This is a genomic window from Shewanella scandinavica (assembly GCF_031932065.1).
Classification (GTDB): Bacteria; Pseudomonadota; Gammaproteobacteria; order Enterobacterales; family Shewanellaceae; genus Shewanella; species Shewanella baltica.
The window spans coordinates 1-57,671 of sequence record NZ_JAUOES010000005.1; the positions used below are offsets into that span (position 1 = coordinate 1).

The 57,671-nt window shown below is 47.1% G+C and carries 47 protein-coding genes and 3 pseudogenes (1 of these 50 running past the window's edge); 20 read left to right on the forward strand and 30 right to left on the reverse strand.

What is annotated here, in order from left to right; translation table 11 throughout:
• Positions 1 to 200 (forward strand): hypothetical protein (locus Q4Q50_RS05130; protein ID WP_311898686.1); only part of this gene is annotated, 200 nt, incomplete at its 5' end.
• Positions 201 to 484: 284 nt separating this feature from the next.
• Here Q4Q50_RS05130 and Q4Q50_RS05135 read toward each other — a convergent pair.
• From Q4Q50_RS05135 to Q4Q50_RS05155, 5 genes are all read right to left on the reverse strand, one after another.
• A complete protein-coding gene (locus Q4Q50_RS05135; protein WP_311898688.1) occupies positions 485 to 1,567 on the reverse strand; it encodes a DUF3137 domain-containing protein in 1,083 nt (360 codons plus the stop codon).
• Between the two features lie 482 nt (positions 1,568 to 2,049).
• The gene (gene phoU, locus Q4Q50_RS05140) at positions 2,050 to 2,760 is read right to left on the reverse strand and encodes a phosphate signaling complex protein PhoU (protein ID WP_011846414.1); all 711 of its coding nucleotides are present in this window, start codon (positions 2,758 to 2,760) and stop codon (positions 2,050 to 2,052) included.
• Positions 2,761 to 2,841: 81 nt separating this feature from the next.
• Positions 2,842 to 3,660, reverse strand: a complete 819-nt coding sequence (gene pstB / locus Q4Q50_RS05145) for a phosphate ABC transporter ATP-binding protein PstB (RefSeq protein WP_106650092.1) — start codon at positions 3,658 to 3,660, stop codon at positions 2,842 to 2,844.
• Between the two features lie 33 nt (positions 3,661 to 3,693).
• Entirely contained in the window at positions 3,694 to 5,352 is a 1,659-nt protein-coding gene (gene pstA, locus Q4Q50_RS05150) for a phosphate ABC transporter permease PstA (protein ID WP_311898689.1), read from the reverse strand.
• A gap of 59 nt (positions 5,353 to 5,411) precedes the next feature.
• A complete protein-coding gene (locus Q4Q50_RS05155; RefSeq protein ID WP_261273808.1) occupies positions 5,412 to 7,670 on the reverse strand; it encodes an ABC transporter permease subunit in 2,259 nt (752 codons plus the stop codon).
• 200 nt (positions 7,671 to 7,870) lie between these two features.
• Between Q4Q50_RS05155 and Q4Q50_RS05160 the strand changes: the two genes are divergently transcribed.
• Positions 7,871 to 8,371 carry a glycine cleavage system transcriptional repressor gene (locus Q4Q50_RS05160; protein ID WP_311898692.1) on the forward strand — a complete coding sequence of 167 codons (501 nt, stop codon included), beginning with the start codon at positions 7,871 to 7,873 and terminating at the stop codon, positions 8,369 to 8,371.
• Positions 8,372 to 8,499: 128 nt separating this feature from the next.
• Here the strand turns inward: Q4Q50_RS05160 and Q4Q50_RS05165 are convergent, their stop codons facing one another.
• Both Q4Q50_RS05165 and Q4Q50_RS05170 read right to left on the reverse strand, forming a co-directional pair.
• Positions 8,500 to 9,387 (reverse strand): DMT family transporter, encoded by an 888-nt coding sequence (locus tag Q4Q50_RS05165; RefSeq protein WP_311898693.1) that lies wholly within the window; start codon positions 9,385 to 9,387, stop codon positions 8,500 to 8,502.
• Positions 9,388 to 9,487: 100 nt separating this feature from the next.
• Positions 9,488 to 10,642 (reverse strand): alpha/beta hydrolase, encoded by a 1,155-nt coding sequence (locus Q4Q50_RS05170; protein WP_311898695.1) that lies wholly within the window; start codon positions 10,640 to 10,642, stop codon positions 9,488 to 9,490.
• A gap of 257 nt (positions 10,643 to 10,899) precedes the next feature.
• On the opposite strand from Q4Q50_RS05170, the gene Q4Q50_RS05175 reads away from it, so the two are divergent.
• Complete coding sequence (locus Q4Q50_RS05175) at positions 10,900 to 11,721, forward strand: DUF2797 domain-containing protein (RefSeq protein ID WP_311898697.1); 822 nt, start codon at positions 10,900 to 10,902, stop codon at positions 11,719 to 11,721.
• A gap of 229 nt (positions 11,722 to 11,950) precedes the next feature.
• On the forward strand, positions 11,951 to 12,520 hold the full coding sequence (locus Q4Q50_RS05180) for a hypothetical protein (protein WP_311898699.1): 570 nt from the start codon (positions 11,951 to 11,953) through the stop codon (positions 12,518 to 12,520).
• A 112-nt stretch (positions 12,521 to 12,632) separates the two neighbouring features.
• Here Q4Q50_RS05180 and Q4Q50_RS05185 read toward each other — a convergent pair whose 3' ends face one another.
• On the reverse strand, positions 12,633 to 13,028 hold the full coding sequence (locus Q4Q50_RS05185; RefSeq protein WP_261273805.1) for a VOC family protein: 396 nt from the start codon (positions 13,026 to 13,028) through the stop codon (positions 12,633 to 12,635).
• 158 nt (positions 13,029 to 13,186) lie between these two features.
• Positions 13,187 to 13,789 (reverse strand): DUF4136 domain-containing protein, encoded by a 603-nt coding sequence (locus Q4Q50_RS05190; RefSeq protein ID WP_220777320.1) that lies wholly within the window; start codon positions 13,787 to 13,789, stop codon positions 13,187 to 13,189.
• Between the two features lie 302 nt (positions 13,790 to 14,091).
• Between Q4Q50_RS05190 and Q4Q50_RS05195 the strand changes: the two genes are divergently transcribed.
• The 3 genes from Q4Q50_RS05195 (at position 14,092) to Q4Q50_RS05205 (ending at position 16,684) form a co-directional block, all read left to right on the forward strand.
• Positions 14,092 to 14,685, forward strand: coding sequence for a LysE family translocator (locus Q4Q50_RS05195; protein ID WP_012088771.1), 594 nt, complete (start codon positions 14,092 to 14,094; stop codon positions 14,683 to 14,685).
• Between the two features lie 27 nt (positions 14,686 to 14,712).
• On the forward strand, positions 14,713 to 15,264 hold the full coding sequence (locus Q4Q50_RS05200; protein ID WP_259563268.1) for a DUF1415 domain-containing protein: 552 nt from the start codon (positions 14,713 to 14,715) through the stop codon (positions 15,262 to 15,264).
• A 418-nt stretch (positions 15,265 to 15,682) separates the two neighbouring features.
• Entirely contained in the window at positions 15,683 to 16,684 is a 1,002-nt protein-coding gene (locus Q4Q50_RS05205) for a hypothetical protein (protein ID WP_259563267.1), read from the forward strand.
• 19 nt (positions 16,685 to 16,703) lie between these two features.
• On the opposite strand, the gene Q4Q50_RS05210 is transcribed toward Q4Q50_RS05205, so the two are convergent.
• From Q4Q50_RS05210 to Q4Q50_RS05255, 10 genes are all read right to left on the reverse strand, one after another.
• Positions 16,704 to 18,227: a winged helix-turn-helix domain-containing protein gene (locus Q4Q50_RS05210; RefSeq protein WP_311898700.1), complete on the reverse strand. Its 1,524-nt coding sequence runs from the start codon at positions 18,225 to 18,227 to the stop codon at positions 16,704 to 16,706.
• A gap of 477 nt (positions 18,228 to 18,704) precedes the next feature.
• On the reverse strand, positions 18,705 to 19,232 hold the full coding sequence (locus tag Q4Q50_RS05215) for a DUF4303 domain-containing protein (protein WP_311898702.1): 528 nt from the start codon (positions 19,230 to 19,232) through the stop codon (positions 18,705 to 18,707).
• Positions 19,233 to 19,353: 121 nt separating this feature from the next.
• Positions 19,354 to 19,710, reverse strand: a complete 357-nt coding sequence (locus tag Q4Q50_RS05220) for an NTF2 fold immunity protein (RefSeq protein ID WP_311898842.1) — start codon at positions 19,708 to 19,710, stop codon at positions 19,354 to 19,356.
• Positions 19,643 to 19,786, reverse strand: coding sequence for a hypothetical protein (locus tag Q4Q50_RS05225; protein WP_261273799.1), 144 nt, complete (start codon positions 19,784 to 19,786; stop codon positions 19,643 to 19,645). The genes Q4Q50_RS05220 and Q4Q50_RS05225 overlap by 68 nt, the downstream gene beginning before the upstream one ends.
• A 185-nt stretch (positions 19,787 to 19,971) precedes the next feature.
• Complete coding sequence (locus Q4Q50_RS05230) at positions 19,972 to 21,258, reverse strand: acetyl-CoA hydrolase/transferase family protein (protein WP_311898703.1); 1,287 nt, start codon at positions 21,256 to 21,258, stop codon at positions 19,972 to 19,974.
• A gap of 169 nt (positions 21,259 to 21,427) precedes the next feature.
• Entirely contained in the window at positions 21,428 to 22,549 is a 1,122-nt protein-coding gene (locus Q4Q50_RS05235; RefSeq protein ID WP_006081051.1) for an ABC transporter permease, read from the reverse strand.
• On the reverse strand, positions 22,539 to 23,495 hold the full coding sequence (locus Q4Q50_RS05240; protein WP_311898705.1) for an ABC transporter ATP-binding protein: 957 nt from the start codon (positions 23,493 to 23,495) through the stop codon (positions 22,539 to 22,541). The genes Q4Q50_RS05235 and Q4Q50_RS05240 overlap by 11 nt, the downstream gene beginning before the upstream one ends.
• The gene (locus Q4Q50_RS05245; RefSeq protein WP_311898706.1) at positions 23,492 to 24,631 is read right to left on the reverse strand and encodes an HlyD family secretion protein; all 1,140 of its coding nucleotides are present in this window, start codon (positions 24,629 to 24,631) and stop codon (positions 23,492 to 23,494) included. Before Q4Q50_RS05245 ends, Q4Q50_RS05240 begins: the two co-directional genes overlap by 4 nt.
• Complete coding sequence (locus Q4Q50_RS05250; protein ID WP_311898708.1) at positions 24,628 to 25,329, reverse strand: TetR/AcrR family transcriptional regulator; 702 nt, start codon at positions 25,327 to 25,329, stop codon at positions 24,628 to 24,630. The genes Q4Q50_RS05245 and Q4Q50_RS05250 overlap by 4 nt, the downstream gene beginning before the upstream one ends.
• A 124-nt stretch (positions 25,330 to 25,453) precedes the next feature.
• Complete coding sequence (locus tag Q4Q50_RS05255; protein WP_011846399.1) at positions 25,454 to 25,801, reverse strand: hypothetical protein; 348 nt, start codon at positions 25,799 to 25,801, stop codon at positions 25,454 to 25,456.
• 863 nt (positions 25,802 to 26,664) lie between these two features.
• On the opposite strand from Q4Q50_RS05255, the gene Q4Q50_RS05260 reads away from it, so the two are divergent.
• The 11 genes and pseudogenes from Q4Q50_RS05260 to Q4Q50_RS05315 all read left to right on the forward strand — a co-directional run bounded on the left by Q4Q50_RS05260 (position 26,665) and on the right by Q4Q50_RS05315 (position 41,392).
• A complete protein-coding gene (locus Q4Q50_RS05260) occupies positions 26,665 to 27,522 on the forward strand; it encodes a lipase family protein (RefSeq protein ID WP_259573304.1) in 858 nt (285 codons plus the stop codon).
• Positions 27,523 to 27,533: 11 nt separating this feature from the next.
• Positions 27,534 to 28,862 carry a DUF4785 domain-containing protein gene (locus Q4Q50_RS05265; RefSeq protein WP_311898709.1) on the forward strand — a complete coding sequence of 443 codons (1,329 nt, stop codon included), beginning with the start codon at positions 27,534 to 27,536 and terminating at the stop codon, positions 28,860 to 28,862.
• A 515-nt stretch (positions 28,863 to 29,377) separates the two neighbouring features.
• Positions 29,378 to 32,623, forward strand: coding sequence for an nSTAND1 domain-containing NTPase (locus tag Q4Q50_RS05270; RefSeq protein ID WP_311898710.1), 3,246 nt, complete (start codon positions 29,378 to 29,380; stop codon positions 32,621 to 32,623).
• A 17-nt stretch (positions 32,624 to 32,640) separates the two neighbouring features.
• Positions 32,641 to 33,018 (forward strand): DP-EP family protein, encoded by a 378-nt coding sequence (locus tag Q4Q50_RS05275; protein ID WP_311898711.1) that lies wholly within the window; start codon positions 32,641 to 32,643, stop codon positions 33,016 to 33,018.
• A 533-nt stretch (positions 33,019 to 33,551) separates the two neighbouring features.
• Positions 33,552 to 33,878 (forward strand): annotated as a pseudogene (locus Q4Q50_RS05285) (transposase); the annotation flags it as partial.
• Positions 33,879 to 34,068: 190 nt separating this feature from the next.
• Positions 34,069 to 34,368, forward strand: a pseudogene (locus Q4Q50_RS05290) (transposase); the annotation flags it as partial.
• A gap of 177 nt (positions 34,369 to 34,545) precedes the next feature.
• A pseudogene (locus Q4Q50_RS05295) lies at positions 34,546 to 35,607 on the forward strand (transposase).
• A 300-nt stretch (positions 35,608 to 35,907) separates the two neighbouring features.
• Positions 35,908 to 36,936, forward strand: coding sequence for a sensor domain-containing diguanylate cyclase (locus Q4Q50_RS05300; RefSeq protein WP_006081041.1), 1,029 nt, complete (start codon positions 35,908 to 35,910; stop codon positions 36,934 to 36,936).
• 177 nt (positions 36,937 to 37,113) lie between these two features.
• Positions 37,114 to 39,708, forward strand: coding sequence for an FAD-binding oxidoreductase (locus Q4Q50_RS05305; protein WP_311898712.1), 2,595 nt, complete (start codon positions 37,114 to 37,116; stop codon positions 39,706 to 39,708).
• Between the two features lie 105 nt (positions 39,709 to 39,813).
• The gene (locus tag Q4Q50_RS05310; RefSeq protein WP_311898713.1) at positions 39,814 to 40,692 is read left to right on the forward strand and encodes a DMT family transporter; all 879 of its coding nucleotides are present in this window, start codon (positions 39,814 to 39,816) and stop codon (positions 40,690 to 40,692) included.
• Positions 40,693 to 40,867: 175 nt separating this feature from the next.
• Positions 40,868 to 41,392 carry a lipocalin family protein gene (locus tag Q4Q50_RS05315; RefSeq protein ID WP_259511287.1) on the forward strand — a complete coding sequence of 175 codons (525 nt, stop codon included), beginning with the start codon at positions 40,868 to 40,870 and terminating at the stop codon, positions 41,390 to 41,392.
• Positions 41,393 to 41,550: 158 nt separating this feature from the next.
• On the opposite strand, the gene Q4Q50_RS05320 is transcribed toward Q4Q50_RS05315, so the two are convergent.
• Together Q4Q50_RS05320 and Q4Q50_RS05325 are read right to left on the reverse strand one after the other, a co-directional pair.
• Positions 41,551 to 43,143, reverse strand: coding sequence for an ABC-F family ATPase (locus tag Q4Q50_RS05320; protein WP_080514475.1), 1,593 nt, complete (start codon positions 43,141 to 43,143; stop codon positions 41,551 to 41,553).
• A gap of 367 nt (positions 43,144 to 43,510) precedes the next feature.
• A complete protein-coding gene (locus Q4Q50_RS05325; protein WP_259589301.1) occupies positions 43,511 to 45,745 on the reverse strand; it encodes a heavy metal translocating P-type ATPase in 2,235 nt (744 codons plus the stop codon).
• Positions 45,746 to 45,894: 149 nt separating this feature from the next.
• Between Q4Q50_RS05325 and Q4Q50_RS05330 the strand changes: the two genes are divergently transcribed.
• The gene (locus Q4Q50_RS05330; protein WP_311898717.1) at positions 45,895 to 46,386 is read left to right on the forward strand and encodes a MerR family DNA-binding protein; all 492 of its coding nucleotides are present in this window, start codon (positions 45,895 to 45,897) and stop codon (positions 46,384 to 46,386) included.
• Between the two features lie 14 nt (positions 46,387 to 46,400).
• On the opposite strand, the gene Q4Q50_RS05335 is transcribed toward Q4Q50_RS05330, so the two are convergent.
• The 9 genes from Q4Q50_RS05335 to Q4Q50_RS05375 all read right to left on the reverse strand — a co-directional run bounded on the left by Q4Q50_RS05335 (position 46,401) and on the right by Q4Q50_RS05375 (position 56,959).
• Entirely contained in the window at positions 46,401 to 48,449 is a 2,049-nt protein-coding gene (locus Q4Q50_RS05335) for an alpha/beta hydrolase family protein (RefSeq protein ID WP_311898718.1), read from the reverse strand.
• Positions 48,450 to 48,512: 63 nt separating this feature from the next.
• On the reverse strand, positions 48,513 to 48,755 hold the full coding sequence (locus tag Q4Q50_RS05340; protein ID WP_006081033.1) for a hypothetical protein: 243 nt from the start codon (positions 48,753 to 48,755) through the stop codon (positions 48,513 to 48,515).
• A 215-nt stretch (positions 48,756 to 48,970) separates the two neighbouring features.
• Positions 48,971 to 49,729, reverse strand: coding sequence for an SDR family oxidoreductase (locus tag Q4Q50_RS05345; protein ID WP_006081032.1), 759 nt, complete (start codon positions 49,727 to 49,729; stop codon positions 48,971 to 48,973).
• Positions 49,730 to 49,753: 24 nt separating this feature from the next.
• The gene (mmsB, locus tag Q4Q50_RS05350) at positions 49,754 to 50,656 is read right to left on the reverse strand and encodes a 3-hydroxyisobutyrate dehydrogenase (RefSeq protein ID WP_106650064.1); all 903 of its coding nucleotides are present in this window, start codon (positions 50,654 to 50,656) and stop codon (positions 49,754 to 49,756) included.
• A gap of 189 nt (positions 50,657 to 50,845) precedes the next feature.
• Positions 50,846 to 51,997 (reverse strand): enoyl-CoA hydratase/isomerase family protein, encoded by a 1,152-nt coding sequence (locus Q4Q50_RS05355; RefSeq protein WP_311898721.1) that lies wholly within the window; start codon positions 51,995 to 51,997, stop codon positions 50,846 to 50,848.
• Entirely contained in the window at positions 51,997 to 52,770 is a 774-nt protein-coding gene (locus Q4Q50_RS05360; protein ID WP_006081029.1) for an enoyl-CoA hydratase, read from the reverse strand. Before Q4Q50_RS05360 ends, Q4Q50_RS05355 begins: the two co-directional genes overlap by 1 nt.
• Positions 52,771 to 52,829: 59 nt before the next feature.
• Positions 52,830 to 53,987, reverse strand: a complete 1,158-nt coding sequence (locus tag Q4Q50_RS05365) for an acyl-CoA dehydrogenase family protein (RefSeq protein ID WP_006081028.1) — start codon at positions 53,985 to 53,987, stop codon at positions 52,830 to 52,832.
• Between the two features lie 166 nt (positions 53,988 to 54,153).
• Complete coding sequence (locus Q4Q50_RS05370) at positions 54,154 to 55,653, reverse strand: CoA-acylating methylmalonate-semialdehyde dehydrogenase (RefSeq protein ID WP_311898724.1); 1,500 nt, start codon at positions 55,651 to 55,653, stop codon at positions 54,154 to 54,156.
• Positions 55,654 to 55,768: 115 nt separating this feature from the next.
• The gene (locus Q4Q50_RS05375) at positions 55,769 to 56,959 is read right to left on the reverse strand and encodes a thiolase family protein (protein ID WP_311898725.1); all 1,191 of its coding nucleotides are present in this window, start codon (positions 56,957 to 56,959) and stop codon (positions 55,769 to 55,771) included.
• Positions 56,960 to 57,640: 681 nt separating this feature from the next.
• Between Q4Q50_RS05375 and Q4Q50_RS05380 the strand changes: the two genes are divergently transcribed.
• On the forward strand, positions 57,641 to 57,671 hold the 5' end (the start) of the coding sequence (locus tag Q4Q50_RS05380) for a methyl-accepting chemotaxis protein (protein WP_311889227.1). The gene runs 1,616 nt beyond the window's last position; the window shows 31 of its 1,647 coding nt (coding positions 1–31); the start codon lies at positions 57,641 to 57,643; the stop codon falls past the right edge of the window.

Here is a 57,671-nt window from a genome sequence, read left to right on the forward strand (position 1 = left end):
CGTTTAAGAGGGATTCATGCCGCGTGGCATTTTTTGTAAGCGATGAGTTTTATGGTGAAGGTCGTCTGCGGAAAGTTGATTTAGGCGGCATTCACCCCTTAACGCGGCGTTACCCCATAGAAATATTAATCCGAAACCAACTGATTAGAGTAAAAAATCTAACGCGTTTTTGTCCCAAAGCGTGCTGTTTATTTCTTTAAAACTTACTGACTACGTCAATGCTAGAAAGGTGAGTCATGGTGATTAGCGAGACGACCGTCCGCCCCATGGACGGGGCGGTCGTGCAATGCAGGGATGCATGAGAACGACCATGGCTCTCGTTCATAAGCTCAGAAACCCTAGGTTTCTATTCACCGCGTCGGTGAGTGAATGCCATGGCAAGCCTTGATGTGTGGAGACCAGCAAACGCTAAACTCCAAAAAACTAACGTCTTATTATAAAACTGAAAATTGTGCTAACAGTGCAGAAGAAAGAACTGCTCAAGTTAACCCGCTAGCGTCTTAATCCTCTCAAGTGTCTGCTGTGTCGCCAGATTTTGCGCTGCAAGATAATCCAATTTTAGCTGTTTGATGATGCCAGTAATCAAAACTAACTCCTGCTGTAACTGCGGAATTTTCGACATATCATGGGTGGGTAAATTGATGTCGACGGTATCAAATAAATTGCCAAAATAGCTCGCCATAATCAGCACTTTATTGGCTTTAAATTCGATACTCAGCCCCGACCCGCGCGCCGTTTTACGGAATAACTGTTCGAGTTCGACGAGGCGCTCCATTACAGCGGGAGACAATAGATATCGCGCATAATGTTGGTCGTGGGAATACACTTCAAACATCGCCTCAAAGGTCACGCTTTCGAGTTTCACTCTGGGTTTCTTTATGCCTGCCATAGTATTACCAAGGGAGCCATAATCTTGGCTGACGACGGTATGGGATTCAAAGCTAAAGGGCATCGTCATGATCACGACCCCGCCCTTAAATTGGATCTTGTCTGACTTGCTGCCACGGGATTTTAAGGTTAATTCGCAAAATTCGAAGCTGATATCCTCTACCTTGCCGCGAATATGATCCTCTGATTGTTGCTTGCTAAAACGGGGCATAAGTTCGAAATCAGCCACTGAATCAAGGTTGACACAGGAGTCGGGGCTATAACGGTAGTCCCCTAGTTTTTTGAGTAAAACAGGCAATATTTTATATTTATAATGGCGCTTATATTGTATTTCAGGCATCTGAACCCACACCAAAATACCGGCGATGACGATCAGGCTCAAAATGGTTGGGTCATGGTTAGAGGCTAACGAGATTAAATCAAAGGCCAGTGCGGGCAGGCACACTAGCCAACCTAGACGCTTCGCCCATTTTTTACGGGAGAGTTTAGTTTCAAGCTTTTCAATTCGATAGGCTTCTAACGGCGCTAATAGCTGCAATAGCTCGGCTTTAGCGTTCTCGGACAGTGGCGGTAATTCAGCGCGGGGGAAATCAGCGGGTAAATTCGCTTCAGAAATATGATTTCGAATACTTTTAAGGGCTTCGAAACCTTGCTTTAAAGAGTACAATAATGGGCTCATCAACTTATCCATGTTATCGCCGACACAGCGCCCATTCCGTCGCGCTGCGAACCCCAAACCTTAACGGTAACAAATAGGGGTGGCGGTTAAATTCTGAGGTTAACGTGCTGTGATATCAATCCCACAGCTAAACACAAAAACGCTAGCACTTAGGCTTCGACTGCTTTCACTATCTAGGTCTACCGCCCTTTTCCAGCAGCTAAAGCTTGTTGCAAGCATCAGATTAAACAAAGGTTAATTTATTGTAAACACAAAAATGACCTTCTTTATTCGCGGTACTGATCCAGAATGCCAGTTAACAATCTAATTTAGCTATCCAACTTAGCTATCCAATTTCACAATCCATAGCCCAAAATCCTAGCTCGCTTCTTTATCTCACTATCCTAATCAACGGTCCTAGCTCAGCATCCTAAAAGCAAAACGCTCCACAGAGACTGCGGAGCGTTGTATTGAGGCATTACAACAGCAGATTAATGCGTGTGTTAGCTTTTCATGTCCTTTTCCATATCTTCGTAGGAAGTATGGCGAACGTCTTTGCCTTTCACGTAGTAGATGATGTATTCACAGATATTTTTACAACGGTCGCCAACACGTTCAACCGCACGCGCTGCCCACAGTACGTCTAAGACGTCTGGGATAGAACGCGGATCTTCCATCATATAGGTCATTAACTGGCGGATAATGCCTTCGTATTCACGGTCAAGCTTAGCATCTTCTTTGTGCAGCTCTAACGCAGTATCGGCATCCATACGGGCCAAAGCATCTAAGGTCGCGTGCAACATACGAGTCGCGTGACGGCCCATATTTTCAATGCTAACCAGTAAAGGTTGTTGATTATTCAAACGCTTATCTAACGCAGCTTTAGCGATACGCACACAGGCATCACCAATACGCTCAAGATCGGCGATGGTTTTTGAGATGGCAATAATCAGGCGTAAATCGCTGGCCGCAGGTTGACGCTTGGCGATAATGCGCGTGCACTCTTCGTCGATAGACACTTCCATGCCATTAACCTTGTGATCGCCCTCGATAACACGCTGCGCGAGTTCAGCATCCAGTGCGCTGAGCGCGTCAATGGCTTGCTCAAGCTGACGTTCAACCAAACCACCCATAGCGAGTACGCGGTTACGGATATCATCCAGCTCAGCGGTAAACTGTCCTGAGATGTGCTTACTTAAATTCATGTTTTCCATTTAGCCAACCTTTTACTTAACTGTTTACCAAGCATGCTCAAAGCCTGCGGTTGCGGCTTTATCCGATAGCGACCGAGCTAATTAACCGTAACGTCCTGTGATGTAATCTTCGGTCTTACGTTTTTTCGGCGTGGTGAAAATCGTGTTGGTATCCGCGTATTCGACCAATTCACCCATATACATAAAGGCTGTTTGATCCGACACCCGCGCCGCCTGTTGCATGTTGTGAGTCACAATAACCACAGTGTATTTCGTCTTAAGTTCGGTGATCAGCTCTTCAATCGTCAATGTCGAAATCGGGTCGAGTGCCGATGTGGGTTCATCGAGTAACAACACTTCAGGCTCGATGGCAATGGCACGGGCAATTACCAGACGTTGTTGCTGACCGCCAGATAAACCAAAAGCGTTATCGTGTAATCTGTCTTTTACTTCATCCCAAATCGCCGCGCCGCGCAGCGAACGCTCGGCCGCTTCGTCGAGTTCACGACGGTTATTCAACCCTTGCAATCTCAAACCATAAACGACGTTTTCATAAATCGACTTAGGAAACGGGTTCGGGCGCTGGAACACCATACCCACGTTACGGCGCAGGGCCGCAACGTCGATTTTCTTGTCGTAAATATTCTGACCGTGCAGCAAAATTTCACCGTCGATATGGCAGTTATCCACCAAGTCGTTCATGCGATTAATACAGCGCAATAATGTTGACTTACCACAACCACTAGGGCCGATAAAGGCGGTCACTTGTTTTTTGGGGATCTTCATCGATACATTAAACAGCGCTTGTTTACTGCCATAGCGCAAATCTAAGTTACGGATCTCCAACGCTGTGTCAGTCTGGCTTAAGTTCGCTAAATCAAAATTGTTGGTTTTCATTGCTGTCGAATCTATAGAAATCATATTCAGTCCTAATACTTTCAGGATAATCGCTGATTAGTGCTCAAGCGAACGATATTTTTCACGTAAATGGTTACGTACGCCAATGGCCGTCAAGTTAAGTGCCACAATCACAGACACCAGCAAGAAGGAAGTCGCATACACCAGAGGACGTGCCGCTTCAACGTTAGGGCTCTGGAAGCCCACATCATAAATATGGAAGCCTAAGTGCATGAACTTACGTTCTAAATGCACAAACGGGAAGTTAAAGTCCAGTGGTAATGTGGGTGCGAGTTTCACTACACCCACCAACATCAATGGGGCCACTTCACCGGCGGCGCGGGCGACCGCTAAAATCAAACCCGTCATGATAGCTGGGCTCGCCATTGGGATCACAATGCGCCACAGTGTCTCAGCTTTCGTGGCGCCCAGTGCCAAACTACCCTGACGCACCGCGCTCGGAATACGGCTCAAACCTTCTTCGGTTGAGACGATAACCACAGGCAAGGTCAAAATGGCTAAGGTTAATGCCGACCAAATCACCCCAGGTGAACCAAAGGTCGGTGACGGTAACGCTTCAGGGTAAAACAATTGGTCGATAGAGCCGCCCATCATGTAGACGAAGAAACCTAAACCAAACACGCCATACACAATTGATGGCACACCTGCTAAGTTAATCACCGCAATGCGGATCATCTTAGTAATCGGGCCTTTCTTCGCATATTCATGCAGATACACAGCCGCGACCACACCAAATGGCGTCACAATAACGGCCATTAGCAGCACCATAAAAACGGTACCAAAAATCGCGGGGAACACGCCGCCTTCAGTGTTGGCTTCACGCGGGTCGTCACTCACAAAACGGCCGATACCGACGAACCATTTACCAATTTTACCGATTAGGCTTAAGTGGTTCACATAAGTCACATCCAGCACTGTATCTAGCTTAAGCTCGACTTCTTCACCGCGCATATCACGCACGATTACAGAATCTCGCGCCGCGTCATCACGCAGGGTAAATAACTCTTTTTCAAGCACTAAGTAATCTTTTTGCAGTTGCGCTCGCTTGGCCACTAAGTCAGCTTTATTGCTGTCGGTCAGTTCGCCATCAAGCTCGTAACGACGCTCCTGTAAACGCAGCTTTTCAATGGCGTAGTTAATCGAGCCAATGTCTTGCTTCTGCAAATCTACCGCTTTGTCCGATAAGGCCACAGCGCGGTCGATATGCTCCATTAAGGAGGATTCAATCGCATCGTTAACTAAATCCAGACGCTTGCCATTTTCAATCACAGCGATTGGATAACCGTAGAAGTTACCGTTTTTAGCCCGCTCAATCATGGCAACATCGCTTGGCGTAGAACGGCTCAGAATGTCAGTGCTTAATATCCAGCGGAAATCCAGCCCCACAAATTCGCGGTTACCTGTCTTCACTAAGTAACGGGTGACGAACTCGCCAGGATGCTCTTTAAACACATGGCCCGCAGCAATCAAACGCTCAGTCGGGACTTCTTCCCTATCGTAAACTTCCCCAATTAAAGTCGAACGTACCCCAGTGTTATCTTCGAGTTCCCACTGGTAAACCGTTGCTGGCCAAAAGTAACTTAAGCCACGCCAAGCGATTAACAGTAATAAGCCTAAGACGGCAATCAAACTGATGCTCACCGCACCGCCCGTCATCCATATCCATGGCGAGCCTGATTTTACCCACTTACCCATTGCACAAACCTCTCAAGGTCACTGGCGAAATTGTATTTAGTGTCATTGTCTTATCCCCGTTACAGCGAGCTATAGCGTTCACGTAGACGCTGTCTCACCACTTCTGCAATGGTGTTAAAGAAGAATGTAAAGATGAATAGTACGAACGCCGCGAGGAAGAGCACGCGGTAATGCGAGCTACCGATTGCCGACTCAGGCATTTCAACCGCAATGTTTGCTGCCAAGGTTCGCATCCCTTCAAACACGCTCCATTCCATAATGGCGGTGTTACCGGTTGCCATCAGTACGATCATTGTCTCGCCCACAGCGCGGCCTAGGCCCATCATGATGGCCGAGAAAATACCTGGACTTGCGGTCAACAACACCACGCGTGTCAGTGTCTGCCAAGGCGTCGCACCTAAGGCTAAACTGCCGTTCGATAAATGACGTGGCACAGAGAAAATCGCATCTTCCGCGATAGAAAAAATCGTTGGAATAACCGCAAAGCCCATGGCGATACCGACTACCAGCGCGTTACGTTGGTCGAAGGTAATGCCCAGTTCATTCGTAATAAATTGACGGGTATTACCATCAAACAGCGCCACTTCGATGATAGGGCTGATGGCAAAAGAGAACCAACCCACGAAACAGACCACAGGGATCAACATCAGCTCTTGGTACACTTCGGGTAAACGTTGTTTCCAAGCTGCAGGTAACTGACTCCAGCCATAGGCCGATGCGAGAATCGAGGTTGGCAAGAGGATCAATAAGATCAGGATGCCGGGAAGATGTTCTTCGATCAGCGGCGCTAACCACAGACCCGCCAAGAAACCTAAGATAACCGTCGGTAAGGCTTCCATGATTTCGATGGTCGGTTTAACGAAACCGCGCACCTTAGGCGACATAAAGTAAGCAGTGTAAATCGCACCGGCAATGGCTAAAGGCACGGCAAACAACATGGCATAAAATGCCGCTTTCATCGTACCGTAGGCCAATGGCATTAAGCTCAGCTTAGCTTCGAAATCGTCAGAACCCGAGGTTGATTGCCACACGTATTTAGGCTCTGGATAACCTTCGTACCACACCTTGTCCCACATAGCGCTCCATGACACTTCTGGGTGAGAGTTTTCCACACTGAAGATATGCAGCTTTTTGTCCGCCTCAACGACTATGCCGTTTGAGCGTGGGGTAAAACCCATTTTACCGGGGTTTTTAAGGTCAAATTTTTCGTCAAACAGTTCACGATGACTCGTGGTGTAGAGCAAAGTCAGCTCGCCCTCAGGGCTCACAGTAGCAAAACTCTTACGGTAGAATTCAGAGGTAAGTGACTCGATAGGCGGTAAGTCATCAAACTGGCGGATTTCTTGATATAAACGCCCTTTTGGACCACTGACTTGGAAGTACTGGGCCACAATACCTGTGTCGTAGCTGACCAGTAACGAACTCGCGCCCGCCAGCAAAGCCACGTTATTCACTTGAGCTTTAGCACGTTCAACATCAATCACCTGCAGCAGATCTAAGCTGTCAGTATCACGGATGTCGTACACAAAGATTTTATTGCCAGTTTGCAACATCAATTGACGTTGATCTGGCGTCATCAGCTCATGGGAGACTTTCTTCGGAGCATCTTGAATTTGTGACGTCGTAGACACCCACTCCACTTCTTCAGTCATCATGTTCTCTTGCCCTTCGAGGCGAGTCAGGCGCCAAACGCCGCTCTCATCTTGATAGGCAAAGCTCATTTTGTCTGAACTGTAGGTGAAGGTCAGTTTATGAATCGCACTGCCCGTTTCATCGACTGTAATTGGGGTTTCGCCTGCGGGATAACGCAGTTTAGGCGTGATTAAGCGCTTGTTGTTTGGATAACTTAAACCAAACTCTAGGCCAGCCACTAGGACCTGACCATTACTTAATCCCAGCGCAAAACGCTGTTCGCTCGGCACGGCAACGGCGGCACTGGTCACAGTCACGCCCGCTGGCAACGGCGGTGTAAAGCTAGAAAGTAGGCTACCGTCGGCAACGGTATAGAAGTCCACTTGGCCATCAACGGCCACACGGTACATCACCTCATTTTGTTCTTCAGCGCCCACCATTAAAGTAGGTACATCCGCGTGTTGATAGCTCACCGTCTTAACCGGCGTAACATCAGCACTATCGAAAATGGGTTTAATCACATACAACAGATAAAAGAAGATCAACAATAAGGCGACAAACACCATAGTGCCGCCGATAGTGACGCCGATTTGCGCCGCTTTATCCTTAAATGCCCTGCGATTCGAGCGTCCGCCTTTAAGCATACTGTGCGATGCAGAACCAGGTTGAGTGACCTGACTTTCCATTAAGAACCTCTATTATTAATAGCCAGCGAGTTTTTTCGCTAGGATTTGCCGAGTGCTATGCTTACACTGTTTGAACGTAAACTGAGCAATAACAACATCCTTTATTCTAAGTGCGTTGGATTATATGACGCAAAGATGACAGTTGTGTTACACCCCGTTTTAAAACAGGTGCCTTTTACAAAAAATAGGAGTCAGTCACTATGCTACGATATTTGATCACACTACAAGCATCTGATAGAAAAGGATTAGTAGAACAAATCGCCCATGCGGTGAGCCGTCACGGCGGCAACTGGCTCGACTCGGAATTGCGCCATATCGACGGTATCTTTGCCGCTATTCTGTTACTTGAAGTGCCTTCACTGCGTATGGACGAGCTCATTGAGGCGCTGGAGTGCATCGATAGCCTCACCCTCACCTACGCCAAAACCTCGGTCGCCCTTAAACCCATCAAACGCTTAAGCTACAACCTAGTGGCCTATGACAGACCCGGACTCGTGCTCGATATCTCAAATAAGATCAACGCCCTTGGCATCAATATCGAGCAGTTTAGTAGCCAATATGAAACCGCTGGCCACACAGGTATCGCCCTGTTTCGGGCAACTATCGGCCTTGGACTCACAGATCTCGCCCAAGAAGATCAACTAGTAGCATCCCTCTATGCCCTGGGTGATGATCTCGTGCTCGATAGATTAAGCCGTTAACCTTTACGACGAGCGAACGCTTTGCACGCCCACACATTTAGAGCGTGCATTTACAGGCAGCGCTTAAAAAGGTTTTAAAATGCATAAAATAGAAACGCCGCTAAGCAGATGCCAGCGGCGTTTTTTGTTTAAGTCACTTTTTGATGCCGAGATTTGACTAGGTAACGTAGCGGCACTTGGGAGATCAACATCCCCAATAACATCAAGCCACAGCCGAATAATGCCCGCACACTCAAACTCTCATCGAGGAAAATAATGCCGCCAATGGCCGCAAATACCGTTTCTAAACTGAGGATAATCGCTGCATGGGCAGGATGCGCATTTTTCTGTGCCAACACTTGCAAGGTATAAGCAATCCCTACCGAAATCAGCCCAGCATAGAAAAGTGAACCCCAAGCCGCCATCACACCATCGAGCGTGGTGACTTCAATCACCGCCGACACAATCAAACTCAGCACGCCGCAGACAAAAAACTGCATCATGGCTAACACCACGGGCGAAATCCGCTTGGCAAAATGATCCACCGCCAAAATGTGCAATGCCCAAAACAAGGCGCCCACCAACTGCAAGGCATCGCCATAACCTATGCTCATGCCATCTTTAACGCTTAAAAAATACAAACCGACCGCGGCAATCGCGCAGCCAAGCCAAGTATTCAAGCCGGTCGTATGTTTTAGCGCTAACCCAAGCACAGGCACTAACACTATATATAGACCAGTGATAAAACCCGCGTTCGCTGCTGTGGTGTATTGCAAACCGACCTGTTGAAATGACGCGCCCGCAAACAGTAAAACCCCGACCAGCAAACTGCCGCGCACTAAATCCTTTGGCGCACTCACATGCAGCTTATTTTGCCGACGCAAGTACCACACCAATGGGATTAAGCTAAACGTCCCCATTAAAAAGCGAATACCATTAAACGCAAAGGGGGAAAGATGTTCCATACCTAAGGTTTGGGCGACAAATCCAAAGCCCCAAATCGCGGCGGCAAGCAGTAATAACAGGTTGGCAGGCAAGATAAATTCTCAGCGAACAAAAAGATCACAAGATTACCTAGCCGCGTGAGACTTGTCCAAACATGTTGCAACTTTGTAGTTAACCCCTCTCTTGGAGCGGTTACTTTTTCGCTCGCAACTGCATGCGCTTAGCTTGACTGAGGATCTCATTTAAAAACACTGAATCCGTTTGTTTTGCCAATAGCACGGCTTTGTCGGAGGCTTTTATCGCCTGTTCAAGCTGCCCATCCAGATCATAGGCGGTCGCTAAACTGTCCCATAACACCTCTGAATAGGGGAACACCCGCGTCCCCTCTGCGAGAATTTCAACGCCCCAAGCCGTTTTTTGTTCATAAGTCGCTTTGAGTCCATAAACATTATATTGCTGAGCAAAGAGTGGAAATTCATAGCCAAACTCAGCGCTCTTTTGTCGATAGAAGTGTTTTAGGTCCTTGAGTGGCATAACGGCAATTTCAGGCACAGCATTCCAACCAGCAAAAAGGGTCTTTAACGCCTCAATATTGCCAACAAGCGGTGTACTGTCGTGGGTTTCATCGGGGAAGTGTTTGTAAAACCAATGCAGTGGCTTTGATGTGTTACCCGTTGAGTTTGTACCTAAGCCGTCTTGCAACTGCTTAATTTGCGCCGCAAATGCGCTCGCCATTTCATTGGGTTCACTTGCCATACTCAAAAACCAGCGCAGTGGTTTCGCACGCTTAGCTGGTAATAACTCGGCCGACTTAAGCACTAGCCAATCACTGTCCCACCATAAACTGGGACTGATTGAAATCACCGCATCAAATTGGCTATTTGGCGTCATAGCCACATAACTCGTAAACAGCCCAGCGAAGGAGTGACCCGTGAGTATTTGATAATCTGAGGTGCGGTATTTTTTGCCTAATGTACTGAGCAGCTCTTGCTCTAAAAATTGCCTGAACTGTTCAGCACCACCGGAGCTGTCTTTAAATTTATCGATTTGAGTCGGCGTGAAATACTTCATCCGTTGATCCGAACTCACGCCAACGGTGATCATTTCCGGAATAATGGCATAAGTACTTAAAAAACCAACATTCGCCGCCACATGCTCAAATTGGGTAGAGCCATCTAGTACGATTAATACCGGATAGTTAAAGTCGTTGGAATGCGCATAGGTATCTGGCAAATGGATTTGTAAGTTGATGTCATCATTCAAGATTTTTGAATGAATTACCGTCTTATCCGTCTGTGCGAAGACAGCCGTTGAAAAGAAAAACATCAGCACTAAAACCAACCGCATAAGTACACCTCCATTTGTAATGCTGGGTAACTTACTGGTTTTCATCATAAGACTCAAATCATTACCCTCAAAAAGTCTGATTAAGATGATGGAGTTGAGTACAGTTTACAAAGACTCACTTATCGAAAAATCCTATCTAAACTGGCTTGGATAATCTTGTATACTGACGGCCACGCAATGACGATATAACGAAAGCGTGCACTAGACCGCATGATGAGCGACTAAGCTGCACCAGAACGCAACACATTAGGATTACCATGTTAGGAACGCTAAAGAAGATGCGCGTACAGTTAGATGACGCGCAACAAGTGCAATATCAACTCGTTGTCGGTGATGAGTTACTCCCGCTCAATCCATTGATAGGCAAGCAATTAACCTTGACCCACACGGGCAACATCTTCTGCTGCAACTGCGGTAAAAAGAGCAAGAAGAGTTACTCGCAGGGCCACTGTTTTGTCTGTATGCAAAAGTTGGCGAGTTGCGATATGTGCATCATGAAGCCGGAAACTTGTCATTACGACCAAGGCACTTGCCGCGAACCAGAGTGGGCCCAGAGCCACTGTTTTGTGCCGCATTATGTATATCTGTCGAATACTTCGGGCGTTAAAGTCGGCATTACCCGCCACACTCAACTGCCCACCCGTTGGATTGACCAAGGTGCCACCCAAGGTTTGCCGATTTTTAAAGTGTCAACAAGGCAACTCTCAGGCTTAGTAGAAGTAGAATTGGCCAAACTGGTGAACGATAAAACCCATTGGCAAGCGATGCTCAAGGGCCACGCCGATGATATCGATTTAAATGCTAAAGCTGCAGAACTTATCCCGCAAATTGAGGCTAAGTTGCACGAAATCGGCATGCAAAAAGGCGATTACAGTATCGAGCGTTTAGATGAAACGATTCAGTCAATTCACTATCCCATCGACACCTTTCCGAAAAAGATCACTTCCCACAACTTCGATAAAAATGAGGTGGTAAGCGGGATTTTACAGGGGATTAAAGGTCAGTATCTGATCTTCGATACCGGTGTGATTAACATTCGTAAATTCACTGCCTATGAAGTGAGCGTGGAGCTAATATAACTTCATTTTTATTCAATTCAGTGTGTTGCTATCTGTCATGGTTATCAACACACTGATAGCGAAACCTCGGCATGCTCATGCTGAAGCATTGAAACTGTGCCAGAGCATAGGTTAATTGATTGCCGCCGTCTCGTTATTACCCCGAGGAACTCGAGCCTTGCCTCCGTATGGATGAAAGTGGCGCTTGGCTTCCCCAAAGTAAAAAACATCTTTATATGGAATATTTTTGATGAAACAAGGACCTCAACATTTTATCCGTCGCTGTGCATTCCAACAAAAATTACGTAGTAAGCAATCTGGAATATTTTTGCTCTTGATAATCCCGCTGATAATAGCAAGCGGTCCTTGGAAGGAACTGACTGCATCGCTTTCGACAGAACCATGGGATATAGGATTTACTATTGTTGTCGTTTTAGCCGTTGTGGTGGCATTTTTCTTCGTCTTCATGATCATTTCTGAATCGATAAGACTAGGCAAAGCCGCTAAAAATGAACAAAGGAAATTAGCCGAAGCGGGGCCAGATGGCTATTACATTGATATCTATCAAGAAGGCCTCATTTTTCATGTTTACGATGCCGAATTTCATCTTTTTGAGATGAAGCAGCAGTTTGTCCCTTTGGATGAGATTGCCAGTACAAAATACTCAAAACGCAGAGGCATACGTAGCTTCACGATCAACTTTGCCCACATTTCCGGCCAAGTGTCGTTCACGCCTAGGGAAATAAATGTGGATGATTTTGATTTTATAAAGGAATTTCTTGAGACTCATATTTCCAACCGAGGGAATAAGCCAGCTTAAGATAGGCTGGTTAATTAAACATAGGCGCGCTGCCTTGCGTACAGCTTAGGTCTCACGCAATGCGCGCTATTATTGGACAAGCTTGGTTTAGAGGAATGTGCAAGAGGATGCACTAACCTTGCGCTTCCATATGAACAAGTTCCCAGATATGCCCATCGGGATCTTCAAACGCATGGCCATACATAAATCCTTGCTCTTGCGCTTGACGATAGGCTTTGCCATCATGCTGCTCGGCAAGCTTAACCAAGTGATCGACACGCTCTCGACTGTCGCAGTCTAGGCAATTGAGCACTTCTGTCGTGGTATGAGCATCCGCAATCACCTTATCGGTAAAACCAGAGAAAAAAGGCTTAGCCAGCAGCATCACATAAATATTGTCCGCAATGACGACGCAGGCAGCCTGCTCATTGCTGTATTGCTCATTGATGCCAAAACCAAGACCTGAGTAGAAAGCGCGTGAATCCTGAACGCTCTCGACTGCCAAATTAACAAAGATACTTTGCGCCATAATAATCTCCCTTTATAAGTGCTAACCGGACGTCAGACTAAGTCCTATAAACAGGACGGTAAATCGTCCTGTTTATGCTTGTTACAGCCTAAACTATGATCACTAAAAGAATAAAGCGAGTATCTCACTCGCCTTATGATTGCGCCTAGTTGACGGCATTATTGCACCGCATGGGTGACGGGCAGCGCTGACAACATTTCATCGATTAAACCATCGAAGCGGGTTTTGACTTCATCCATATCTTTAATGTTGGCAAAGCCTTGGGCAAGGACTCGCCATACCATTTCAGAAGATTGCCCCACGATCGCTGTCGGCTTAAAAAGGCTAATGAGTACTGAACCCTTATCGTATTTTTTAGGATCCACACCTTGGTTTGACAGACCCGGCACTAAGCCTGCAGCGGCCAATATCTGCTCGTCAGACATTTGTGTACCCATGGCAACCCCAAAACCTACTTGGAAGTCAGCGAGTTGCGTATCTTCTACCCAGCGATACCCTTTCGTCAGTAGCACCTTTTTAAGGGTATCCTGCATATGTTGCTGGACTTGCTGTTTATCGAGCCTAGGATCAACAAAGATTTTCTGTAAAGTGGGATGCCAACTGTAGGTCATGGCGCTCGGCGGTAATTGGCTCAAATCTCCCGAAGTCACGACTGTGGTTCGCAACACCTGCGAATCCTCCACACTCACACAGGCCGTCAACACGGCCAAACTGATGGTTAAAAGCGTCAATAAACGCCCAATTTTCTGTGGTAAATACATGATCTTTCCCTTATTGCGATTTTTACAGCTTAAGGATAGTTGCTATTTCTCAGACTGAAAGTCTATATGCATCATGGTGTTAAATCGTGCTTATCGACAAGGACTACGGTAAGACAATCACCCCGGTCCAATTCGTTATGATTTGTTACTTATAAAGCCCACCCTGCGTATAGGCGCGGTTCCGTTTACCCGCTAGAATGCTTCGCTTAACGTCAGTGATAGTCATACTTCGGCACGTAAATTCGAGGTAGATTTCCCTATCATAATGCCAAAAACGACAACAAAAGGTGTGAGATCTATCCATGGAGTTAATACTCGCTATCGCGCTATTCGCCTTCTCATCGGGGATCACCCCAGGGCCGAACAACATTATGCTGATGACCTCAGGGGTTAACTTTGGCGTGAAACGCAGTATTCCGCATCTGCTGGGAATAAGCCTTGGCTTCCCAACTATGATCCTCGCGATCGGCTTGGGCTTAAGCGCGCTCTTCCAAAGCTATCCTATCATCCATCAAGTGATTAAAGTCGTCGGTATAGGTTACCTTTTGTATCTGTCTTGGCTAATCGCCAACAGCAGTAGCAAGATGGAAGGCAAAGCCATTGCCAAACCCTTTAGTTTTATTCAAGCCGCAGCGTTTCAATGGGTGAATCCTAAGGGCTGGATCATGGCGGTGGGCGCAATTGCAACATTCACGTCAGTGCAGCAAGATTTAACTCCGCAAGTGATTACTATCGCAACGGTATTTTTATGTGTCGCCTTCCCCTGCGCCATTGTGTGGCTCGGTTTTGGCGTTGCCCTTAAGCGCATTTTAAAAAATGAGCGCCAACAGAAGATCTTCAATATCACTATGGCAGTCTTGCTTGTGGCGTCTATCATCCCTATGATCGCCCCCTAATTTTTGTCAGCACGAGCCACGACCACCATGAACGAAATCGACATGATCATTGAACAAACCGACAACTGGGTCAAAAAAGTGATCATGAAATACAATATTTGCCCCTTCGCCAGACAAGAAGTCGAGCGCGGCAGTATTCGGTATCTGGTGGTGGAACAAACCAAAGTCAAACTCGTGCTTAAGGCATTGATTGAAGAGTGCCAATACCTCGACGCCCACCCAGAAGCCGAAACCACGCTGTTTATTCTGCCCCGAGGTTTTGAGGGCTTTTATGCCTATCTCGACCTCGTCGACATGGCAACCGATACGCTTATCGAACACGAGTACGAAGGCACATATCAACTCGCCACCTTCCACCCAGACTATTGTTTCGATGGCGAACCACAGGACGGGGCAGCCAACTTCACCAACCGCGCGCCCTACCCAACCCTGCACATCATCCGCGAAGCCAGCATGGAGCTCGCTCTCGCCAGTTACACAGATCCCGAAACCATCCCAGAACGTAACATTGCCTTTTGCGAACGCAAAGGCAGCGACTTTTTTGTTAAGTTGTTAGCAGAGTGCATGGGGAAATCCTAGCGCAAATTGCTGGTCTCACGCTTTCAGGCATTCCACAATATTAACCTTACGCTTCGAACTATAGCTTCATTGCTATTGGATAAATGCTGCAATTGCTATCGATAAGCCAAGCTAATGAGGCGCAGTCAATCCAGTGACTCGCCATAAAAATGCTGCTATGAGCGTGATTGCGGCATCCGTTGTATAGAGAAGTATCGATATCACGAGCACATCATTGCAAAATCACGCCTGTTCAAAAATTAATTTTTACTATTAAAAATCAATAAATTAAATAAAAATTAAGATTAAATTATTATTTAATTCACTTTTGTTTTTTGACCTCCTTTATACCGATACCTAAATTACGCCGCAGTTGTAACGGTTGTCGTTACTTAATTTAAGTTAAGGCTAGCTTAGCCATTATTGTTAAGGGTGTTTTATGTTGCGTTGTGTATTACTCGTTGCTGCGTTAAGTTCAGTGTTGATGGGATGTGGTGGTTCAAGCACAGACAACAGTACAAAACCCAAGCCCGATGAGAATGGCGGCACTAAAGCCAAAAGTAGATATGCTGAAGGGATCTATTTGCTCAGCTTGGCACAAGACGAAGGCGATTTTATTCGTGGTAACGACGGTTATAGCCAATATGTAGGTGTTGGCTTTGCACTCGACCTCTATCCTTCTCAGCAAGAGTTGCAAGCCAGTGTAAAGCAAGTCGGAAAAACTACAGCAGACTGGTATAACATCAATGCAAAAGCAAACCAATTAAGCGCATTTGACAATAATATCAAAGTTAACTTTTGTAGCCGCGATGGACTAGGTAAGTGCACTATCGAGCAATCCAGTATTGAGCGTGGCGATACTTGGTTAACTCCGCTATCGAATGCTCATAGAGCACAATTGCAAGCCAATCAATTTGCCGACAATATCGAACCGCTGTTCACCGATAAAGGATTTACGATGCGTGTTAACGATAACCCACAGTTATCGGCACTATTAATCCAAGTCAAAGCAAGACCTTTAACCGCGGCATTGATGACAAGCTTACTGCCAAGTCAGTGGGAAACGCCCTCTGCTTATGGCAGTCCACTAGACTATGATATGTACAAGTTTACCCGTGATGGTTCAGCTCCCGTGCAATTGACTGCATCAATGACTGATGCGCAAGGTAATCCACAATGTATCGCAGTGGGGGCGGTAAGTGCAAAGCAGGGACTTATTATGCATTTTGATTTAAAAATCAATGATTCAGAAAGTGTACCTTGTCAGCAATACCTACAACAACAAGGTGCGAGTGCAGAGTTAGTGCGTGCAATTATTTCTAATCAAACTATCAAGATAGGCTTTATTGAGGATGCCAAAGGCGCGGATATTATGGCCATCAATCACCTTGCTGGTGCCCATCCAGTCGGTGGTGCAGGGTTACTGACAAAGCAGCATTAATTAGAGTTTAAAGGTCGCTTCATTGCGACCTTTTTGCAGAGGCTTTAGGAAGATATGGGGCGGCTGTATCACAATAATTAGCAAACATTGCCCAAGAATGGATGTCAGCGGTAAGCGCTTTGTCTTGGAATAACACGCCCCACACACCTAAACATTGACTCGTGAGTTTCTCGCGGGACAACTGCTCAAAAACCGTTTTTGACGGTACGACTAAAGACAAAGAGACCAATGATTTAAGGTAGTAATAACGGAAAAGTTCAGGTTTATCATCTTTAAGGGCAATATTTGACAACACTAAATAAATAAATGCGTTGTCGATTTGATTATTGAAGTGCCCCTTCAACAAGCGTTCACGTGCGCGTTTATGATTTCCAATTCTAAAATCAAGCAGACCAAGCCAAATTTCAGTTTCTTCACTCGGGAAAGGAAACAACTTGTCGATACGATTGAGCCAAGTTTGTATTTGATCAGACTTGAGCTCTGGGTCAAGCAACAGTCGTCTGGCAAGATAATTGGCCTGAAACATACTGGGGTTATCAGCATCTAGCTGTTGCGCTAAAGTTTGATTGATAAAGGTATGAGTTTGCTCTGTATTGGCAGAGGCTATGACTGGCAACTTAAAATAATCAATCAAATCATCAGTGATCTTTTGTATACCTTGGTCGAGTGAGCCAGTAGAGAGAATATACTCACCGCGATACGTTTGCTTTTCGCTGCTGTGATACACCAACTCAACCCGTGCAGTAAGCTGATCGGATGTAGGAGCTTTGTCGAGTCGTAAATTAAGTTTGTAGTCCGAAAATAAGGTGTTGCCATCGCCAGGCCAATATTCATTGTCATTGAGCGGGCTTAAAAAATAGGTTGGATCATCCTGATTGAGCACATTGATATAGGGGTAAGCAACGAGTTGCGAAAGTAGCGCGGTTTTGATCGCTGTAACATAAGGACTAGCAGCACTATTGGTGACATGAATTCGGTTTAGCACCAATTCAACCACAGCAATCGTGATATGAGCATCCTGTCGTGTTGTTGCGGTGAGCGGATTAACAGGCGCAATTATGGGTGATTTTTGCGACTGTTGATAGATAAAAAAGCCCGCTATCATCAGCAGACTCATATAAACCAAATGGATCATTCTCTTTGATTGAACAGGTTTCGATGGTGCAATCAGATCAGCAGCGGTGTCGATTAGAGTAACTCGCGTCGCATTGAGGTAGTAACCCTTTTTGGGATAAGTCACTAATAATTTTGTTGCATCCAGTTCAGGCGAGCTCTCTTTAAAAATGGCACGTAGCGTACTAATTCGATTAGTCAGGACATTTTTAGAAATATAATTGCTCTGCCAAACCCGACTGATAATGTCTTCTGCCGCAATCGGGGTACCTGTTTGCTGTAAAAAGACTTCAAGCAGTTCTATGCTTCGAGGCTCTAATTCAATTTCTTGAGCATTTTTGCTCAATTGGCGAGAGGCAGGATCATATACAAGTTCATCGATTGCGATGGTACATTGACGGGCTTTTGCTTGGGCTAATATATCAGCCATAAATCAGGTACCTATCGTATTTTGGTGTTGATGGATGCGAGGTGATAAAAGTTGTCGAAGCACATGCCCCTCAAGGTGCAACGCCTACATCAAGTATGTCTTCTCAGGATGCGATACATTGATGCCATTCTCCAATCGATTTGTTTACTAAGCGAGATTTAATATCAAACATAAAAACCTATAATATCAATAAAATACAAAACCATCTCGAAGTAACCACGAAGAAAACGCGGTATTTTCACCATGAAGAGTGTAGTAGTCAACTAAATTTAATAAAGCTGCGGGGCTATTTTGTATAGCTTAGGTAGATTGAAATGCCCTCGCAATACCCAATTAACCTATGTTGAATAGATTTAAGTGATGATTGTTAACCGTGTAGGGCTTGAACAAAGTCATCGGAGAATCTGTGCAATTGGATATCATGACCGACGAATAAAAGCATAAGATATTGATTTTAATTTTTTTTAAATTTAATAACTATAAAAATCTATCAGCCAGCATATCAGCAACATCTTCATCATGGTCGATACTAAAGGCCATAAAACCATCGATTTTAGGGATCGCTTGATAGACTTCAGTTTGGGTAAACTGCACTAGGCATTCGTTAAACACTGCGCGTATTTGCCGTGCTATCTCCTCCCACTCACTAAAGTCATCCTCGGGTAAGCTCTGTTGAATCGTCTGCAACTCATCCTCTGAAAGCAGGTAACATGTACTAAAACATTGATACTCCCAGTCACCTGTATTGAATTTAAGTTCTTGAATGGCCTCAGGGCTTTGGTATGACTCAGCCCATTTCCCAGACTGGTAATAGGCTAATCGCTGCTGAAAATCTGCCTCTGTATTAAAACAAAGATTTAATTCTGCGTATTCGGCATGGGTGTCAAAAGCAAAGGCATAAAAGGTTTTATCTGGATGAGCTAATAAAAATTGCTCAACCTCAACCGTTGTAAACCGCAATATCTCGGCTTTGATTCGAGCAATAAGAGCATTATCTAAAGTCATAAAGATGTTCCATTTACACAATATTTTTGAGTATGAGTGTATCAGTCCAATCAACCGACATTACCCAACTCAATAATTTTAATGATTTTTTACTGATTCCAAATATTCGAATAAAGCTGAATTAAAGAATTTGTATGCTCCATTTCTCATTACCATAGCGACGGTTTTTATAGCTATCGATACGCCATTCATCGGCTTTTTTGAGAGCAATAAACAAATACTCATCTTCGAAGTTAGTGCTGGTTTTAATATAGATTTCGGCTCTGCTTTTATTTTTTAAAGTGACTTGCACCTCAAGAGGATGATCGCAACCATTAAATTTTGAAGGAAACCCGAAGGAATTACGCACTTTTCCGCCGTAAACGCGCTGTTTTTCGGTGCAAAAATCGTCAAATAACGGCGCTAATTGCTCATTCAGCCACTGGCAATTCCTGCCGTAGCTTATCTTCTTCGGCAGTTCTTTCGGTATAGAGGGTATTTTCGATACTGTTCCAGCGCGTACAAAAAGATAACACCCTCTCTGTTAAATATGCTTTTAATTCAATTTCATCCATTTAAATCATTGACGCCTTTCTTTATAAGTCTGTCGGTCAAACCCGCCGAGAGTTTATACCATATCGGGACAGACGAATGACTCTTTTCCGCGATTCAACGACGTATTAAAACCAACCCTTTACGCTCAAACGAGCTTGCACCACTGCAAACTCGGCAGCAAGCCATAACACCAAGATTTACAAGTCTATAGATTTAATCCCCACACATCGAAGGCATCACGACTCAGTTGCTCCCTAAAATTGGGGTGAGCGATGGCGATCAACGCTTGTGCCCGTTCGCGCAATGAACGACCGCGTAGATTGGCAGCGCCGTATTCGGTCACAATATAATGCACATGGGCCCGAGTGGTAACGACACCCGCGCCGGGTGATAACACGCTTGCGATGCGAGAAATTGTGCCGCCCGCAGCCGTGCTGGGCAGCGCAATTACAGAGCGCCCACCTTCGGATAACCCTGCACCGCGGATGAAATCCATCTGGCCGCCGACGCCGGAATAGATTTTAGTGCCAATCGAATCGGCGCACACTTGGCCAGAAAGGTCGACCTGCAGCGCCGAGTTAATTGCCATTACATTAGGGTTTTTACGGATAATGGACGTGTCGTTGACTTGCTCTATGTCCATAAAGATAACCGCAGGATTATCATCAACATAGTCGTATAACTTTTGACTCCCCAGGGCAAAACCTGTGACTAATTTCCCCGGATAAAATCGCTTCTTGCTGTTGTTAATCACGCCCTTTTCAACCAGTTGTAATATGCCGTCAGAAAATAGCTCAGTGTGAACGCCCAAATCCTTATGGTCGGTTAAGCAAGATAAAACAGCATCGGGGATTGCGCCTATGCCCATCTGCAGGCAATCGCCATCGCGTACCAATTGGGCGACATTTTTGCCAATCGCCAGACTCACGGCATCGCCCGTACCAAAAGAATGGATCGGCAAGGCCGCACTTTCTTCATACACAGCGGCAAAACGGTCGATATGGATAAACCCATCGCCGTGGGTGCGTGGCATTTGTGGATTAATATGGGCGATGATCTTGCCCGCCACTTGACAGGCCGCAAGCGTGGCTTCGACCGAGATCCCTAAGGAACACATGCCGTGCTTATCGGGCGGCGATACTTGGATAATCGCAGTATCAATTTTTTGCTCGCCGGAGCGAAACAACTTAGGCACTTCAGACAGGAAAATCGGCACATAATCCGCATCACCACTTTGCAATAATGCCCGCGTTGGCAGCCCACCGAAAAAACATCGATGGCGTAAATGCCCCTGTAAACTGGGATGGCTTAAGGATTCGGCGCCTTCAGTATGTAACTGTAACAGGGTGAGATTTTCTTTGGTGAGTGCATGCTGCGCCAACGCATCTAATAAAATGCGCGGAGTGGCGCCCATGGAATGAGTCCACAGCGTCTCGCCGCTTTGAATTAAAGCAACCGCATCGAGCGCGCTATGACAAATGATTGGAGGCATAATGAATTCCCTTCGCTAAGCATGATGGCGGCAATCGCCCTAGCGGCAGTGTAAGGGATATCCTAATTAAGCAATATCGATTTCAATGGCTTAGCGCGACTGTTTATCTATAGTTTGCGCTATATCAAAACTCGGCACTTTGCTCTTAGCAAAAATGCCGAGCACAGGGCTAATCCAAGCGCTTCGAGAATCTCATGCTGGCGATAAATAGCCCGATACAGGTAAAACCTATCATCCACAGGGCATCAAATTGCAGATCCATCACTTGGGCATCGCGTAGCACTATGGCCCGTGACATGCGCATAAAATGGGTTGCGGGTAAGGCTTCGGCAATCCACTGCGCCGCGATGGGCATGGCTTCGTAGGGGAACATAAACCCCGACAATAGAATCGATGGCAGCAGGATAAATACCGTCATTTGCATCGATTGCAACTGGGTTTTCGCTATGGTCGAAATCACTAATCCTAAAGTTAAACTGGCGCAAATGAACAACATAGCGGCAAGGGCGATGGAGTCGATTCCGCCACGAATCGGCACATCAAACAACAAATGCCCTGCGCTCAGGATAATGGTCACTTGCACAAAACCGACGATCACATAGGGCACGATTTTACCCAGCATCAACTCCAGCGGCCGCACTGGCGTAGTGATCAAAAACTCCATATTGCCCTGCTCGCGCTCGCGCACTATGGCGGCGGAGGTGAACATCACCATGGTCATAGTCAAAATCACGCCCAGCAGGCCGGGCACGATATTGACTACAGAGCGTTGCTCGGGATTAAAATATTGCACCACTTCAAAACTCGGCATCACGGTTTTTTGCGCTCTCCCTGCGACTTCATCCAGCGGCATTTGCCTAAGGCTACGAATGGTTGAGGCGACAACCGTATCAGAACCGTCCACCAGCCATTGCCCGACGGGCTGAGCTAAATATTGCTGACCCGCAAAGCTTGGGTGACGCACTAAGCGCTCATCGAGATCGGCGGGCAAATAAAGCACAGCTTTAACTTCGCCGCGAGTGATCGCCGCCTCTGCCTCGGCCGCACTTAAATAACGCTGTTTAAAATCCACCACCTGCGTCGCTTCCACCGCCTGCACCAATGAGCGGCTGTAGGCAGAATCGCTCAAATTTACCAGCCCCGCGGGCAGATGGCGCGCATCGGTATTGATGGCATAACCAAACAACATCAATTGCACCAGCGGGATCATGACTATCATGCCAAAGGTCATACGATCCCGTGATAATTGCCGCAGCTCTTTGACGACAATTGCAAAAATTCTACGCCACATGGTCAGTTGCTCCCTTGGACACCCCAGCCAAACGCTCGCCGGTGCAAGTGACAAACACATCTTCTAGGCTAGCGCGCACTTCTTCCATCGTCCGGCTGGCAACCCGAGGTTTAAGCCAAGCGAGCGGATCTTCAATATCGCTGCGCACTAACACCCGTAAACGACTGCCGATTTGCGCCGCCGACAATACCGCGGACTCGCTGATCAATGATTGTTTTAAATTGCGTAAATCATCCCCTGAAATTTCAACCACCCGAGCGCCCATCGCCGCCATCAGCTGCTGGGGTGAACCGTCGGCGCGTTTTATCCCCCGCTCTAAAATCGCCAGACCGTGGCAACGCTCGGCTTCATCCATATAGTGAGTCGACACAAGAATCGTGGTGCCTTTGGCACAGAGATCGAATAAGCGCTCCCAAAACTCGCGCCGATTCTCGGGATCGACCGCTGAAGTCGGCTCATCGAGAAACAGCAATTCAGGGTGATGCAAGGTCGCCGCCGCTAAGGCCAAACGCTGTTTCTGGCCGCCACTCATTGAGCCTGCCATTTGTTTTTCCCGGCCGACTAAATCGTACAGCGTGACTAACTCGGCTATCCGCAGCTTTGAGGCTCGGCGGTTCAAACCATAAATTTGCGCGACAAATTCTAAGTTTTCCCGCACCGAAAGATTGTCGTACAGGGAGAATTTTTGCGTCATATAGCCGATGCGGCGACGCAGTTTTTCCTCGGCGCCGGGTAAGGTTTCACCCAAGACGCGGATTTCCCCCGCCGTTGGGCTCAACAGCCCAGTCAACATGCGGATTGATGTGGATTTTCCGCAGCCATTGGGGCCAAGAAACCCATAAATGGTCCCCTTGGGAATGGCGAGGTCGAGGTTTTCCACCGCATTGACGCCGCCAAAGGCGCGGGTCATGCCTTGGGTCTCGATAGCAAAATCGGCGTGGCTCATGGCTGTTTCACTTTTTGTTGCACTTTTGGCTGCACATCGATTTCCACAGCTAATGCCATGCCCGTCGGCAAATCCTGTCCCTCGGCAGAAATCGTAATATCTGTCAGATACATCAACCGTGCTCGGTCACGCTCATTAAGCGCATAAAACGGTGTGTAAGCGGGTTGACTGCGGATATTGCGCACTGTGCCAGTAATCGGTATCTCGCGGCCATCCACAAGAATATTGACGCTATCACCGGCCTTCACTCTGTCTAACCAAGTCGCGGGCAGATAAACCCGCACATAGGGATCCTCACTCGCCAGCAAACCAATCAACTGAGTACCCGCCGCAATGCGATCGCCTACACGCCAAGGTAGCGTATCGACAACGGCGTCACGCGCCGCCACTAAGCTCAAGTCGGCTAAGGCTTTTTTTTCGATGGCGACACTGGCGCTGGCGGCGGCCACCGCGGCTTTGGCTTGTTCTAGCTGCTCACTACGGGTGCCATTTTCTAGTAGGCGCAGGCTTTGCTCCGCCTCGGCTTGCTTGGCTAAACTGGTATCCCGCGCCGCACGGGCGGTATCTAAATCCGCTTGGCTCAGCACTTTGGTGGCATACAAACGGTTGGTACGCTCAAAGGCTCGCTGCGCTTCCTTCACGCTGGCATTTGCCCCATCGAGCACGGCCTTGGCGCGTTCTATATCCTCTAAACGCGCACCAGTCACCGCCTCAGAAAGTTTAGCCTTGGCCTGTTCAAGCTCGGCTTGACGCAGGGCAAGGCGCGCATTGGCCGAGGTCGAATCGAGTGTTAGTAGCACTTCGCCCGCCTTAACCTGCTGACCTTCAACCACATTTACCTGAGTAATCAACTCACCCACGGGCGCGGTCAGTGTCAGCCTGTCACGCTCGACTGTGCCAAGGACGCTAGGCGACTCTTTGCTGCAAGCCGCTAACTGCAGCAGCAAACAGCCTAAAACGACACCTGTCGCGACTCTTTTAATTAACGCGGTTTGATTAGTTAACTTATTGTTTCTTAACTTGCTGCTACTTAAACTGTTGTTACTTAAACTTTTGTTACTTGAGTTGTTTTTACTGAAACGATTGCGACTAAAATCTTGGTCATTCAACATAGTCAAACCTTTCGTTGAGCTCATGACTGGCTCCTTGGTTCACATAACAGTCCCTGCGTAAAAACCTGCATATTGTGCAGAGCTAAGCGCTGCAAAAGCGCAGCATCAGCATCAAAAAAGCCGAACTGACGCATTAATACGGGCGGGGCAATAAGCGGAAATACCATAAGACTCACAAAACTTAGCCGTGCTAAATCGGGGTCGACGCCCTCTTTTAATAATCCCGAATTAACTAACGTGGATTCGAGCCATTGCCGCGACAGAGTTAACACTTGCTCAAATACAGACAAGATAATTCGATAGGGTTCCGAGCCATCGCCCTCCTGCAATACCCGTATAATCAGCCGTGGCAAGCCAGGGTTGGGCGCCATAACGCGATAGTAGGTCTGCATGATTTCGCCGACATTATTCGGCGCCTCAGCTGCAGATATTTCGCGTAAGCGGGTTAATACGGGCTCAAGGGTTTCCCGCACCATTTGTTCGAACAAACCCGCTTTCGAACCAAAATAGTAACGGATAAGTGCAGCATCGACCTCGGCTTCGCGGGCGATTTCACGGGTAGACACAGTAGGATAACTGCGATGACTAAAGAGACTTAAGGCAGCGCTTATTAAGCGTTGACGCGCGTCTGAGTTTCCCTTCGGACGACCGAGAATGGGCGGCGATTCAGGTTGGGTGCTAAATGGAACGACGCCCCTAGGACGACCGGGAATAAGCGACATGGCAGGCTCCAGCAAAATTCATCTATTGATGAATATACTGAAACGCCGCGTAAAAAGGCAGCAGTTAAATTCCTCATTTTCATTGGTATTGGGGAATTTAACCCTAAAGCGTCAAGACTAAAATTTATGCACCTTTGACTATGGCACCTAAACGGCTGACAAATTGCTGCACGGCTTCGACTGTGTCAAAGCTAAAGGCAAGTCCATAGTGGGTTTCGGTGAGACTCTTATGCAAACGCTTTGGAAAACGAGTCATCTCCGCATTGTGGAAATAATCGTATTTGGCATGCACGCCTGCAATGGTGGCGAGTTCGCCAGAAAAAACCTCAAATGCGGGCCGAATAATCAAGTTCGGTGATTTACCGTCGAGGTGTAAATAGAACGCCTCTTTGGTGTCTGGGAGCATGTATTCGGTAATGTTTTTTATGGTGAAGTTAGTGCGGCATTGCAATCCACTTAAGCAGCTCACCATCTCATTATGTTCTATCGCCAAACTTATTCTCCCTTATCTCTTTAAACCTGCCCAAGTCGCATTGCATCTCGTATTTCAGCCCATCGCTCAATCACTGTTTGAATCGTTGTTTCTATTAGTGATTCAACCAATGGCTCAAATCAGTTGTTCAATCAATGGTTCAATCAGTGACCTAAAAGCTGACATATCATAAATGCGTGCATGCTTGGCAGTATGGGTATTCATCACGTTGATGCGACTTTAACTCAGCTCAGCCTAATCGGTTTACGCTTTAAATGCACTAAGCTGATGTCGATCTCACAAAGCGAGTGGCTAAGTTTAGCGGATTTATCCAAAAAACCTTTATATACAGAACGATAAACCTATTAACTCAAACGCAAGGCCAATGTCACAGAAAATTCTTTTGCGTAATCGAGCCAGGATTTCAAACACCATAAAACACAGTACCATTTATTAGTCATTGCTTATCATCACCTTATCTCCCTCGATATTGACATTAAAACGTATGCTTTAAAATACTGCCATGCTATTCAATTATATGGTGATTTTTTTACTTGCCAGCTCAAAATGTTGCGTCTAGGTTAAGAAGCTTGAGTTAAGTCCTGTTGATAATGGCTAAGTTACGGCAATCACATCGGCTGCCATCCTAAACTAGCGCATTCACCCTATCCCGTCGTATTCAGGCCTTAAATCATGTTCTACCCAAAGTGAGTAACCCGCGCCTATGGCGCATATAACCCGAGCCATGTCAGCCGATTTAACGCTAAATTACGGCAAATCCTTAGCATTAACCGATTTGCCCTAAACAGTCGCAACGGACTGCGCGGCCACTATCAACAAGACCAACAACACGAGATATACCCATGAAGATCAAAAAAGCCCTCATGCTCTTGGGTCTGTTAGCTGTCAGCCCAGCGACATTAGCTGCAACCGGAGTTGCCTTTATCCACGGTACGGGTCACCAGACCAATGCCTTAGCTGATTACTGGACGCCCGAATTTGTTAACTCAGTGCGCCAAGGTATCCCAGTGCCAAACAATTACACAGTGATCAACTGCGACTTTGACCAATATATGTGGGAAGAAAGCGCCGCAGGTTGTCTGGCGACCCAGCTCAATAGCTTTATCCAAACCAAAAATATCGACGACTTAATTCTGCTGACCCACTCCAATGGTGGCAACGTAGTGCGGTGGATTTTATCTAACCCCACGTGGGATAGCCGTTATCCTGCGGTGATCAACGCCACCTCAAAGGTTATCGCCCTCGCCCCATCCAGTGCCGGTACGCCGCTGGCCGATGCGGTGAACCAAGGTAATGTGTTCGAAACCAGCTTAGGCTGGCTCTTAGGATATGGCAGCAATGCGGTGAAACAACAGCAAGTGGGTTGGATGGCAAACTACAACAACACTATGCTCTACGGCACTGCAGGTCGCCCATCGCTGGGTAAACCCTTCGAAGTCGTGGTGGGCTCAGATGTTGATTCCGCCATTTGGGACAGCGACAGTTACTGCGCGGGTTACCAATACCAAGTCGCGCTCGAAACTACTCAAAACTGGCTCGATAGCTGCTCCGACGGCTTCTTAAATTGCAGCTCGCAAAAGGCAGCTGGCACAGTCTGGTTTATCGATAAACAAAAGACCCGTGGCCAAGAACCCCTAAGCCATCAGCAGAGCCGCCGTGCGTGTTTCAATTTAGACACGCTGATCCGCAACCACATTTAAGGAGCACTAAGATGCACACACTCAGCAAACTTGCCAGTATCTTGGCGCTAAGCGGACTGCTCGCAGCCTGCCAAGACGAAGCCACACCCATAGATCCCAAAACCAATGCCAGCCCTATGTACGCCAAAGGGTTAACCCTAGCCGCGCCGAGCAATACCGATCTTGTCGATAGCAATATTGCCAGTCCAACACTGGCGCCCATTAACACCAGTACGGACTACATTAGCTTTATCACCCCTTTGTATGGCGAGTATCAGGCAAGCGCGCCGCAGCTTGAACAAGCCAGCCAAAGTGACGAGTATTGGGTCAATGTAACCGGCGCGCAGCTTAATGCGGGCGTGGGCCTCACCATGAGCCAAGCGTCGAGCCTAGTGCGCATTGCGCCTCGGGGCGATACCAGTTCTGGCGCCTTAATGCATGCAGAGGCTATTGCCCCTGAGCGCGTACAAATTCAGCGCGTTAGCCCTAATCAGTCACCCCAAGGCAAAGCGGCCAACAGCAGCGGGATAAACACCAATGAGTCATTGGTCAAATCGATGGCCAACGCCGATGCCCTTGCTAGCGCAGGATTAACCGATGATTCCAGCGCACTGCAAATGTCGGCGAAAGCCACACCGGGCCAATATCGCCTGCAGGTCAGTCAGCCGTTAACGCCAAGCGCCAACTACTTAGTCAATGTGAAGGAAAAAGGCTCGCCCTATCAACTGAGTGTCAAAGCCTCCTCCGCTATCGCGGCTGATGCGCAAACCCTTGGGCTTGAACTCGCACTCAGCCAAAGTGATAACACCTTCGTGCCGCAGGCAACACTCAAGCAAGCCGATGGCGATATGCAACCACTGACGATGGTAAAACAAGGTGAGACATGGCAAGCGGTGATCCCCGCGGGCGTGGCACTTTCGAGCAGTAATGCGGGTTTCAGTGAAGTTGAAATTACAGTGCAAACCCAAGTCGATGGCCGCCCAGTGCAGCGCACGGTCAAATCTGTCTTTAAGTCCTATGTCAATTCGGCGAGCATCAAGCCCGAAGTGCTCACGGTTTGGGATAAAGGTTTGCCTAACCAAATCAACTTTGAGTTATCGGTCGCCGAGGCGGGACGTTTTGGCTTAAGTGGCACGTTAACCGGCACCAATGCCGAAGGTCAAAAGGTGGCGATTCTACGTACCCAAGCGGCTAATTGGCTGACCCCAGAGTCGCCAAAGTTAAAGCTGATGTTAGATCCTAAGCTCATCCAAGCCTCGGGTTTACAGCCGCCATTCGAACTCAATGAGTTAGAACTGCAAGATCAAGGTCAAATGGCCAGATTAAGCTATCAAGCCACGGCATTGATCTTAACCCGCTGACATTAGAGGCTCATGTTAAGGGGCTGATATTAACGAGCAGATAGAAGACGCGGGCTTTAAATGCCAATGTTAAACCAGAGGCGAGGCTCAAGTTAACCGCCCCAAGCTAACACGACAAAGTTAGCCCGATAAAATTAATCCGCCCGAGTTTTCTCTCTCATTGAAAAGTGCCCATAGTGGGCACTTTTCCATTGTTGATGTTTTGCTAATAAACAGCCAAAAGCCGCCGCGTTATTTAACATGCTACGTAAAGCACAAACTGTTGACAGAAAAATGACAGGCCGCAGATAATTCCCCATAGCTGCCATGAATAAAATTTACATTGATTATCAAGGGTTACTCCTTTTAAATAACAAATGTAATAGGCATAATGTCAAGGCTTTGACATCAAACCTTAGGCTGACAACAGCCCAGCATCTACCATAAAACATAACAAAAATATAACTACAAGAGTGGTAACTAACGGTACGTTTTCCCACAGTACGCTAGCCAATACTCAATAAATGGACATCGTTATGAGTGACAGCACATTTTTCTTTGGTGAATGGCAAATCAATCCCAGCGCCAATAGTCTGCTCCTTGGCAAACAAGTCAAACAACTTGAGCCCAAGGCGATGGATGTGCTGTTGTTTCTCTGTCAACGGGCGGGTGAAGTCGTCAGCAGTGATGAAATAGTCAGCCACTGCTGGCCGGGCGTAGATACTGGCGACAATCCACTACACAAGATTATCAATCAGTTACGTAGAGCATTAGGCGATAGCGCCACCGATCCCACCTATATAGAAACCATACGCAAACGCGGCTATCGCACCTTAGCCGAAGTGCGTTTTCCTATCGGCCACGAAGCCACCGCCAGCCCGCAAAGTTGGCAAGGCGGCTCGCCCTTTCCGGGTCTGCAAGCCTATAGCGCTAACTATGCCGAGGTGTTTTTTGGTCGCAGTGAACAAATCAGCACTTTGCTTAACCGTATCAGCCAGCAAATCATCTATGGCCGTGCCTTCTGTCTGGTTTTAGGCCCAAGTGGCAGCGGTAAATCCTCCCTGATAAATGCCGGTGTCGTCCCCAATTTAATGAAGGGCGGTGGCTATAACGGCATTGGCGTCGCGTCATTCAGCAGCTTAGATTTTGCCGATGTGAGTAAAGGGCAACTGCTAACCGATCTTGCCAGCGCTATGCTCGACTGGGAAATCAATGACACGCCAGTATTCGAAGGCATGAGTGCCGATACTCTGGCGGTTCAACTCATCGAAGATATCCAAGGCGTAATCAACCAGTGCACCCAAGCTCTCAAGGTTCAGCCCTTTACTCAGCCGTTTTTTGCCTTGTTTATCGACCGATTAGAAGTGTTGCTCTCATCACCGCTATTTAGCGACACCGAGCGCACGGTATTTGTTGAACTGCTGGAACAACTCGCTACCTCTAAGGCCGTGATTATTATCAGTGCCTGTCGCAACGATTTTTATCCTTTACTTGTGGGCTACCCAAGCTTAATGGCCGGTAAATCTCGCGGCGCCCACTTTGACTTAGCGCCGCCGACACGCACTGAACTGTTGCAAATGATCCGCCTGCCTGCGGTGGCCGCCAACTTAAGCTGGGAAGTTGACAGCGAAACCGCGATGCCGCTCGATGAAATGCTCTGCAGCGACGCCGCCAGTAACCCAGATGCACTGCCCATGTTGCAATACACGCTGCAGGCCTTGTATTTGCAGCGCAGCGCCGACGATAAGTTATTAGTCTCGGTTTATCATGCCCTTGGCGGTATTGAAGGGGCGATTGGCAAAAATGCCGAGCAAGCGATCTCCCATTTAAGCGATGCCGAAAAAGCCAGTCTGCCACGGATTTTATCCCTGCTAGTCACCCTGCGCGAAGATGAAAAGTCCATCACCAGCCGCACCGCCCGCTGGTCGCAGCTGCAAAGCACCGCCGAAACTGCCCTAGTGCAAGCCATGGTCGATAGCCGCTTATTCGTGTCGCATCTGCAAAATGGTGAACCCTGTTTTAGCATCGCCCACGAAGCCCTGCTGCGCCGTTGGCCACGGGCGACGGCTTGGATTAGCGAACATAGCGATAGTTTGAGCATTAAGAGTCGCCTACAGCATCTTTCAACACGCTGGCTCAGCGAAGCCAAACACAGCGCCTATCTACTCGCTGAAGGTAAACCTTTAAAAGAAGCCCAAAGCCTCAGCCAAAATCCGTTATTCGATTTAGACGAACCCGAAACCGCCTTTATTACAGCCTCCACCAAACGCGCCAATATGCTGCGCTGGACGAGGCGCTTAACCGTCACCCTATTATGCGTCCTCACCCTCACTTCCATTATCATGAGTATGCGTAGCATAGAAGCTGAAAAACTCGCCCTGCAAAAACGCCTCGCCGCCGAAGATTTGCTCGGTTTCATGGTGGGCGACTTCGCCGACAAGATGCGCGGCATCGGCCGTATGGACTTACTCGACGGGATAAGCAATAAAGCACTGGAATATTTCAGTGATTTTTCCAATACAGAAGATGATGCACACTTAAGTTTTGACGCCCGCTTCCAACACGGCCAAACCTTAGAAGCCATGGGCGAAGTGGCATATTCGCGCAATAAAATCGATGAAGCCCGCAGCGCCCTGCTCGCAGCGCAAGAAAAAATGCTGCCGCTCTTGAAGTTACAGCCAGAAAACTTAGCCCTACTGAAAACCTTAGGTGCCAATGCCTTCTGGTTAGGGCAAATAGAGTACGATGATAGAAAGTGGGAATCAGTCACCCCCTTCTTTGAACTATATTTACAATACAGTCAAAAGATGTATTCCTTAGCGCCTGATGATAAGGATGCATTGATGGAACTATCATATGCTTACAATTCATTAGGCTCACTTTCGATGCAACGACAACAATTCGTTGAAGCAAAGAATGGATTTCAGGAGTCTCTGACATTAAAACTTAGTGCTCTAGAAACAGATCCTACTAATACTCAACTTTTATCTGATGTAGTTAATGCACGATCTTGGTTAGCCAGTGCGTTAACATCATTAGGTGAAGTTACTGCTGCAATTAATATTCATGAAAAAATACAAACTGAACTTTCGAATGATAAATTAGAACAACAACCCTATCTTCTTGAAAGACTTTCAAGTAGCTATCAGCTATCATCAATTTTGCTTAATTATAAAAATGATGCTGAAAATTCAGTTAACAAGGCTAAACTTAGTTTTTTAACAATAAAAAAAGCATCAGATAAAGACTCCGATAATAGAATAATTAAAATGCAGAAAAACTATTCCTACTTAAATCTAATAAGCCTTGGTTATGGTGATTTCAATCAAGATGAAAAACTTAAACTCGAAAGCTTGATTGAGCAAATAAAAAGCAATCAAACCGCTTCAAAAAAGGATAAAGAGTTATTAGCCAAATACTACCTCGCTCTTGCAAAACACATGGAGAAAATAAAGGATTACAACAATAGCTTAGATTTTTCTAAAAAAGCAAAAACTATTTTCATTTCCTTGCAAGAAGACAGCAGCAACTCTCAAGACAATATTATACCATTTTCAGAAAGTTTACTAATAGAAGCATCATCATTAAAAAATTTGAATAAAAATGCCATTGAAACATGTGAAGATATTAAAGCCTTACTAACACCTTTTGTAAGTAAAAACAAAAGCCCAGGAATCACTATCCCATATATAAAATCATTGATATGCTTGAACGATAAAAATACTAGTAAAGAATTAATTGAAACCCTTACTAAATCAAAAATTAATAACATTGAATTTTAATCAAAAAGGAGTAAAAAATGCAAAATGTACAAGGTCACGCTCACTTTATGAAAGTAATTGTTAACTTAGATAATAATGAACCAGTTTTTAGCTATGTCGATATGACTGGTGAGCAGTGCCAAGGTGATGTCACAATTACAGAGGCAAGTACTATCACTTATCAGTTAATTGATAATACTGGAAAAGGATTAAAATTTGCTGGCGTTGGTTTCATCACTCCTTTCGATGAAATTATTGATGCCGTAACAATTAGTAGTGATGGGCAGTTGGTACAACTTGTAGATTTGGACCACACAACTGGTACAACAAAGTTCCAGTTTGTGTTAACAAACACGACAAACACACTAATGCTATTGAGTCCTGATCCAGAAGTGGTTAACCGTCCTGAAAACTAAGGAACGAAAAATCGGGGACAGCCATATCTTTGATACTTTGTTCCCTTAGCTTTTATCAGAGATTTTTCTCAGGACAGCCATATCTTTTCGAGATAAGTGCTTCCTGAAATGAGCTCTAAATGCTCTGCCGCTGCGGCAGAGCATTTCTCACAAGACATCTGCTTATCCTCCGTTTTCCCATAACAGCACTGTCTTTGATTGCTCGCGACGCTGAATCCTAAATCTGAAAAGCGGGGACAGCCATGTCTTATAATGCTTTGTTCCCTCCTCTACTAGGCTTTACATTATCTTGATTTTGTCTGTGTGAAGTTTGCCATGACCTCGGCCAGAAGACTGTTAATTGATGCCAGTGCTACGCCCTTCTATCATGTGATAAATCGCTGTGTCAGAAGGGCTTTTTTGTGTGCTGAAGATAAACTCACGGGGCGCAGTTATGAGCATAGGAAAAGCGTGGACAGCCATGTCTTTTTGTGCTTTGTCCCCTCTTCTACTAGTCTTTAGATTATCTTCACCTTGTCTGTTTGGAGCGGATGATGACCTCGGCCAGAAGAATGCTTATCGATGCCAATACAACGCCCTTCTATCATGTGATAAATCGCTGTGTCAGAAGGGCTTTTCTGTGCGGTGTGGATAAACTCACTGGGCGCAGTTATGAGCACAGACGTGGCTAGATTGTCAATAAAATCAAAGCATTATCTACCATTTTTTGTATCGACATTTGCGCCTATGCAGTGATGAACAACCATTACCATTTAGTACTTAAAATTGATGTTGAGGAAGCAAAAACCTTAAGCCCAAAAGAGGTTATCAGCCGCTGGTGTCAAATCACCAAAGGCCATGCCATTGCCACTAAATATATGATTTCTCTCAGGACAGCCATATCTTTTCGAAATAAACGCCTCCTGAAATGAGCTCAAAATGCTCTGCTGCTACGGCAGAGCATTTCTCACGAAAAGCGGGGAAAAGCGGGGACAGCCATGTCTTTTTGTGCTTTGTCCCCTCTTCTACTAGTCTTTAGATTATCTTCGCCTTGTCTGTTTGGAGCGAGTCATGACCTCGGCCAGAAGAATGCTTATCAATGCTAATACAACGCCCTTCTATCATGTGATAAATCGCTGTGTCAGAAGGGCTTTTCTGTGCGGTGAGGATAAACTCACAGGCCGCAGTTATGAGCATCGACGCGGCTGGATTGTCGATAAAATCAAAGCATTATCCACCATCTTTTGTATCGACATTTACGCCTATGCAGTGATGAACAACCATTACCATTTAGTACTTAAAATTGATGTTGAGGAAGCAAAAACTTTAAGCCCAAAAGAGGTTATCAGCCGCTGGTGTCAAATCACCAGGAAGAAGCGGGGACAGCCATATCTTTTCGAGATAAGTGCCTCCTGAAATGAGTTATAAATGCTCTGCTGCTACGGAATTAAAAAGCGCAAAAAGCGGGGACAGCCATGTCTTTTTGTGCTTTGTCCCCTCTTCTACTAGTCTTTAGATTATCTTCACCTTGTCTGTTTGGAGCGAGTCATGACCTCGGCCAGAAGAATGCTTATCGATGCCAATACAACGCCCTTCTATCATGTGATAAATCGCTGTGTCAGAAGGGCTTTTCTGTGCGGTGAAGATAAACTCACAGGCCGCAGTTATGAACATAGACGTGGCTGGATTGTCGATAAAATCAAAGCATTATCTGCTATCTTTTGTATCGACATTTGCGCCTATGCAGTGATGAACAACCATTACCATTTAGTACTTAAAATTGATGTTGAGGAAGCAAAAACCTTAAGCCCAAAAGAGGTTATCAGCCGGTGGTGTCAAATAACTAAAGGCCATACTGTCGCAACTAAGTATATGAATGGTGAAGCCTTAATTGACGGTGAACGCATGCTGCTCGATGGGTTAATTACCGAATGGCATGAACGTTTATCCAGCATATCTTGCCTTTGATTTGAAGAAGAGGTGCGCTGCCTGAACGAAGAAATTGCCCGTAAAGCGAATCGAGAAGATGAGTGTAAAGGTGCGTTCTGGGAAGGCCGTTTCAAATCCCAAGCTTTGCTAGATGAGCAAGCCTTACTAGCCTGCATGATGTACGTGGATTTAAACCCTATTCGAGCAGGGATTGCCGACTCTTTACAATCTTCTGATTTCACCTCGATTCAAGAAAGAATTAGTGCACTCAAGCAGGTAAATAACATCATCATCTCACCGCAAGCACCAGTCCAATCCGCAAAAAATAAGCCTCAAACGATAAACAAATCTCTCGCCAAGTTCGATGCGGCGACACACTCTAGTCAACAAACGGGCATCCCTTTTCATTTTGCGGATTATCTGGAACTTATCGATTGGACTGGCCGCGCCATTCGCCATGATAAAAAAGGCTTTATCGATAATCAGCGACCAAAACTGCTCAATGAGTTAGGGATTGCATCAGATGCTTGGCTCAGCTCTGCTAAAGATTTTCGCCGCCAGTACAGTGGCATCAGTGGTCGTTGGGATGCGATGTGCGCTTTTAAACTTCAGCAAGGTGGTAAATGGTGTAGAGGAAAATCGAGTAGCGAAGCTCTGCATCCAAATCAACCTTTAGGGTAAACGAGCCGTTTCCACCTCTTTATCTGCGGTTAAATTTCGACACTAAAATCCTTTGCCCTTGCCGCTTAATAGCCAAAAATCCACTCATGAGTGCCACTCTTTCAACTTAGCCATGCCCCAAACCTCGCACGTTTCAGCTAAACCTGGGTATTTACCGTGAGAAGAGTAAATTTAAAACCTTTATAAACAATAGATTAAATCGGAAGGTAAGCAGAAGGTATCTTTTCTTTGCGAAGAATAAAGTCATCATCAGAAAAGCGCTTAGCGCAGATGACATTAGGTTCACGGAGAATGATAACAATGACAAGCTCACCTAAACAGACTCGCTCACAACATCCATTATCACTTGTGGGTGAAGACAATGGCTTACAGTGTACTGCGCAGCAAGGCTTGGTCGAGCCCGCATTGCCGTTAACCTTCTTCGAACATGCCTCGATTGAAACGATTCAACAGTTTATTCAGCATCTGACCGAGCCGGTGATTATCGTCAATGCCCAAGGTTACATTTACTTTAGCAATAGCAAAGGTGCTGACTTACTGACATGCCCGCAGGCCAGTTTGAAGGGACAAGATTGGCGCAACTTTTTGACCGAGCACCATCAAGCTCGCTACGACAATCTGCTGAGCAATGATATTAAACTAGGCAAAAACTGCGGCATTCCAGTGCAGCACTGCGCCGAAGAAATTACCCTCATTACCGCCTCAGGCAAAGCAAAAGATGTCGAACTCTCCATTTCCTACATCCCCAGCCATGAACCTCTGTTCGTGATGATGATGCACGATTTAACGCAGCACAAAGCGGAGAATCAAAAGCTGCGTAAATTGGCTGCCACGGATTCACTGACTGGGCTGGCGAACCGCCGATACTTCGACGAAATGCTGCATCACTATTGGGAAGAATGCACGGGTAAGCTGCGCCCTATCAGCGTGGTGATTATCGATGTGGATTATTTCAAAGTGTTTAACGACCAATTCGGCCATATCCAAGGCGACGAATGTCTACGTAAGATTGCCAAAGTGATTGCTGACATAGTGCCAATAGACATTGGCCTGGCAGCGCGTTACGGCGGCGAAGAATTCGCGCTAATACTACCAAGCCACAATGCCAAAATGGCACTGACGATTGCCCAAAAAGTGCAGCAAGGGATTAATGATCTGCGCTTTACTGAGCAAGGCCTGCGCGACTATGTCTCTGTGAGCGCGAGCCAAGGGATTGCGAGTGAAATCAATGGCCAGTTCCGTACCTCACTCGCCATGCTGTGCGCCGCCGATACCGCATTGTATCGCGCCAAAGCCGATGGCCGTGACAGGATCAATACGTCGCTTTAATCCCCATTAATTGGCGACTTATTTACCCACAACTGATTTACCCAAAACATAGTTACCCGCGGCTTAGTTATCCGCGACTTAGTTACCTGCGATGGATTAACCACGGGATGAATTACCCCAGTTGCGCTTTAGCGCACTGAGGTAAAACACACAAAGCACACGAAAGGACGCACGAATATGAATAAGCTTGAGGCATCAAGAAATATACGGGCAGTGATTGAAAAAAGCTTACCCGTGAGCACGTCACCCCTTGCCATATTTACTTACCAGTGTTGGGTAAAAACCAGCGCAGGTGGGCGTGTATTCCATTATAAAACCGATCGAGAAGATACCTATTTCGCGGTGGATATTAATTCACTGGGGCATATTGAATGCGTGATTAATACCACCTTACTGCGGGCTGAGGCAATATCAACCTTAGGTGGACTCAATGACGGCCAGTGGCACTTATTGTCTATCTGCCATGAATACCATGAAATAAATTGTTATGTGGATGGTGAAATTACCCATACACAACTCAATAACCTGTCACTGGTTGCTGACAATGAGTTTTTAATTGAAAACGTGTCATTACCCAATCACCGTGACACACATTTCGATGGTGAAATATTTGGCATCACTTTACTTAATCGATTATTAACCCGAACCGAAATCGTCGACTATTATCGTAATCCGGCGCAACAAAAATCGATCACCGAAAATAACCTTTACATTTACCAGCATCAAGATGTATATAATTTTCGTGATGAAAACGTTATCCCACTTCAAAGACAAAAAGTGCTGCTGGTCATATTTAATGATACTGAATATCAATTCATAAAAACCACCGCGGATAGCAACGCCTATAATCAACAACTGCCTAAGATTATTCCGCCCCACGAACGCCGAGCCTATATTATTGAGTGTGACTATAACACTTGGCCTAATTTTAATTATGTCGTTAATTACGCGGCGAGCAATCAAGCGGATATCACCATCAATATTGAAGTATTTAAATCGCTGACGGCCTATCGTTCGAATATTAAAGTGACCGTCGCGAATGAACTCGAACGGGATTGTTTGATTATGCAATCGACCGAAGAAGAATTAAGTGCAGAAGTGCGGATCAGTGAAAACTTAGTGATCACTCAAGCCAAAAACTTTGTTAATTTCATCAATGAAGTTCGCGCACACATTCCGGCCGACAATATTATTACCGCTGGCCATTATTATAGTGAACAGCAATTCTCGGTCAGCACGGGTAAGCAAATGATTGCCTACCAACAAGCTTGCCAGCTGTTCAACCGCAGGTTGCAAAAAAAGCCTCTGGCGATCATCAAATGCACTTCCACTGAAGAAGTCAAAATCGCCTATAAAGCAGCCATCGATTATAACTTGCCGATCAGTGTGCGCTCGGGTGGGAATGATCACGAAGGTGAAAGCACTGAAACCAATACCATAGTGTTAGATCTGCTGAAGATGGATAGCCTCACTTTAGATCCCATCACAGGTATTGCGGCCATTGGCCCAGGCAATCGCTTTATCAATCTCACCACTGCCCTTGCGAAAAAAGGCGTGATGATCCCCCATGGCACTAGTGGCAACGTTGCCTTAGCGGGATTTATTATGGGCGGCGGCTCAGGACCTTGGACCCGCAAATACGGCATGTGCTGCGAATCCCTATTACAGGCAGAAATTGTCCTTGGCATTGGTGAAACCCAAGTCGTCTCGGTTGCCAATAAACCTGAGTTACTCTGGGCGCTCAAGGGGGGCGGTGGGTTAAGTTACGGCATAGTGACCCGCTTTTTTGTGCAAACCTTTCCACTACCGCCTTGCCTGCTCAAATTTGAATTAGAGTGGAATTGCTATGATAAACAAACCCAAGAACTCATTGAGCACACACCAACCAAAGACATTTTACAGCGCTGGGAAGCCATCATTAATGCCGACAGCACAGGCTGTTTGATTGGTACCAATCTCAAGATAAATGCCAAACATTTACCCGCAGAACAACACAAAACGCCTGACATAGACACAGAGTCGATTAAGCATAACTGCTTGATGTATGGCTTTTGGGAAGGCAATTCAGCCAGTCTGAATCACTTTATCCAGACACAATTTAATGAGTTTGACCTAGTCCCCAATGATATTCGCATCGAGGGGATGGGCGGACTCACCAAAGCCTACGGTGAAAACTTGATGGCCAATTGGGAGAGGGAATCTTTTCATCATCTGCAAGCTGACTTGCAAGGCATAAATCGCTCACCGACGCCACCCGATTTGGATGAGCCCGCGCCCCATAAAGTCACCTCGCGCTTAGTCAATCAAACGGGGCTAAGGGACGGTTATAAGCCACTGCTTGAAAGCTTAACTTCTCGCTATGTGCTTGAAGGTAATCGACAATTGGGGCTATTTACCTATGTCACCCTTGGCGCCATTGCGGGCGATTATTATCGCACTATGGGTGAAGAGCAAAAGAGCCGCAGCGCCTTCCCCTACAAGGACAGACAATACACGATTCAATATCAAACTTGGTGGAATAACGCGCTGCAAGAGAAACAACAATTGCAGGATAGCCAAGTGTTTACTCGCATCAATCGTGCACTCGATTGGATTGATGCCAGCCGAAATTATGACATCCCCAACACCTCGGGCGCCTTTATCAGCTTCAAAGATAAGGCTATCCCCACTGATGTGTACTTCGACCATAACTACGCCGCGTTAAAACGGATTAAGGCGGCCTACAGCCAAGATAGCTTTAACCATTTCCGCTCACGTAAAAGCATTATTTAGTTAATATATCGGCATAGCCTAGGGTGAGTTTTTAAGGCAAAATCGACGCCGTCCACAGGACGGTGTCGCCCCTTAACTCTCTGTTCACTCTGTTGTAGGTTATCTATGCCAAGCTCAGCTTTAGCTATCATTCTTGCCCTATTGGCGGCCATTCTTATGGGCACAATCGGTGTATTCGCACGCTTTGCCGCCCTGCCCGCCGAACACATTACCTTCTACCGCTTAATGCTCGGTGCCCTATTTCTATTGGCTTATATGCTGCTCACAGGTAAAGGCCAGCAAATTAGCCATAAACCCAGCAAACGCAACTTAGTGAATGGTGCTATGCTCGCGGGTTTTATGGTGTTTTACATTGAAGCCATTCAGTACACCCAAATGGCCAATGTGATCATGATTATTTACTTAGCCCCTGTGGTGTCGGCTATTTTCGCCCATTATTTCTTTGCCGAAAAACTCACCCGCTTAAGCATGGCAAGCGTAGTGGTCGCGCTGATGGGCTTTATGTTAATGATCCCAACAGGGCCGCAGCAAGCGAGCAATCACACTGAATTATTAGGCTATTTTTATGCCCTACTCGCCCTATTAACCTACAGCGGGTTTATGTTAATTAACCGAAAACCGAGTCTGAGTTCGCCCTATCAGAGCACTTTAGTGCAGCTTTGTATCGGCGCTTTATGCCTACTGCCCTTTGTGATAAATGCACCGCTGACGCCAAGTTTGCCGCAAATTGCTTGGTTGGTCGCGATTGGATTCTTCCCCGGATTTTTAGCAATATTACTGGCAGTAAAAGCCCTGCGGCAATTGCCTGCAGTCACCTTTGGCACCCTCGCCTATGTGGAACCCGTTATCGTAGTGACGCTGGCATGGTGGATATTTGGTGAAACCTTGAGCCCAATTCAATTAAGCGGTGTCGGCTTGATTATTCTGGCCGGCATTAGCCAAGGCTTTATCAGTCAGCGCAAAGTGCGGGTTGCGAGCGAGTAACCCACAAGACTGTCGCCGACAGGACTTTAAACAACAGGACTTTAACTAATAAGACTTTAACTAATAGAAGCCAAGTAGCTGAAATAATATGAAGAAAATAGTGTAAGCTCGACAGAGGATTGATTGAACATTTAACTTAAGATGTGCGACTAAGACTTAAGATTAGGAGGTCAAATTGAGAAAGCTACTGTTGGTCATCAGTGTATTTTTGCTCAGCGGTTGTTTAGGCATGCCTAAATTGGTTCAACCCGTTAATGATTTTGAGCTGAATAAATACTTAGGGAAATGGTACGAAATTGCGCGCTTAGATCATTCATTTGAAAGGGGGTTAAGCCAAGTTAGCGCAGAATACAGCCTGAAAGACGATGGCGGTGTGATGGTCATTAACCGTGGATTTTCAGCGGCTAAAAACGAATGGAAAGAAGCCGAAGGTAAGGCCTATTTTGTCAATGGGGACTCAGAAGGCTATTTGAAAGTCTCCTTCTTTGGGCCATTTTATGGATCGTATGTGGTCTTCGAATTAGATCATGAAAACTATCAATACGCTTTCATCTCGGGACCCGACACGGATTATTTATGGCTACTGGCTAAAACCCCGACTGTGCCAACCGAGGTACTGCAAAAGTTTGTTGAAATGTCTAAAGCCCGCGGTTTTGATACCGACAGTTTGATTTATGTGCAGCAAGAGTCAGTGCAATAACGAGCGTCGCTAACGCGCTAGAATCAAGTGCATAAAAAACTAATCGCTAGATAATAGACAGATAACAGATACAAAAACGCCGCAATGCATTGCGGCGTTTTTATTGATGCTGCATTTAGATGCATGCATTTACACATGCAGCTAAATCAAGAATAACCTTAGACTTCGATGCCTTTACTGGCAAGGAACTCATCGTAAGTGCCTCTGAAGTCATTCACACCTGTGTGAGTCACTTCGAGGATACGGTTAGCTAGCGACGATACGAATGCACGGTCATGACTCACGAAAATCAAGGTGCCTTCGTACATTTCCAGTGCGTTGTTTAATGATTCGATCGATTCCATATCCATGTGGTTGGTCGGTTCGTCGAGCACTAAAATGTTGGCTTTTTGCATGATGAGCTTGCCGAATAACATACGGCCTTTCTCACCACCAGACAGCACTTTGACTGACTTTTTAATGTCGTCAGAACCAAACAACATACGGCCTAAGATGCCACGTACCGATTGGTCGTCATCTTCTGGTTTGCGCCATTGGCTCATCCACTCGAACAAGGTCATTTCGTTAGCGAAATCAGACTCATGATCCTGTGCATAGTAACCAATGTTGGCGTTTTCAGACCATTGGATAGTACCAGCATCCTGCGGGATGTCGTGGATCAGGGTACGTAACAGGGTCGTTTTACCGACGCCGTTTTCACCCAGTACCGCAATGCGCTCGCCCACTTCAACAATTAGGTTTAAGTCTTCAAATAGCGGTGTGTCGTAACCTTTAGTCAAATTTTCAATCACTAAGGCATTACGGAAGAGTTTCTTCTCTTGCTCGAAACGAATGAAGGGGTTCACACGGCTAGAGGCTTTTACTTCGTCTAACTTAATCTTGTCGATTTGACGGGCACGTGATGTGGCTTGTTTCGCCTTAGAAGCGTTAGCCGAGAAGCGTGCGACGAAGGTTTGCAGCTCAGAGATCTGGGCTTTTTTCTTCGCATTATCAGACAATAAACGCTCGCGAGCTTGGGTAGCCGCTTGCATGTATTCGTCGTAGTTACCTGGATAAACGCGCAATTCGCCGTAGTCTAAGTCAGCCATGTGAGTACAAACTGAGTTTAAAAAATATCTATCATGCGAAATGATAACCATAGTACTGCTACGTTGGTTCAACATGTCTTGTAACCAACGGATAGTGTCGATGTCCAAGTTGTTGGTGGGTTCGTCGAGCAGCAGCACGTCTGGATCAGAGAATAGGGCTTGCGCAAGAAGCACACGCAGTTTTAAACCCGGTGCGATTTCAGACATCAAACCAAAATGGCTGTCGATACCGATACCCACACCTAACAGCAATTCACCGGCACGAGATTCGGCGGTATAACCGTCCATCTCAGCAAAATCCATCTCTAGGTTGGCAACGGTAATGCCGTCTTCTTCACTCATTTCTGGTAAAGAATAAATACGGTCACGCTCTTGCTTTACCTTCCACAGTTCGCGGTGGCCCATGATCACGGTATCGATCAGGTTGAATTCTTCATAACCGAACTGGTTCTGGCTTAGTTTACCCAGACGCTCATTCACATCTAACGAGACGTTACCGCTGCTAGGATCTAGATCACCACACAGGATCTTCATGAAGGTCGATTTACCACAGCCATTTGCGCCGATAAGACCGTAACGGTTACCACCGCCAAATTTAACTGAGATGTTTTCAAACAGTGGCTTAGCGCCGAACTGCATGGTGATATTTGCTGTTGTGATCAAAATGAACTTCCAAATCGAGTAATGTTGGCCGAGCCAGCTGGCGCCGCTTTAAATAAGCATAAACCAAATAACGCTATGCCGAAGGGGTAAAAATAAACGTGGCACTATAGCAGTTTGGGCTAAATTATCAACTACCAAGGCTGATCAAAAGCCAGAGGGAATGCCGAAATCGCCGCACAATGCCTGCGTGAGAAGCGTAATTAATTTGACCCTATTGGCTTAGCTTTCAATGTATTCGAACAGAATGACAATCTGATGACCCGTAGCGTCGCAAACCTTGACGACGCCAAAGGCTAATGTGGACATAGCCCTAAGCTAACTCAAGATACCCGTTTCAACATTTTGAGTTAGCTTAGGTATCGACAGCTTATAACTTCTGCCGTCTTAAGCGGTTGGCGTTCGTGACGACCGTGAGTGAAGACAAGGCCATGGCGGCACCCGCGATCACTGGGCTTAATAACATGCCCGTGAGTGGATAAAGCACGCCAGCCGCAACCGGAATGCCTAAGCTGTTATACACAAAGGCGCCGAACAGATTCTGCTTAATATTGGTAATCGTCGCCCGCGACAATGCCAATAAGTTAGCAATCACTATCAACTGCTGCGACAGCAAGGTGATATCCGCACTTTCAATCGCCACCTCAGTGCCCGATCCCATTGCAATCCCCACATCGGCGCTCATCAGAGCAGGCGCATCGTTAATGCCATCCCCTACCATAGCCACCACATGTCCTTGCTTTTGCAAATCCAGCACATGCTGTTGTTTTTGCTCGGGGAGTACACCGGCAATCACTTCAGTGATGCCCACTTGGTCGGCCACCGCCTGCGCCGTTTGTGGGTTATCACCCGTTAACAGCACCACGCGAATACCCCTTTGCAACATGGCCGCGATGGCGTCTTTAGCATCAGGTTTAATCGGATCGGCCAGCGCGATAGTGGCCACTAACTTGCCCGCTTTGGCGACATAAATCGGAGTTTTACCTTGGTTTGCAAAGCTTAATGTCGCTTTTGGATCTAAGGCACTGCCATCGGAATTAACAATATCCAATGCCGTCATTAAGGCGAGATTACCAATCGCCAGCGATACGCCATCGACCTTGCCCTCAATCCCCTTACCTTGATGGTTCGTAAATGCCTGTGTGTCGGGCAATTGCGACAGGGATTGCTTGGCATAACTAACAATCGCCCCCGCTAACGGATGCTCAGAGTGCTGCTCAAGACTCGCAATTTCACCCAGCAAAGTCTCTTTATCGGCATCACTCAGCGTTTGCACTAAATTAAAATCAGTGACTTGCGGCTTGCCTAAGGTGACAGTACCGGTTTTATCCAGCACCACACAATCGACTTTACTGGCGGTTTGCAAGGCCTCACCATTTTTAACTAACACGCCCATTTGGGCGGCGCGGCCAACGGCCACCATGATAGACATAGGTGTCGCCAGCCCCAGCGCACAGGGGCACGCTATGATGAGCACGCTCGTCAGCACCACTAACGCATGGCTTAAGGCGGGTGCTGGCCCCACAAAATACCAAATTGCCGCTGCCAACAGCGCTATAGCCACCACAGTCGGGACAAATACCGCTGAGATTCTGTCAGCCAATCGACCTATGGGTAATTTCGAGGTTTGCGCTTGCTGCACCAGTGCGATGATTTTGGCGAGTTTGGTATCTTCTTGCCCCGCCGTTACTCGATAAACTAAGCTGCCGTTGCCATTGACTGTACCCGCACTCACACTGTCGCCGCGATTTTTAAGCACGGGAATGGGTTCACCTGTGAGCATGGCTTCATCTAATAGGGATTGCCCCGTTTCGACCTCACCATCGAGGGCAACTCGGTCACCGGGGCGCAAACGCAGCTTATCGCCCAATTTCAGCTGACTTATCTCAACCTTTTCATCGCCCTTATCTGTGATCCGAATCGCAGTGGTGGATTGCAATCCAAGTAATCGCTGCACCGCTTCACTGGTTTTGCCCCGCGCTTTAAGTTCCAGTCCGTGACCTAAGTTAATCAAACCTAGAATCATCACACTCGCCTCAAAGTACACATGGCGGGTATCCATAGGGAATGCGCTCGGCATAATGACCACCAGCATGGAATAAGCCCATGCCGTACTGGTGCCCAGCACAATCAGCGTATCCATGTTCGTGGTTTTGGCTTTTAGCGCCCGCCACATGCCTTGGTAGAAATGTCCGCCCGTGGTAACAAGCAAGGCCAAGGTGACCAGTCCCATAATGCCCCAGCCAAGCTGCATCGCTGGACTGTTGATCATCATCTCGCCGCCCAATAATCCCCACAGCATCATAGGCACGCCCACAACGAGCGCGGCTATGGCTTGGCGCATCCGCAGCCGATACTCAGTAGCATCTTCTAGGCGTTTTTCTTCGGCGGCGACTTTTGCATCCACCACTACCTGCGCCGGATAACCTGCTTTTTCCATCACAGTTAAGGCGGTATCGGCGCTCATCTTGCCTTCTACCGTCACTTGTTTATCGGCGAGATTAACACGCGCTTCGACGCCCGCTTGGGCGGCAAACGCCTTTTCAATTTTCGCGACGCAGCCAGCGCAATTCATATTGGCGACATAGAGTCTGGTCATAGACATGGGAGATCCCTCACTTGATGTTTTACACTATAGGTCTAAGATAAAGTCTCCCATTGCGGGAGAGTCAAGGATGAATTTACTCAATGTGATCACATCGACAATTAATTGCTGGGCGAAAAACCATTCAGTTGCTCAAAGAAGAGGTCAAGATGAAGATAGGCGAAGTGGCGAAACAAACGGGCTTGAGCGTTAAGAGTATCCGTTATTACCATGATATTGGCTTAGTGTGCGGCGAGCGCAATGAGGCGGGTTATCGAGTTTATCGCCATCAAGATATTGAAGCGCTTAAGTTTGTGCATCAATGTCGCGACTTAGGTTTTAGCCTAGAAGATTGCAAATCCTTGCTTGGCCTTAAGGGCAATGAAAGCCGTAATGCCGAAGATGTTAAACAACTTACCCGTACTCACCTTGCCTATGTCGAAGAGCAAATCAATAAGTTGCAACAGCTTAGGGCGCAATTACAGCACATGGTGACCCAATGCCAAGGCGGCGATCAGCCTCACTGCGCGATTATCGATAGCCTAAGCCATGAGGACCACGAAACTGACATAGACAAATCCCAAAAAGACCAAAGCCTGCAAGATGCAGGCTCTGAGTGTTGTCGTAAAGCCAGTCGCAATAGCAACGGCCAAGAGTCATAACGGTAAATACTGCGTTATTGATTGCGGACTAAGGTCGGCTTTAACGCCGCAGCATTATCCAGCACCAATGTTGCTAGCTTACCCGCAGGGGTGAAGTTAAACACTTGGCCATAAAATGCGAGTTCGGTCTCTAATCCTGCGGCCCTGTGCTCGGGTTTCCAACCTCCGTGTGGCTCATCTTGATAGGCGATATAAGCTGTTGGCACACCTCTGACTTTTAACGCCTCATAAATTTTTCGCGACTGCTGTGGCGGCACAATTTGATCCCGCAGACCTTGAAAAATTAACAAGGGCTCATTCAAGCCTTCAAGATGATACAGCGGCGACAACTCCCTATAGCGGGCTTGATTGTTCGCATAGGGACCAATGAGCTGATCTAAATACCCAGTCTCAAACTTATGGGTACTCTTGGCCAGCTGTTCAAAATCACTGATCCCCGCATAACTTACCCCCGCTTGAAACACATCATAAAAAGCCAAGGACGACATCACAGTTAACCCACCTGCGCTTACGCCTCGAATCGCCAGTTTTTGTCCATCAACCCAACCTTTATCGACTAAATAACGGGCCGCATTGACTGCATCTTCCACATCGGCTTGGCCCCATTTGCCGTAAATACTCTGACGATAGGCACGGCCAAAACCACTGCTACCGCGAAAATTAACATCGAGTACCGCAAAGCCGCGGCTGGTCCAAAATTGAATGTCACTGCGATAAGCCAGACTCGCACGTGCTGTTGGGCCGCCGTGCAACATCACTATCAAGGGCGGGCGGGTATCATGGGGCGCAGTATAGTTGGGGTTAACTGGCCCATAAAAATAACCGTAGGCTTGCTGGTTAACGCCGGTTTTAAAGGTAATATTTTTTGCCCGAGAAATATAATTGGGATCAAGCTTTGGCAAGTTAGGCGTATACACCAACTCAGTGCCGCGGCCGATGACTTTATAAATCCCCTTCTCTGGCGTCGCCTTAGCGCCAACAAAATAAACGGCATCTTCGCCCCTGATCACTTGGGTGATTTCGCCGAAATCGACAGCCAAGGACTCGGTCAAACCCGAATCCAAATGCAGCCGAATTAGCGCCGCCTGACTGCCAAGCATATAACTGGCAATGATGGTTTTTTCGGATTCGAAGGCGTAGTTGTGATTGCCTAAATACCAATCTGCCACGGCAAACTCGGCTTTTTTGTTCAGCACTGGGGCTAAGGTATTTTGTGCCGTGACTCGATAGATATTCCACCAGTTACTGATATCCGACACGACATACAATTGTCCATCAGGACTGAATAATGGCTGCGTCACCGAAGAATCCGTAGGCGTGTTGACCTTACGAATATTGTGCAGTTGCCCTTTACGGTCGAGATCGCCAAGCCAGAGAATACTGTTATCCCATGGCATATAGGGATGTTCCCACGTGATCCACGCCAGTTGGCTGTTATCGGGCGAGATGGCAGGCGAAGAAATAAAGTCATGCCCCGAGACAAAAGTATCGCCTTCACCAGCAAAGTTAAGATTGATTGTTACTAGACTCGCCTTGGGCTCACCGGGCTGGCGATGATCCTCGCGCACACAGATAATCCGCGACCCTTTAGGATAAGCGATACAGTCAGCATGACGGGTGCCATTAGGCGTTAACGGCAGGGGGGGTTGATTAGGGGCGAAACGATAAAACAGTTGATCCTGTGCCTTAGTGGCAAACAAACTCTGGCCTATCCCTAAAAAGGCGGCGCCGCCGTATTCATGGACGGCGGATTTAACATTAAAGCTTGGCGGCACGACGTCGGCGATATTGCCCTGTTTATCGAGACGCTTAATCCCTACTTGGCCTTGCTTATCACCATCGGATTCAGAGAAATAAATCGCCCCATCTACGCTTTGTAACTCGGCGACATTATCGGCCTGTTCAAATACATCATTCGCCGATAAGGGAGACAGCCAACTGCCATAGGGCGCAACAATACGCCCACCATTATCACTAAGATGCGGTGTTTCTTTGTTCGAGCGCTCGCAAGCCCCCAAACAAAACAAACTCCCTAGCACCCATAAATATCCATGTAACTTCATTGTTTCTCCCCAATGTTTGCCAACTGCACAAACCGAAACAAAATAGGAACTTGCAGAAATTGGTTATTTTTTAAATTTTTTTAAGAACCAATTTACCACTTGCACTTGCTGTACTTGCGTTAAGCCAAAATAAATACACACCCAAGGTGAGATAAGGAAAAACCACGGGATCACGGCCACAGAGCGACCACTGAAGAGCAGAAAAAAGAACCCGCAATAGATCACAATCAACCCTAGGACACCCACGATTAACATCATGCGTTTAGTGATTTTCTCAAGCCAGAGGGCTTTATCCTGCCAAGACATCCGGATGTTAAGCTCCATTACATGCGACAAACATGTATGTAAAGTTATGTAAAAAAACTGGAGGGCGATTGTTGAAGGTTAACAACTAAATGTCAACTCCAACAGTGAAATCTAAATAAATCCAAAGACTGAGTTCAAAATGCCATTATGTTTCTTTACGCAATAAAAAACCGAGCCTCAGCTCGGTTTTTATGAATATCAATAAGATATCGTCATTACAGACGGATACCACCATCGATTTCGAACACACGACCATTTACATAGTCGTTCTCAATAATAAAGCGTACGGTGGAAGCTATCTCGTCGGCATGACCAAGGCGTCCTACTGGCACTAGCTTCTCTAAACGCTCCAGCGCCTCAGGTTTCATTGCCGCCGTCATCTCAGTAGCGATAACGCCCGGTGCAACCGCTGCGCTACGGATATTGTAACGTGCTAATTCCTTCGCCCAGCCAACAGACATGGCCGCAACGCCCGCTTTGGAGGCGGCATAGTTCGACTGACCCATGTTGCCCGCTTTCGCTAGGCTAGAGATGTTGACAATCACGCCCGCTTGACCGGATTCAATCATGGCCGCTGCCGCTTCACGACCGCAGAGGAAGCTGCCCGTCAAGTTCACATTGATCACAGATTGGAATTGCTCATAAGACATACGGTCGGTGACTTTGCCGTCTTTGGCTTTGACTAACAGGCCATCACGCAGAATGCCGGCGTTGTTCACTAACACGTTCACTTGGCCAAAATCTTCGAGAATATAGGCAAAACCTGCTACGACGTCTTCTTCGTCGGTAATGTCTAAGGCATAACCTTGGACTTCAGTGTCCGATCCAAGCTCAGCACAGGCTCGCTCGAGTTTTTCTTGGTCCACGTCGATAAGTGCTATCTTAGCACCCGCCTGCGCAAAATTTTGCGCCATTGCCAGACCTAAGCCACCCGCGCCGCCAGTAATGACGACAACCTTATCTTTTAAATCCATCTGGTTATCCCTTGTTAACTATGTCTATTTTTTAAGTTGTGCAAATTGTTCAAAAATACTGGAAAAATCTCGGCGGCCATTGCCTTGTCTTGCATGATTCACATACAAGCTGCGGGCTAAAGCGCCCATTGGCGTGCTGGAGTTGCTCAATAATGCGGCTTCTTGGGACAGACCGAGATCTTTAACCATCAAATCTACCATAAAGCCGCCCTGATAGCCCTTAGAAGAAGGTACAGTCTCCATCACACCTGGGCAGGGATTGTACTTCTCTAACGTCCAGTTGCCACCACTGCTGACCTTCATAATGTCGGACAAGACTTTAGGATCAAGACCATGGTCAATGCCCATTTGCAACGCCTCTGAAGTGCCGACCATCAACACAGATAACAGCATGTTATTGCAGATTTTAGCGACTTGTCCCGCACCTGGGCCACCGGCGTGGAATATGTTCACCCCCATAGCTTTCAATACTGGTTGACCCCGCTCAAATGCGCTATCGGAACCACCACAAATAAAGGTTAAAGTGCCCGCCGCCGCGCCTGCAGTGCCGCCAGAAACCGGTGCATCCATAAACTCTATGCCGCTTTTAGCCGCTTCGGCCGCCACTAATTGCGCGCTTTGCGCATCTATGGTCGAGCAATCGATCAGTAAAGTATCACCCGCAACGACCTCGAGCAGGCCTTTGTCTGTGCCATTGCCTAAATATAAATTTTTCACATGCTTACCCGCAGGCAGCATAGTGATCACTACATTGGCACCCGCCGCCGCGCCGCAAGCCGTACTAGAAACAAAGGCCCCTTGCTCGGCAAGGCTTTGCATGGCTTCTGGGACTAAATCAAATACGCGAACCGTCATGCCCGCTTTTAATAAATTGGCTGCCATTGGGCCGCCCATATTACCTAAACCGATAAATGCTACTGTACTCATGCTGTCACTCCTGTGTGCTGTTCTCTTTTTAGTGTAGTGATTTAGTGTAGTGATACTGCTAGTCCGTTGATTATGCTGTCGTTATCACAGAGTAAAGCGAACTTGGCTGAGCCTATACACTCAGCACTATTCAAGTCTGCGTTAATCAAGTCAACGCTTAGCCAACTCTATGCACAATTAACTCAACGCTTAGCTCAGTTGGCTAAAGGGATGCGCCTCGCCCCAAGGGGAAGTCAATATTTGCTCAAGTACAGCGGTAGGCACTGAGTTAACATCCTTAAAGCGCCACTGGGGTTGTCTGTCTTTATCAATCAAGAGTGCGCGAACCCCTTCGCAGAAATCACCATGGGCACACACGTTAACGCTGACGGTTAATTCCCATTTAAAACATTCAGCTAGGCTTAACTTAGTACCAAGTTGTGATTGGATATTAACCAGATGCCAGCTGATAGGACTGCCAGCCAGGAAGGTGTCGCGCGCCTTCATTAACCAAGCATCCTCCGACGCTAACGTCGACATACGGGTGACAATATCCTCCAAGCTACCCGCCATCAGTCGGTCGATATTATCTTGGCTGTCCGCCAATACACTTTCACCCTTAGGGATATCCACTTGATTAGATAACTCGTTGATCATGCTATCTAAGCGTTGATGATTAAGCGCCGGTGTATCGCTCCAATCTAAGGTGGCCATGGCATCGAACATCAGTTCTTTGTCGTCACGGTTCAGGTAATGATCGGCAAGGCCCACATAACAGGCATCGGCGGCATTGAGTTGATAGGCCGTTAGCCCTAAAAACAGTCCCATTTTGCCCTGCATGCGATTAAGGAAATAGCTTCCGCCCACATCGGGATACAGGCCAATCGTCACTTCAGGCATAGCAATGCGCGAAGTTTCGGTAACGACTCTGTGGCTTGCGCCCGCCATCAAACCGAGCCCGCCGCCCATCACAATGCCGTCGCCCCAAACCAACACAGGTTTGCCAAAGGTATGCAGTAGATAATCGAGACGATATTCCTCTTCGAAGAAAACCTTCGCCTCCTCAGTCACTTGTCCCTTCGCGGCAATGGATGCATGGTATAAAGCACGCACATCACCACCCGCACAAAATGCCTTCTCACCACTGCCATCTAACACGATACAAGCGATAAGCGAGTCTTTCTTCCATAGATTGAGCTGCGCCGTCATAGCGCGCACCATGTCTAAATCTAAGGCGTTGAGGGCTTTTTCCACATTGAGTGTCACCACCCCAATCAACTTACCGGACGCGGTGGCTAAGGTTTGAAAAACCACGTTTTGCGTGGTCGTGGCCTGATTTACGTTATCTACTACATTAGTCATTAGCGGTTCTTCCAATCAGCTTTACGTTTGCCCAAAAACGCATTCACGCCTTCGGCCTGATCTTCGGTATCAAATAACCCGACAAATAATTCACGCTCAATCGGCAGCGCTTGGCTACGCGCCATAGTGCGGCCCGCTTGAATGAGTGTCTTGCACGCTGTGACGCTGCTTGGGCTTTGGTTGGCGACTTTTACGGCCAACGCAATTGCCGCATTGAGCGCTTCGCCCGTTTCGACCACTTCTTCCACTAAACGCAGATTCAAAGCTTGAGTCGCATCGACGCGCTCACCGCATAAAATCATCCGCTTAGCCCAACCTTCACCAACTAATGCGGTCAGATTCTGGGTGCCACCTGCGCAAGGTAATAAACCTACGGTCGCTTCAGGCAATGCCATCACAGCTTGAATTTCGGCGATTCGAATATCACAGGCAAGTGCGACTTCTAAGCCTCCGCCCATGGCATAACCGTTAATCGCGGCAATCGATACACCGCGGAATTGACTTAGGGTTTCAAAGGCTTCACCGAAGTGCTTTGCCATCGTCGCCGCATTGCCTTTGTCGCCATCACTAAACAGCTTCAAATCGGCACCGGCAGAGAAGAACTTTTGCCCTTGGCCCGTTAACACTAAGGCATAAATTTCTTTATTCGCGTTCAGCTCAAGCACTTTGGCTTTGAGCGCCTGCAAACTCTCGGCGGTCCAAGTATTTGCCGGTGGATTATTCATCGTCAGAATGGCCGTATGGCCTTCGATACGTTCTACTAAATATTCCATCTGTATAGACTCCTTTTATGTTATCGCCAACCGATAAGTCACACTTCTTGCGAGTAGACTTAGAGGATTTGTCCTGCATTTTCATCGAGTAAACGACGGGCGATAATTAAGCGCATAATTTCGTTGGTGCCTTCTAAAATCTGGTGCACACGCACATCACGGAAATGACGTTCCAGCGGGTACTCCCTTATATAACCATATCCGCCATGAATTTGCAGCGCCGCATCACAGACTTGAAAGCCCACATCGGTGGCAAAACGTTTCGCCATGGCGCAATAGGCAGTGGCTTCAGGATCGCTGCTGTCGAGTTTAAAGGCCGCAAGGCGCACCATTTGACGGGCTGCGACTAACTCAGTCGCCATATCGGCGAGCTTAAATTGTAGTGCTTGGAAAGCCGCTAAAGGTTTACCAAATTGCTGACGCTCATTCATATACTGAGTTGCACGCTCCAGCGCCGCTTGCGCAGTGCCTACTGAACAGGTCGCGATATTGATACGACCACCGTCTAAGCCTTTCATCGCGAAGGCAAAACCTTGGCCTTCTTCACCGAGCAAGTTGGCCACTGGCACACGCACGTTTTCAAAGGTGATTTGACGGGTCGGCTGGGCATTCCAGCCCATTTTATCTTCGGCCTTACCGTAGATAACGCCAGCGGCATCTGCCGGAATGGCAATGGCAGAAATCCCCTTAGGCCCAGCTTGACCGGTGCGGCACATCACCACTAATAGCTCAGTGGCGCCCGCACCTGAGATAAACATTTTCGAACCTGAAATCACATATTCATCACCGTCACGCACCGCTTTGGTTTGCAAAGATGCGGCGTCGGAACCCGCGCCTGGCTCAGTTAAGCAATAGGACGCTAACATTTGCCCTGTGGTTAACGGCTCAGACCAAGTCTGACGCAGCGTTTCAGTGCCCCAAGTCGTCACCATCCAAGTGGCCATATTGTGAATGGTCAGCATGGCCGTGGTCGCTGTACAACCCTTGGCGAGCTCTTCAAAAATAATCGACGCATCGAGGCGCGATAAGCCCATGCCACCTTCAGATTCGGGCGAATACAGAGAGCAAAAACCCAGCTCACCGGCTTTTTGGATCACGTCTTTGGGGAAATGATGTTCTTCATCCCACTTGGCGGCAAACGGGGTTAACTCTTCCGCGGCAAACTGGCGCGCAAGATCGGCAAACTGACGTTGGTCATCGTTGAAATTAAAATCCATTTGGCTCTCCTATGACTCTGTGGTCACTTTTTTATTTTATAAATTGGGCGCCGTAAAGACGCCGCTGTTTATCGATTAATCACTGAGCTTAATCACTAAGCTTAATCACTAAGCTTAGCGAACGAGCTTAGCGAACGAGCTTAGCGAACGAGCTTAGCGAACGAGCTTAGCGTAAGTTAATGCTCATGTTTGGCGTAGACGCCACGGCGATATCGGACTCAAACCAGCGTGAAGTGATGGTCTTAGTCTCGGTATAGAAACGTACCGCTTGCTTACCGTAGGCATGTTGATCGCCATAGAAACTGCCCTTCCAACCAGTAAATGAGAAGAAAGGCAATGGCACAGGAATAGGCACGTTAATCCCTACTTGGCCGACTTCGATTTCGTGTTGATATTTACGGGCCGCTGCGCCGCTGGCGGTGAAGATAGAAGTACCGTTGCCATAAGGGCTGGCGTTGACTAATTCGATGGCGGCTTCTAAGGAGTCTGATTCCATGCAACACAGTACAGGGCCGAAGATTTCTTCCTTATAGATGCTCATCTCTGTGGAGACTTTATTGAACATGGTTGGGCCAATCCAGTTGCCTGACTCATAACCTTCCACGGTAAAGTCGCTGCCATCGAGTAAACACTCGGCGCCTTCGGCCTTACCTTGGGCGATAAGTTTAAGCACCCGCGCCTTAGCGGCTGGGCTGATAACCGGGCCATAACCTGCTTCTTTATCGTCCCATAAACCTGGGCGAACCTTGGCTAAGGCTTCTTTTAACTCTGGGATCCACTCTTTAGCGGCGCCAACAAACACGGCAACCGAAATCGCCATACAGCGCTGACCCGCAGCGCCTACAGAGGCGCCGACTAAATTGTTGATCACTTGCTGTTTATTCGCATCAGGCATGATAACGCAGTGATTTTTTGCGCCCGCAAAGGCTTGTACGCGTTTTAAGTTATCGGTACCGGTTTTATAAATATACTGGCCCACAGCCACAGAACCGACGAAGGAAATGGCTTTAATTGCAGGGTCTGCCAGCAGAATATCCACGGCAGTTTTGTCGCCATGCACTAATTGCAACACACCCTTAGGTGCACCCGCTTCAACAAACAGTTCAACAAGGCGCTGCGGCGTCATTGGATCTTGTTCTGAAGGTTTTAAAATGAAGGTGTTACCGCAAGCAATTGCCAGTGGGAACATCCATAACGGGATCATCGCAGGGAAGTTAAATGGCGTAATACCGGCACACACACCCAGTGGTTGAGTGTAGCTGTAGGTGTCGATTGAACGCGCGACGTTCTCAACGGTTTCGCCCATCAATAATGACGCCACGTTACAGGCGTGTTCAGCGACTTCGATACCGCGCCATACATCGCCCTTGGCATCTTCGAAGGTTTTACCCGTTTCATGGGCAAGAATAGTCGCAAGTTCGTCGTGATGTTCTTTTAACAGATGTTGATAACGCAACATGACGCGCGCACGTTCAGAGACAGGCACTTCTTTCCACGTTTTGAAAGCGGCTTTGGCGCTAGCAATAGCAACGTGAACTTCTTCGCTAGTGGCAGCATTAATCACGGCAATCGGCGAGTTATTCGCGGGATTGGTGACAATAATCTGCGATGTGCCCGTACCTTGGGTAAACTCACCGTCAATGTAATGCTTTACTTGTGTGGTCATATTGCAATCCTTTCCTTGTAGAGTGATAGGCTGGCGGTGCGATATTATGATTATCCTCAAGGGAAGTGATTGCCCTTGCCAGCCCCGTCTTGTTGATTTAACTAAACTTTTGCGATTAAACCTCGATGGCCATCGCCGTCGCTTCACCACCGCCGATACACAGCGAGGCAACACCGCGCTTAAGACCGCGGGCTTTTAAAGCATGAATTAAGGTCACCAGTAAACGTGAACCCGAGCAGCCAATCGGATGGCCTAAGGCGCAAGCGCCGCCATTGACGTTAACCTTAGCGATATCTAAACCTAGCTCAGACACAGCAAGCATAGTCACCATCGCGAAGGCTTCGTTGATTTCGAATAAATCCACCTCGTCCGTTGACCAACCGACATTGGCCAGCAATTTCGCCATAGCGCCAACCGGTGCAGTGGTGAACAATGAAGGCTCTTGGGCGTGAGTCGTGTGGCCTTTAATAGTCGCTAATACAGTTAAACCTAAACGGTCAGCTTCGCCGCGTGAGGTCAGCATCAATGCCGCTGCACCATCGGAAATCGAGCTAGAGTTTGCCGCTGTGATAGTGCCATCTTTGGTAAAGGCTGGGCGCAGCGTAGGAATTTTTTCAGGGCGGGCATTACCGGGTTGCTCGTCGGTATCGATAGTCACATCACCGCGACGATCACTGACTGTGACGGGCGTGATTTCAGTTTTAAAGGCACCCGAGTTAATCGCGGCATTGGCTTTTTCGAGCGAGCTTAGGGCAAAAGCGTCCATCTGCTCGCGAGTAATACCAAATTCATCGGCCGTTTTCTGGGCAAACGTTCCCATAGCACCGCCCGTGTAGGCATCTTCAAGACCGTCTAAAAACATGTGATCTAACACTTTGCCATGGCCCATGCGCATGCCGCCGCGGGCTTTATCGAGTAAATACGGCGCTTGGCTCATGCTTTCCATACCGCCTGCAATCACCACTTTTGCACTGCCCGCTTTAATCAAATCGTGGGCTAACATTACCGTCTTCATGCCTGAGCCACAGACCTTGTTCACTGTGGTCGCACCAACGGATAAGGGTAATCCCGCACCCAAAGTTGCCTGACGCGCAGGCGCTTGACCTAAACCTGCGGGTAAAACGCAGCCCATCAAGACTTCATCGACATGCTCACCCGCCAATTGTGTTTCCGCTAACAAGCCTTTAATGGCCGTCGCGGCTAACATGGGTGATGCTACGGATGATAAGTTGCCTTGAAACCCACCCATTGGGGTGCGTTTAGCGGCAACGATAACGATATCTTGATTTATCTGTTCAGTACTCATGAAGGCTCCAACCTAAATTGACCACGAAGCCTAGTACCAGCCTCGGGACGTTTAATAAAATCGACAATAAAACCACTCTGACGTTTACGCGAACGTAAAGCAAGTATTCCTTGGTCTAATGTGCAGATTTTATCAGTGGAAAATGTCAGTAAGGATTTACAGTAAAAATGGGATGAAGAACAACAAGTGGCGGTATCGATAAGGCGGTAAGAGTGGTGACTAAGATATATAGGCATGCTCAATCATAGCGAATCCGTTGAAGTAAAAAGAGGATGTTGACTCAACATAAACGATAGAGCCTACCTTGCTAAGTTAATTTAATATCAGTGAGTGATATCTAGGGCGTGTTGTCACTTAACGTCCTAGCAGCGAATGATTTATGCTCGCCATCAAGAAATGAACGCATGAGCTTGACGACCAAACCAGTTCAAGTGGACAGACCTGTTATAACATCGACATAAGGATTTGGTTGTTATCTATAAAATCGCTATGCTCAACTACACAGTTAGCATGTTATTGACCCGCTTACATAAATCCATAGTGTGCAAAGTGGGATACCTTAACTGGGTACTGAAATTTAAGAATAAAAATTCAAGCTATTGTTCCTATTTAATAATGCCAAATTATCTAACCATAAACATCCCAACCAGATAACCCTAAATAAAAGTAGGAAGGAAAGACATGCTAAATCAGATAACGCTTAAGACCCAGT

Coding starts and splice junctions, on each gene's coding strand:
- Q4Q50_RS05335 (WP_311898718.1), bottom strand. CDS start 48,449: ATGAAGTTACATGGATATTTATGGGTGCTAGGGAGTTTGTTTTGTTTG.
- Q4Q50_RS05240 (WP_311898705.1), bottom strand. CDS start 23,495: ATGAGCCACGCCGATTTTGCTATCGAGACCCAAGGCATGACCCGCGCC.
- pstB (WP_106650092.1), bottom strand. CDS start 3,660: ATGATTTCTATAGATTCGACAGCAATGAAAACCAACAATTTTGATTTA.
- Q4Q50_RS05190 (WP_220777320.1), bottom strand. CDS start 13,789: ATGTATTTACCACAGAAAATTGGGCGTTTATTGACGCTTTTAACCATC.
- Q4Q50_RS05370 (WP_311898724.1), bottom strand. CDS start 55,653: ATGACCACACAAGTAAAGCATTACATTGACGGTGAGTTTACCCAAGGT.
- Q4Q50_RS05135 (WP_311898688.1), bottom strand. CDS start 1,567: ATGAGCCCATTATTGTACTCTTTAAAGCAAGGTTTCGAAGCCCTTAAA.
- Q4Q50_RS05345 (WP_006081032.1), bottom strand. CDS start 49,729: ATGGATTTAAAAGATAAGGTTGTCGTCATTACTGGCGGCGCGGGTGGC.
- Q4Q50_RS05355 (WP_311898721.1), bottom strand. CDS start 51,997: ATGACTAATGTAGTAGATAACGTAAATCAGGCCACGACCACGCAAAAC.
- phoU (WP_011846414.1), bottom strand. CDS start 2,760: ATGGAAAACATGAATTTAAGTAAGCACATCTCAGGACAGTTTACCGCT.
- Q4Q50_RS05235 (WP_006081051.1), bottom strand. CDS start 22,549: ATGTGGCGTAGAATTTTTGCAATTGTCGTCAAAGAGCTGCGGCAATTA.
- Q4Q50_RS05265 (WP_311898709.1), top strand. CDS start 27,534: ATGCACACACTCAGCAAACTTGCCAGTATCTTGGCGCTAAGCGGACTG.
- Q4Q50_RS05375 (WP_311898725.1), bottom strand. CDS start 56,959: ATGAGTACTGAACAGATAAATCAAGATATCGTTATCGTTGCCGCTAAA.
- Q4Q50_RS05270 (WP_311898710.1), top strand. CDS start 29,378: ATGAGTGACAGCACATTTTTCTTTGGTGAATGGCAAATCAATCCCAGC.
- Q4Q50_RS05225 (WP_261273799.1), bottom strand. CDS start 19,786: ATGGATGAAATTGAATTAAAAGCATATTTAACAGAGAGGGTGTTATCT.
- Q4Q50_RS05360 (WP_006081029.1), bottom strand. CDS start 52,770: ATGGAATATTTAGTAGAACGTATCGAAGGCCATACGGCCATTCTGACG.
- Q4Q50_RS05210 (WP_311898700.1), bottom strand. CDS start 18,227: ATGGCTGATATATTAGCCCAAGCAAAAGCCCGTCAATGTACCATCGCA.
- Q4Q50_RS05180 (WP_311898699.1), top strand. CDS start 11,951: ATGAAACAAGGACCTCAACATTTTATCCGTCGCTGTGCATTCCAACAA.
- Q4Q50_RS05255 (WP_011846399.1), bottom strand. CDS start 25,801: ATGGTGAGCTGCTTAAGTGGATTGCAATGCCGCACTAACTTCACCATA.
- Q4Q50_RS05330 (WP_311898717.1), top strand. CDS start 45,895: ATGAAGATAGGCGAAGTGGCGAAACAAACGGGCTTGAGCGTTAAGAGT.
- Q4Q50_RS05310 (WP_311898713.1), top strand. CDS start 39,814: ATGCCAAGCTCAGCTTTAGCTATCATTCTTGCCCTATTGGCGGCCATT.
- Q4Q50_RS05170 (WP_311898695.1), bottom strand. CDS start 10,642: ATGCGGTTGGTTTTAGTGCTGATGTTTTTCTTTTCAACGGCTGTCTTC.
- Q4Q50_RS05160 (WP_311898692.1), top strand. CDS start 7,871: ATGCTACGATATTTGATCACACTACAAGCATCTGATAGAAAAGGATTA.
- pstA (WP_311898689.1), bottom strand. CDS start 5,352: ATGGGTAAGTGGGTAAAATCAGGCTCGCCATGGATATGGATGACGGGC.
- Q4Q50_RS05305 (WP_311898712.1), top strand. CDS start 37,114: ATGAATAAGCTTGAGGCATCAAGAAATATACGGGCAGTGATTGAAAAA.
- mmsB (WP_106650064.1), bottom strand. CDS start 50,656: ATGAGTACAGTAGCATTTATCGGTTTAGGTAATATGGGCGGCCCAATG.
- Q4Q50_RS05155 (WP_261273808.1), bottom strand. CDS start 7,670: ATGGAAAGTCAGGTCACTCAACCTGGTTCTGCATCGCACAGTATGCTT.
- Q4Q50_RS05260 (WP_259573304.1), top strand. CDS start 26,665: ATGAAGATCAAAAAAGCCCTCATGCTCTTGGGTCTGTTAGCTGTCAGC.
- Q4Q50_RS05200 (WP_259563268.1), top strand. CDS start 14,713: ATGAACGAAATCGACATGATCATTGAACAAACCGACAACTGGGTCAAA.
- Q4Q50_RS05365 (WP_006081028.1), bottom strand. CDS start 53,987: ATGGATTTTAATTTCAACGATGACCAACGTCAGTTTGCCGATCTTGCG.
- Q4Q50_RS05250 (WP_311898708.1), bottom strand. CDS start 25,329: ATGTCGCTTATTCCCGGTCGTCCTAGGGGCGTCGTTCCATTTAGCACC.
- Q4Q50_RS05195 (WP_012088771.1), top strand. CDS start 14,092: ATGGAGTTAATACTCGCTATCGCGCTATTCGCCTTCTCATCGGGGATC.
- Q4Q50_RS05215 (WP_311898702.1), bottom strand. CDS start 19,232: ATGACTTTAGATAATGCTCTTATTGCTCGAATCAAAGCCGAGATATTG.
- Q4Q50_RS05300 (WP_006081041.1), top strand. CDS start 35,908: ATGACAAGCTCACCTAAACAGACTCGCTCACAACATCCATTATCACTT.
- Q4Q50_RS05230 (WP_311898703.1), bottom strand. CDS start 21,258: ATGCCTCCAATCATTTGTCATAGCGCGCTCGATGCGGTTGCTTTAATT.
- Q4Q50_RS05205 (WP_259563267.1), top strand. CDS start 15,683: ATGTTGCGTTGTGTATTACTCGTTGCTGCGTTAAGTTCAGTGTTGATG.
- Q4Q50_RS05325 (WP_259589301.1), bottom strand. CDS start 45,745: ATGTCTATGACCAGACTCTATGTCGCCAATATGAATTGCGCTGGCTGC.
- Q4Q50_RS05340 (WP_006081033.1), bottom strand. CDS start 48,755: ATGTCTTGGCAGGATAAAGCCCTCTGGCTTGAGAAAATCACTAAACGC.
- Q4Q50_RS05245 (WP_311898706.1), bottom strand. CDS start 24,631: ATGAGCTCAACGAAAGGTTTGACTATGTTGAATGACCAAGATTTTAGT.
- Q4Q50_RS05275 (WP_311898711.1), top strand. CDS start 32,641: ATGCAAAATGTACAAGGTCACGCTCACTTTATGAAAGTAATTGTTAAC.
- Q4Q50_RS05185 (WP_261273805.1), bottom strand. CDS start 13,028: ATGGCGCAAAGTATCTTTGTTAATTTGGCAGTCGAGAGCGTTCAGGAT.
- Q4Q50_RS05175 (WP_311898697.1), top strand. CDS start 10,900: ATGTTAGGAACGCTAAAGAAGATGCGCGTACAGTTAGATGACGCGCAA.